This is a genomic window from Rhizobacter sp. SG703 (assembly GCF_012275445.1).
In the GTDB taxonomy this organism is placed as follows: domain Bacteria; phylum Pseudomonadota; class Gammaproteobacteria; order Burkholderiales; family Burkholderiaceae_C; genus Rhizobacter.
Genome location: NZ_JAAZQK010000010.1, coordinates 111,312 through 168,136 on the forward strand (window position 1 = coordinate 111,312; position 56,825 = coordinate 168,136).

Here is a 56,825-nt window from a genome sequence, read left to right on the forward strand (position 1 = left end):
CGGCAGCGTGAACACCGGCATCGTGAACACCGGCACCGTCAGCGCCAACGAGACGGCGCCCAAATGCAACTTCCCCTGCAGCGCGGCGAAGAGGGTGCCCGCCGCCAGCACGCCCGGCACCGCATAGCGCGGCCACAGGCGGCGGCCGACCAGGTAGGTGGCGAGCATCAGCAGCACCAGCGCGAAGGCCGACTTCAGCGCGACGAAGGCATCGAGCCCGAAGCGCGCGAGCACGCCGGCGAGCAAGGCGCTCGCGATCGGCATCGGGATGCGCCCCATCAGCCGCTCGAACCAGCCGGTGACGCCGAACAGCGTGACCAGCGCCGCGCTGACAAGAAAGGCCCCCACCGCCTCCGGCAGGTGGAAGCCCCCGCTGGCCGCTGCGGTGGCGAGCACCGCCGCCCCCGGCGTCGACCACGCGATCATGACCGGCTGGCGCAGCCACAACGAAGGCAGCACCGAGCACAGTCCCATGCCAAGCCCAAGTGCCCACATCCACGAACTGATCTCGGCCGGCCCGGCACCCAGCGCCTGTGCGGCCGAGAACACGATCGCGACCGAGCTGGTGAACCCGACGAGGACGGCGACGAAGCCGGCGACGAAAGCGGAGAGCGACATGTCGGAGAGGCGAATGTTCATCCGGATTAGCCTATCAAACGACTGCAGCCGAGACGATGCGAAGCGAGTCGTGCGAGAAAAGAGGAAGGGCAACAATCCCAATCAAGGCTCGATGGGCAGCGGCGTGGCAGTGTTGTCCGCAGCGTGCAGAACGAGCCGTATGGTGTGCGTTGAGGCTCTTTGCTTTGGTTACTTTCATTTGAGCCCAAATGAAAGTGACTCGCCCGCCGGGGCGAGACCCGGCAGCAGCCTCACGCCGTGAACAAGAAGCCGTTCAGATTTCCACCTTGGAGCCCAGCTCAACAACCCGGTTGGTCGGCAAGCTGAGGAAGTCCGCCGCCGCCGCCGCATTGCGGTGCATCCCCGCGAACAGCTTCTCCCGCCAGCTCGCCATCCCGCTGCCGAAGGTCGGAATCACGATGTCCCGCGACAGGAAGTACGACGTCTCCATGTCGTCCATCTGGCAGCCCCGCGTGCGCAGGAAGGCCAGCGCCTCCGGCACGTCGGGCTCGTTCTTGAAGCCGAAGTGCACCGTCACCTGCCAGCAGTCGCGGCCGAGCGGCTCCATCTCGCAGCGCTTCTCGAAGCCGATCCACGGCACTTCGTGCAGCTTCACGGTGACGAACAGGTTGGTCTCGTGCAGCACCTTGTTGTGCTTCAGGTTGTGCAGCAGCGCGTTCGGCGTCAGCCCCTGCTCGCTGACCAGGAACACCGCGGTGCCGGCCACGCGCGTCGGCGGGCTGACGAACACCGCGTCGAGGAAACTCTTCAGGTCGATCGCGTCCTCGCGCAGGCGCTCGGCCATCAGCCGGCGACCCTGCTTCCAGGTCATCATGATCATGAACATCACGCCGCCGATCACCACCGGGAACCAGCCGCCGTCGAATACCTTGATGACGTTGGCGCTGAAGTAGGTGAAGTCGACCAGGAAGAAGAAGCCGGTCGCGGCCACGCTCAGCGACCACGGGTAGCGCCAGCCGTAGCGGATCACGAAGAAGGTCATCGTGGTGGTGATCAGCATGTCGATCGTCACCGCGATGCCGTAGGCCGCCGCCAGCTTGCTGCTGGAGCCGAAGGTCACGACCGCCAGCACGATGCAGGCATACAGCCCCCAGTTGACGAACGGCAGGTAGACCTGCCCGGTCTCGCGCACCGAGGTGTGCAGGATGCGCAGCCGCGGCAGGTAGCCGAGCTGCATCGCCTGCTTCGTGACCGAGAACGCTGCCGTGATCAATGCCTGCGACGCGATCACCGCGGCGGCCGTCGCCAGCCCGATCAGCGGGTAGACCGCCCACGGCGGCGCCATCTCGTAGAACGGGTTGCGCACGTTCTCCGGGTGCGCCAGCAGCATCGCGCCCTGGCCGAAGTAGTTCAGCACCAGCGCCGGCATCGCGAGGCTGAACCACGCGACGCGGATCGGGCGCTTGCCGAAGTGGCCCATGTCGGCATACAGCGCTTCGGCGCCGGTCACGCACAGCACGATCGAGCCGAGCGCGATGAACGCGATCGTCGGGTGGCCGAGCAGGAAGGACAGCGCGTAGCTCGGGCTCAACGCCGCCAGCACCGCCGGGTTGGTCGCGATCTGCGACAGCCCGAGCACCGCCAGCACCGCGAACCACAGCACCATCACCGGCCCGAACAGCTTGCCGACCGTCGTGGTGCCGTGGCGCTGCACCAGGAACAGCAGCGTCAGCACGACCAGCGACAGCGGCACGATGTAGTGGTGCAGGCCGGGTGCCGCGACCTCCAGGCCTTCCATCGCGCCCAGCACCGTGATGGCCGGCGTGATCACGCCGTCGCCGAAGAAGATCGCGGTGCCGAAGATGCCCACCATCAGCAGCCGCTTGCGCAGCACCGGCCGGTCTTTCACCGCCTGCGAGGCCAGCGCCAGCATCGCGATCAGCCCGCCTTCGCCGTTGTTGTCGGCCCGCAGGATCAGCGCCACGTACTTGATCGAGACCACCACCGTCAGCGTCCAGAACACCAGCGACAGCACGCCGTAGATGTTCTGCGGCGTCAACGGCACGTGGCCGTGGGCGAAAACTTCCTTGAGTGCGTAGAGGGGGCTGGTGCCGATGTCGCCGTAGACGACGCCGATGGCGCCCAGCGTCAGGGCGGCCAGGCTGGAGCTGGGACGGTGCTGATTCACGATTCACCGCGCTCGCCGAAGGGGCACGGCTCAATCCAAAGGACGGCCATTGTGCGCCTGCGGAAACGAGCGGAAACAGGTCGACACCCGCCACCCCCAAGGCATTGGGGGTGCATGTTGCACTGCAGCAACGACCCTGGTAGAAGGCCTGCGGCTTACTCGTAGACCTCAGCGTCCGGGTCCGTGGCTTCCAGCTCGTAGCTGGCCGCCAGCATCGCCAAGCGAGCGATCACTCCGTACATGTAGAAGCGATTCGGCGCACTCGCCCCGGGCTTGACGCCCGGCTTCGGCAGCTGGTTCGACTCGGCGAAGGCCAGCGGCACGAAGCTCGCCCCGGGCGAATTCAGGTTCTCGTCGATGCCGCGCTCGGCGTTGACGCGGTAGAAGCCGCCCACCACATAGCGGTCGATCATGTAGACGACCGGCTCGGCGACCGCGTCGTTGACGCGCTCGTAGGTCGGCACGCCTTCCTGCAGGATGACCTCGCTGACCTCCTGGCCGTCCTTGATCACGCTCATCTTGTTGCGTGCCTTGCGGTTCAGGTCGACCAGGTCCTTCGGGTCGCGCACCGTCATGATGCCCATGCCGTAGGTGCCGGCGTCGGCCTTCACGATGATGAACGGCTTCTCCTGGATGCCGTATTCCTTGTACTTGCGGCGGATCTTGCCGAGCAGCGCTTCGGCATTGCTCGCCAGGCATTCGGCGCCGGTGCCGTCGCTGAAATTGACCTCGCCGCAGCGCGCGAACATCGGGTTGATCAGCCACGGGTCCATGCCCAGCAGCTTCGCGAACTTCTTGGCCACCTCTTCATAGGCCTGGAAGTGGTTGGTCTTGCGGCGCACCGCCCAGCCGGCGTGCAGCGGCGGCAGCAGGTACTGCTCGTGCAGGTTCTCCAGCACCTTCGGGATGCCGGCCGACAGGTCGTTGTTCAGCAGGATCGTGCAGGGATCGAAATCCTTCAGCCCGAGACGGCCGCGGGTGCGCAGCAGCGGCTCGACCGTCAGCGAACTGCCGTCGGGCAGGTCGATCTGGGTCGGCGCCTTGATGGTGTCGTCGAGCGTGCCCAGGCGCACGTTCAGCCCGGCCTGGTGGAAGATCTGCGTCAGCCGCGCGACGTTCATCAGGTAGAACGTGTTGCGGGTGTGCTTCTCGGGGATCAGCAGCAGGTTCTTCGCTTCGGGGCAGATCTTCTCGATCGCCGCCATCGCCGCCTGCACCGCCAGCGGCAGCATCTCGGGCGTCAGGTTGTTGAAGCCGCCGGGGAACAGGTTGGTGTCGACCGGCGCCAGCTTGAAGCCGGCGTTGCGCACGTCGACCGAGGTGTAGAACGGCGGCGTGTGCTCCATCCATTCGAGGCGGAACCAGCGTTCGATGGCCGGCAGCGATTCGAGGATGCGCTGCTCCAGTTCGTTGATCGGGCCGGTGAGTGCGGTGATGAGATGGGGAACCATAAGAGCCCGTTGAACGCCTGGGGATCGCGGATTCTAGGCATCTGGGGTCGCCCGCGTCGATGGCAAGCCGGGAGGCCCCAGCCGGGATGCGCCTTGTTTGAGGCTTGCATCACGACCGGCCAGTGCCGTTCCGGAAAAAAAGAAAAGGCCGCCCGCAGGCGGCCTTCCCGGTGTCCCGCGGGCCGAAGCCCGCGCCTCTTCCCGAAAACTTACTTGTGGTACGCCGTCTCGCCGTGCGACGAGATGTCGAGACCTTCGCGTTCCTCTTCTTCCGTCACGCGCAGGCCGACCACCAGGTCGACGATCTTGAACGCCACCACCGAGACCACGCCCGACCAGACGATGGTCAGGACCACGGCCTTCAGCTGGATCCACACCTGGGCACCGATGCCGTTGGAGGTGACCGACGCCGTGACCCAGTCGCCGACCAGGCCGGGGCCGCCGAGCGCCTGCGTGTTGAACACGCCCGTCAGCAGCGCGCCGACGATGCCGCCGACACCGTGCACGCCGAACACGTCGAGCGAGTCGTCGGCGCCGAGCAGCTTCTTCAGCGCGTTGACACCCCACAGGCAGGCGAAACCGGCGATGAAGCCGATCACGATCGCGCCCATCAGGCCGACGTTGCCGGCCGCCGGCGTGATCGCCACCAGGCCCGCCACCGCACCCGAGGCGGCACCCAGCATCGAGGCCTTGCCCTTCATCAGCGCTTCGCCGATGCACCAGGCGAGCACCGCGGCCGAGGTGGCCGTGAAGGTGTTCATGAAGGCCAGAACCGCGCTGTTGCCGGCTTCGAGCGCCGAGCCGGCGTTGAAGCCGAACCAGCCCACCCACAGCAGCGAGGCACCGACCATCGTCAGCGTCAGCGAGTGCGGCGTGAAGGCTTCCTTGCCGTAGCCGACGCGCTTGCCGACCATGTAGGCACCGACCAGGCCGGCGACGGCGGCATTGATGTGCACCACCGTGCCGCCCGCGAAGTCGAGAGCGCCCCATTGCCAGATCCAGCCGGCCTTCGCATTCATCTCGTCGACGACGCCGGCGGCGCTGTATGCATCCGGGCCCATCCAGAACCAGACCATGTGCGCAATCGGCGCATAGCTGAAGGTGAACCACAGCGTCATGAACAGCAGCACCGCCGAGAACTTGATGCGCTCGGCGAACGCGCCGACGATCAGGCAGCAGGTGATGCCGGCGAAGGTCGCCTGGAAGGCCGCGAACAGCAGCTCGGGGATGTAGACGCCCTTGCTGAAGGTCGCGCCCATCGCGAAGGCGCCGGTGGCCGGATCGAAGATGCCCTTCATGAACAGCCGGTCGAGGCCGCCCACGAACTTGTTGCCTTCGGTGAACGCCAGGCTGTAGCCATAGATGGTCCACAGCACGACGATCAGCGAGAAGGTGACCATCACCTGCATCAGCACCGACAGCATGTTCTTGCTGCGGACCAGGCCGCCATAGAACAGCGCCAGGCCGGGCACGGTCATCATGATCACGAGCAGCGTCGCGACGATCATCCACGCGACGTCGCCCTTGTTGGCGACCGGCGCGGCCGGCGCCGATGCGGCCGCGGCGGCCGAAGCCGCTGCCGCCGGTGCGGAGGCTGCGTCGGCCGTGGCAGCGGGCGCCGCGGCCGAAGCCGTGGCGGCGGGCGCGGAGGCCGCGTCCTGCGCCAGCGAAACGCCGGCGAATCCCCAGGCGGCGAAGCCCAGGGCGAGTGTGGCAATGAGTTTCTTCATGGTTGTCTCTGTTGTTGTCTGCTCAGAGGGCATCCTTGCCGGTCTCGCCGGTGCGGATGCGCACCACCTGCTCGAGGGGCGACACGAAAATCTTGCCGTCGCCGATCTTGCCGGTGCGGGCCGCGCCTTCGATGGCTTCGATCACGCGGTCGATCAGGCCGTCGTCGACGGCCGCCTCGATCTTGACCTTCGGCAGGAAGTCGACCACGTACTCCGCGCCGCGGTACAGCTCGGTGTGGCCCTTCTGGCGGCCGAAGCCCTTGACCTCGGTCACGGTGATGCCCTGCACGCCGATGGCGCTCAAGGCTTCACGCACTTCGTCAAGCTTGAACGGCTTGACGATGGCAGTCACCATCTTCATGGAATGCTCCTGTTGGCAATGAATGGGTGGGGCTCGCGGAACGCGGGCTCACATCGACTTGGTGATCGTCAGGATGGCGCGCGCCTTGTTGATGTCGCCATAGAAGTCCTTCTTGGTCGCGCCGACGATCGCGGCACCGGCCGAGAAGCCCGACCCGAGGTCCATCGTCGCGCCGAACTTGTAGTCGGCGTAGTTCTCGTAGCCGACGTCCTTCAGCTCGCTCGACAGCCGGGTGAAGCCCATGTGCGCGTTCAGCGTGATGCCCTTGGCGACCTCGAAGTTGCCCGACAGGTCGAGGTAGCCGGTGTTGCGGCCCTTCGGCGGGTCGATGCCCAGCGCCAGGCCGGCCGATTCGCCGAGGCCGAAGTAGTCCTTCGACACCGTGGTCGAGTACTTCAGCGAGACCGGGCCGTAGCTCAGTGCGCCGTACAGCTCGGTGGTGTTGAAGTCGACGACCTTGTCCTTCTGCGAGTAGTAGTACTGCAGCACGCCGACGTCGAAGCCGACGTCCTTCGTGATCTCGCCCTTGTAGCCGCCGTAGAAATCCATCTCGATGCCGGAGTTCGTGAAGCCGATGCTCGAGTTCCAGTTGCCGACGTAGAAGCCGCTGTTCGCGTAGTCGAAGCCGCCCTGCACCGCGGGCTTGTTGTTGCCCTGGTCCTGGCCGCGGTACTTGTAGTTCGTGGTCAGGCTGAAGTTGGTGGCGACGGCCGGCGCGGCGTCTTCGGCATGAACCGACACGGCGAACAGCGAAGCCAGGGCCGAAAGGATCACGATCTTCTTCATGCAGGTTTCTCCAGGCGTTTGAAACTGAGGGGCCGGGGCCTCAGTGCAGCTTTTGTGCCATGGACTTTTTGGGGCGCGCGTGCCCCATCGGCGCCCATTCTGCAGCTTTCAATCGGCTGTCTCGCCAAATTCGCACCGTCTCGGTGCCGAATGACACAACGCGCACCGGAGTGCCCGCTCGTGGTGCAAATACGCCCGCTTGAACAGGGGACAGATGCCCCGTGTCGGTGGGTCCTGTCGCTCGGCAGAATCGCGGCCCTCACCTCCGACCCAGGGACCCTCGCATGACATTGGCCGTCGTCCACAGCCGGGCCCTCGACGGCCTGGCCGCCCCGGAAGTCACCGTCGAGGTGCACCTGGCCAACGGCCTGCCGGCCTTCACGCTGGTCGGGCTGGCCGACACCGAGGTGAAAGAAGCGCGCGAACGGGTGCGCGCCGCGCTGCAGAACAGCGGCCTGGCCTTCCCGCACAACAAGCGCATCACCGTGAACCTGGCCCCGGCCGACCTGCCGAAGGAGTCCGGCCGCTTCGATCTGCCGATCGCGCTGGGCATCGTTGCCGCGCAGGGCGGGCTCGACCTGCAGCGCCTCGCGCGCTTCGAATTCGCCGGCGAGCTGTCGCTCGCCGGCGACCTGCGGCCGGTGCGCGGCGCGCTGGCGATGGCGCTCGCGCTGCAGACCCAGGCCACCCCCGCGCGGGCGCTGGTGCTGCCGGCAGCGAATGCCGAAGAGGCCGCACTGGTGGCCGGCATCGAGGTCCACGGTGCGAGGCACCTGCTCGAGCTGGTGCAGGCGCTGCGCCCGGACGACCCCGACAACCCCATGCCGCGCGAGCTGCTGCCGCGCGCGCTGCCACCGGGCCCGGGCGTACCGTCCGCGCAGCCCGACCTGCGCGACGTGAAGGGCCAGGCCGGCGCGAAGCGCGCGCTGGAGATTGCCGCGATCGGCGGCCACAGCCTGCTGATGATCGGCCCGCCCGGCACCGGCAAGTCGATGCTCGCGCAGCGCTTCGCCGGCCTGCTGCCGCCGCTGACGCCCCAGGAGGCGCTCGAATCGGCCGCGGTGCTCAGCGTCAGCGGCGGCTTCCGCGCCGAGCACTGGCAGCAACGGGCGATGCGCAGCCCGCACCATGGCGCCTCGGCGGTGGCGCTGGTCGGCGGGGGGTCGCCGCCACGGCCGGGCGAGATCTCGCTCGCGCACCATGGCGTGCTGTTCCTCGATGAACTGCCCGAGTTCCCGCGCGCCGCGCTCGAAGCACTGCGCGAGCCGATGGAAACCGGCCGCATCACGATCTCGCGCGCGGCGCGGCAGGCCGATTTCCCGGCCCGCTTCCAGCTGATCGCCGCGATGAACCCGTGCCCCTGCGGCCACCTCGGCAACCCGCAGCGCGCCTGCCGCTGCTCGCCCGACCTGGTGCTACGCTACCAGGCCCGCATCAGCGGCCCGCTGCTCGACCGCATCGACCTGCAGGTCGAGGTGCCGGCGCTGCCGGCCGACGCGCTGGCCGCGGCGCCCGACGGCGAGCCGAGCGCACCGATCGCGCAGCGCGTCGCGGCGGCGCAGCAGCGCGCGCTGGCGCGCCAGGGCTGCCGCAACGCGCAGCTGAACGGCGACGCGCTCGACATGCATTGCGCGCTCGACCCCGCCGGCGCGGCCTTTCTCCGCTCGGTGTCGACCCGGCTCGGCTGGTCCGCGCGCGGCTTCCACCGCGTGCTGCGGATGGCGCGCAGCATCGCCGACCTCGCGGGCCGGCCGGCCATCGAAACGGCCGACCTCGCCGAGGCGGTGCAGTACCGGCGCGCGTTGTCGTCCGGATGAACCGGCCGGTCCCGGTCGCGCAGGTCGCGGGCATGCGGCTTGCCGCCGCATCGCATGGCCACCGGCACGGTTCGAATCGGCATCTCGGGATGGCGCTATGCGCCCTGGCGCGGGGTCTTCTACCCGCCGAAGCTGCCGCAACGGCAGGAACTGGCGTTCGCGTCGCGCATGCTGCCGAGCATCGAGATCAACGGCTCGTTCTATTCGCTGCAGCGGCCCTCGTCCTACGAAGCCTGGCACGACGACACGCCGGACGACTTCGTGTTCTCGGTCAAGGGGCCGAAGTACATCACCCACCTGCGCCGCCTGAAGGAGGTGCGCACGCCGCTGGCCAACTTCTTCGCGTCCGGCGTGCTCGCGCTGCGCGACAAGCTCGGGCCGGTGCTGTGGCAGTTCCCGCCGCAGCTGCCCTTCGACGCCGAGCGCTTCGACCGCTTCTTCGCGATGCTGCCGCACGACACCGACGCGGCACGCGCACTGGCGCGCGAGCACGACGAGCGCCTCGACGACCGCACGTGGTCGAAGGCGGGGCCGACCCGGCCCGTGCGGCATGCGGTGGAGATCCGGCACCCGAGCTTCGTCGACCCGGCCTTCATTGCGCTGCTGCGCCGGCACCGCATCGCGCCGGTGGTTGCCGACACCGCGCAGCGCTGGCCGCTGATCGAGGACCTGAGCGCCGACTTCGTCTACCTGCGGCTGCACGGCGACAAGGAGCTGTACGCCAGCGGCTACGGCGATGCCGCGCTCGACCGCTGGGCGCAGCGCATCGACACCTGGCGCCGGGGCGGACAGGTGGCCGACGCGCGGCTCGCGTCGCCCCATGCCGCACCCCGGCGCGCGAAGCGCGACGTGTTCTGCTACTTCGACAACGACGTCAAGGTGCACGCGCCGTACGACGCGGCGCACCTGGCCGAGCGGCTGGGGGTGCCGACCGGGCTCAGCTCACCCGCGCCGGCGACAGCAGCGGCATCTTGAACAGCCGCCCGTCGGGCAGCACGACGTAGTGGCAGCAGGTATTGCCCGGCCGCTCGGTGACGGTCATCGACGCGCTGCGCCACGAGCACAGTTCGGTGGGGTGGGGTTCGCGCAGGTCCCGCAGCGTGAGGGCGGCATGGACGGGCGCGGAGGACGGTGCGGCGTGAGTTGTGTTCATGTGTTCATTTTGTTGAGCACATGAAAGGACGCGGCACGCCCGGCGAACCTGCGTGCAGCGCCGCGAACATCAGCGCCGCAGGTCGAGGTGCCCCCGGAAGCTCGCCGCGTCGAGGAAGCCCACCACCCGCGCATCGGGGCGCTCCTCGCCGCCGGGCGCGAAGAACAGCAGCGCGGGCGGGCCGAACAGGCCGTACCTGCGCATCAGCGCCTTGTCCTGCGCGCTGTTGGCCGTCACGTCGACGCGCAGCAGCGTCATGCCGGCCAACCGCTCGCGCACCGCGGCATCGGTGAAGGTCAGCGATTCGAACTCCTTGCAGGCGACGCACCAGTCGGCATACAGGTCGACCATCACCGGCTTCGTCGACGCGCGCACCGCGGCATCGAGCGCTGCGAGGTCGGCGACCGGCTGGAACGGCAAGGCCGTCTCGCGCGGGCTCCCCGCCGTGCCGGTGCCGGCGAGGTGCTGCAGCGGCTGCAGCAGGTCGCGCCCGCCGGACGCGAGGCCGGCCAGTTGCAGCACCGCGAGCACCGCCAGCAGCAGGCCGACGCCGCGCGTCGCGGCACGCCCAGGCGACGCGGGGCCGCCGTCGAACGCGCCGAGGTACACCGCGCTCGCCAGCAGCAGCGCCGCCGCGCCGAGCATCAGGCCCCAGGGCGGCAGCACCGGCGACACCATCCACAGCGCGACCGCCAGCAGCATCGCGCCGAAGAAGTGCTTCACGCGGTCCATCCAGGCGCCGGCGCGCGGCAGCAGCGAGCCGGCCGACACGCCGACCAGCAGCAGCGGCACGCTCATGCCGGCGGCCAGCGAGAACAGCGCGATGCCGCCCAGCCACACGTCGTGCGTGCGGCTGATGTAGACCAGCGCACCGGCCAGCGGCGCCGCGACGCAGGGGCCGACGATCAGCGCCGACAGGCCGCCCATCACGAACACGCCGAGGACCTGCCCGCCCTGCAACCGGCCCGACACCTCGCTCAGCCTGCTCTGCAACGCAGTCGGCAGCTGCAGTTCGTAGACACCGAACATCGACAGCGACAGCCCGGCCAGCAGCAGCGCGAACGCGCCCAGCACCCAGGCGTTCTGCAGCGCGGCGGCGAGTCCTTCGCCGAGCAGCCCGGCCACCATGCCGAACGCGGTGTAGACCAGCGCCATGCCGAGCGCATAGGCCGAGGCCAGCGAGAAGCCGCGCCAACGCGACACCGTGCCGCGCTGCCCGACGATGATCGACGACAGGATCGGCAGCATCGGCAGCACGCAGGGCGTGAACGACAGCAGCACGCCGGCCAGCAGGAACACGCCAGCGATCGTCAGCAGGCTGCGCGACTGCAGCGCGCTCGCGAAGCGGCCGGTCTCGGCGGCGGCGGCAGCCGGCGGTGCAACCGGTGGGGCAGCCCCCGGCGCCGCCGCGCTGTCCGCGTCGGCCACCGCGGTCACGGCCCACCCACCCGCCACCGGCTTCAGGTCGAACGCGTGCGTGGCCGGCGGATAGCACAGGCCCTTTTCGGCACAGCCCTGGTGGCCCACCGTCAGCCGGAACGGTGGCGCATCGGCGGCGATGGGCAACACCATCGTCACCTCGTCGTGGAAGGTCTCGACCTCCTTCTGGAAGGTTTCGTCGAACTTCGTCTTGCCGCGCGGGATCGCCGCGTCGCCCGCGGCCGCGGCGGCCGGCAGCGCCTGCACGCTCAGCCGCTCGCGGTACAGGTAGTAGCCGGGCGCGATCGCGATATGCATCGCGACGTGCTGCGCATCGCGCGCCTGCACGCTGAGCCGGAACGCGGCGTCCGGGTCGAGGAACGCATCGGCCGCGACCGCCCGCCACGGCAGCAGCGCGGCCATCAACCACAGCGCCCGGAACAGCAGGTTCTTCATCGAAGGGTCTCCGTCAAAACTGCCGGCTGACGCCGAGCTGCACCGAGCGCGCGCGGAACGGCGCGACATTCGGCGAACCCTCGCCGCCGGCGCGCCAGTTCCCGCGCTGCTCGTAGGCCTCGACCTTCGCGTCGACCGACCACAGCGCGTCGAGCTTGTACTCGGCCTTCAGGCCCACCGTGAACGCACCGAAGGCCGACAGCCGCTGGTCGCCCGAGTTCAGCTGCCCCGGTGCCACCGTCGGGTACAGCGGCAAGCCGTTCGCGTCGACTGCCGACTTGCTGTAGAAGTCCGCCGCACCCTGCGTGTGGTAGCGCAGCAGCGGCGTCAACGCGAACTGCCCGCCGAGCGGCTGCACCCACTCGGCCTGCAGCGTGTGGGCGCGCACGCCGTAGCTGTCGCGGTACACCCGCCAGCTGCTGCGCAGCGTCGCGCCGAGGTCGGCGACGTGGTGGTTCCAGCGCGCCAGCAGCGCGACCTGGCGCCGCCGGTCGGGACGGACGTCGAGGTCCTTGTACGGATCGTCGAAGTAGCCGTGGCCCAGGCTGTGGCTCGCATCGAGCTGCACCAGGTCGACCGGCGACACCGCCTGCGTGACACCGGCGATCAGGTCGGTGCCGCTGCGCATGCGCCGGTCGATGCCGGCGTTGCCGCCGTCGGTCGGGTGGATGCGGTCGCGGTTCGCGCCGAGGCCGGCATGCCACGTGGTGTTGTTGTCGTCGCTCGACCAGCTGCCGTTGAACGACAGCGCATCGGAGTCGTAGTCGTGCTCGCGCGAGACGCTCGCGCCGACCGCATACGACGCGCGGTCGAGGTAGCGCGTCAGCCGCACGTCGCCGGCACGCCGCGTCTCGTGCATCGTCGATGCGCTGGAGACCGCACTCTGCCAGCGCGGCGTCGCGCCCGACAGCGAATCGAGCACCGCGGTGCCTTCGATCGACCAACGCGGGCCGAGCGGCGCGAGCAGGTAGAACGACGGCGAATCGACGGTGATGCGGTGCAGGCCCGGCTGCGAGTCCTCGTAATGCAGGTGCTTGATCGCGACGAGGCCATGCTCCGGCGCGCCCTGCGCTTGCGCGGCGGATGCCATCCAGACGCCGGGCAAGGCCAGCGCCGCGATCACCAGCGCGCCGCGGGGGTCAGTTGCAGCCACAGCCACCTCCGCCGACGCCGGTGCCGCCGGAGGCGGCTTCCTTGCTCGTGTAGATGTGCTGCGCATAGCGTTCGCCGAGCGTGTCGGCGGACATCGTCATCTCGGGCCTGGCGAGCACGCCCTTCTCCCACGGTTGCGGGGGCTGGAAGGCGGCGCAGCCGGACAGGGCGGCGCCGAGGGTGAGCAGGCTGCAGAGGGTTCGGTGTTTCATCGATGAGATCTCGGCTACAGGGCGGCGACGATCGCGTCTTCCAGGGTCTTGCGTTCGTCCTCCCGAAAGCCCTGGTGCACCCGCAGCACCTCGCCTTGGCGGCCGATCAGCACCGAGGTCGGCATGCCCTTCACGCCGAAGCGCTTCGCGGAGGTTCCGGCCGCGTCGAACGCCAGCCCGAAGTGCGCCGGCAGCTGCGCGAGGAACGCATCGGCATCGGCCCGCTTCGCATCGAGGTTGATCCCGACCACCTGCAGTCCGCGCGCGCCGTGCTTCGCCTGCATCTCGTTCATCCACGGGAACGACTGCCGGCACGGCCCGCACCACGACGCCCAGAAGTCGAGGTAGACCAGCTTGCCCTTCAGCGCCGACAGGCGCGGCGCCACGTCCACCGCGCCCGGCAGGTCGACGTCCGGTGCCGGCTGGCCGGCCTCGATCGCGAGCGCCGGGAACGCGCCCATCCCGCCCGCCGCGAGCAGCGCGGCGGTCACCGTGCGCCGCCGCATCACGCGCAGCTGGCGGTGACGACGTGGGAATGCTGGGAGTCGGTCGTCGAGGTCACGACCACCGCCTGCCCGGCCTTCAGCGCCTGCAGCTGCGCCGGCGTGAAGCTGACGCTGTGGGCGTGGCTGGCCGCGCCCTGGATGTCGTAGGTCATCGCGGTGGTCGAATCGAGGTCGGCGGCGGCGATGGTCAGCACGTGGCCGTGGTTGCCGGCGATCTGCCCGCCGGCCGCGCCGCAGCTCTGCGGTGCCGGGCCGGGCGCCGGCGCAGGGGCCGGCCCGGGCGCGGGTGCCGGGCTGCCGTTGTAGTCGCTGCCGCCACCGCCGCAGGCCTGCAGGAACAGCATCACCGTGCTGCCGGCGGCAGCGCCCAGGAATCCCTTGCGTGTCATCGTCATTGCATCGCTCCTCGTGGTCTTTCATCACCCGACTCGATTGGCGGGCCCGTGGGCCTGCCGCGCGAAGCGCACGGTCCGGAACCGTCCTGCTCCTGTCGGTGGGTGCGGGTGGGAGCGAAAAGAGTTGCAAGCGCTTCGCAGGCGTTGATCGAGGCGCCGCTGCGGCTGCGTTCGAGCGCGGTGCGCACCGCGGCGGCGTCCTGCGCCGGGACCGCCTCCAGCAACAGCGCCGCGACCGCACTGGCGTGCGCGGCGGCGAGCGACGAGCCGGACGCGTAGTCGTAGCGGCCGCCGGGTTCGAGCGTCAGGATGTCGCGCCCCGGCGCGCGCAGCACGGTGTCGGCGGCATGCGGCACGCTGTCCGCGCTGTCGACCGCGATCACGCCGGCGATGCCGGTCGGGAAGCCGTGCGGCCGGCCGTCCGGCGGCATCGCGCCGATCACGATGCGACCGCGGCCCAGCGCGGTGCCGACCAGCCGCGCGAGCAGCGGGTCGTCGGGCCCGCCGAGGCTCAGGTTGATGATGCGGGCGCCGTCGTCGATGCTCGCGCCCAGCGCCTGCGCCAGCGTGAACGAGTTGCAGCGCGCCCCGCCTCCGTCGGCCGCGGGACGTTGCCAGCAGGCCTTGTAGACCGACAGCGTCGATTGCGGCGCGACGCCGACGATGCCCTGCCGGTTGTTCGCGACCGCGGCGATCACGCCCGCCACCTCGGTGCCGTGGCGGTCGGCATCGAATTGCGCCGGGCGGCCATCGACGAAATCGCGCGTCGCCGCGATGCGGCCCTGCAGGTCCGGGTGCGTCGTGTCGACGCCGGTGTCGATCAGTGCGATGCGCACGCCGTCGCCGCGCGCACGCTGGTGCGCGTCGACCGCATCGACTTCGACGAAGCCGCGCTGCAGGTCGACGTAGGGGTCGTTGTACAGGACCGCATGCGCCGTGGGGGTCGTCGTCGCGACGCTGGTCGCGGCCAGCGTGTCGAAATCCTGCAGCGGCTGCGCCAGCTCGACGCGCGGGTCGCGCGCCAGCCGGGCCAGCACCTGCTCGCGCTCGGCACCGGGCGCGATCTCCAGCACCACGCAGTGCACGCGCAGCGCGCTGATCGGCCACGCGGCGATCTCGCGCAGGCCGTGCTCGCGCTCGATCGCTTCGAGCGTCGCCCGCGCCTCGCTGCCGGCGCCGTAGCGCTGGCTCGCGTTGTAGGTGGCCAGCGTCGAGCCGGCCTGCGGCACGACGCGCTCGCGCGGGTTCGCGACCGCGACGACGACCAGCCGCTGCGGATGCTCGCGCAGCAGCGCGGCATCGGCCGCATCGCGCGGCAGCGCCGCCGACGGTGCGGCACAACCGGACAGCAGCAGCACGCCCGCCGCCGCGAACATCGCGGCCAGCGCGCGGATCATCGCGGGCCGCCGACCGGTTCGACCAGTCGCATGCCGGGCGCCGCGCGCAGCGCCGCCACCTTCGCGGCGACCTGCTGCTCGCTCGCCGCGCGCGCCTGCAGCGCGAGCCCGTAAGCCCCGGCCGCGTTCGGGCCGCTGACGATCTGCAGATCGAGCCCGCGCAGCAGCGCCTGCAGCTCGTCGGCCCGCAGCGCCGGTGCCGGCACGATGCGCAGCGCGACGCCGGCCGGCTCGCCCGCCGGCGCCGACAGCGTCTGGTAGGCCGGCGCCGCCGCATCGCGCCACAGCAACCCGGCGCCGAGCACCGACAGCCCGACCGCCTCGACCACGACCGCCGCCGCGAGCCAGCCCACCAGCGGCCCGTGGCCACGCCGACGCGCGGGAGCCATCGCCGGCGCGGCGTCACCCTGGTCGATGCGCCGCATCAACCGCTTCAGGCCCGCGTCGGCATCGGTCAGCGGCGGCTGCGGCTCGGCCAGCGCCTGGCGCAGCGCACGCTGCCAGGCCAGGTCGGTGGAATCGTCATCGGCGTCATGCTTCATCGTCGTTCTCCTGGCGGCCCGCGCGGCCCGAATGCCGCACGGCCGGCATGCCGGCCAGCATCGGCAGCACCTGGCGCAGTTTCGCGCGGGCGTGGAACATGCGCGCCTTCACGGTGCTGAGCTCGCAGTCCATGATCTGCGCCACCTCGTCGAGCGAATGGCCGGCGCCGTAGGCCAGCTCCATCGTCGCGCGCTGTTCGGCAGTGAGCCGGCGCATGCCCTTGGCGACCCAGTCGGCCAGCTCGTGGCGGGCGTGGGGGTCGTCGAGGGCATGCAGGGCGTCGGCCGCGCTCGCCGCGTCGGCCGGTTCGGTCGGTTCGTCGCCATGCTCGCGCAGCGTCTTCAGCGCGCAACGCCACGCGATGCCGAGGATCCAGGTCGACACCCGCGAGTCGCCGCGGAACTCGCCGGCCTTCTGCCAGACGATCCAGAAGGTGTCGTTGATCACCTCCTCGACCACGTCGGCGCGGCGTGTCAGCCGGGCCAGGAAGCGGTCGAGGCGGCGGTGGTAGCCGCGGTACAGCGACTCCATCGCCGCCCGCTCGCCCAGCGCGATCCGGTGCAGCAGCGCGGCCTCGTCCGCATCGCCCTGGGGGGCGGCGGCGGGGCGGGCGCGGATCAGCGAAAGCAGCGGCATGACGGTGTGTACGCGCGAGCGCCGCGAAAGTTGCAGAAATATTTCGGGCGCGCGATCAGAACCCGACCGTGAAGCTGCCGACCCAGCGGGCGTCGGCCGCCGGACCGAAGCGCTCGCGCGCCCGGCGGTCGCTGGCCACGCGCGCCAGCTCGAACTGCAGCGCGCCGACGCGCCCGCTCACGCCCAGGTGGCCGTAGTCATAGCTGAAGCCGGCGCGGCGCTGCAGGTCCTGGTGGCCGAGCCCGGCCGCCAGCGCCAGCGACACCGGGCCCAAGCGCCCCAGCGGCTCGCGCAGCACCAGGTCGGCGGCCCAGCCGCTGCGGTGGCCGGCCGGCGACACGTGGGCCTGGCGCAGCGCGGTGACCGAGCCGAACACCCGGTCGCGCCACGCGACGGTCGCACCGAATTCGTCGCGCTCGAAGGCGCGCAGGTAGTCGTCGAACGGGTAGGCGTAGTGGGTGGCCGCCAGCTGGGCGCTCCAGTCGTCGTCCAGACGGAAGGCATGGCCCGCGCGGGCGTGCAGCTGGGTTGTCCAGCCCTCGTCGGCGGACGGGCGCAGCGTCGCGATGCCCAGGCCCGCGATCCAGCCGTCGGCGGCGTCCGCCGACACGCCGGCCTGCAGCACAGGTTTGCCGTTGCCGAGCGCGACGCCGCGCACCAGCAGCGCCGAACTGGCGCCCAGCGTGGCATCGATGTCCTGGGCCTGGGCGGCGGCGGCGAGCGACAAGGCCGCGACGGCCGTCGTCGCCACCCGCCACCGGAGCGGCGCCGTCATGCGCCGGCGGTCGACGATCAGGCCTTCGGCAGCGGGATCGCCTTCAAGGTGCTGCCTTCGACCTCGAAGCGCCCGCCGACCGCCGGGGCGGCCTGCTGCGTGACGGTGCGGGTCGTGCCGTCGTCCATGCGCAGGCGCACCTGGTAGACGGTGGTGCTGCGGGCGCGCTTCTCGACCTCGTGGCCGGCGAAGCCGCCGCCGACGGCGCCCAGCACCGTCATCGCCTTCTTGCCGTTGCCGCCGCCCATCTGGTGGCCGACCACGCCGCCGAGCACACCGCCGGCGACCGCGCCGATGCCGGTGCCTTCGCCCTTGCGGGTCTCGGCCTTCACGCTCTCGACGGTGCCGCAGTTCGCGCAGACGTCGGCCGCTGCCGTGGTCGTGGCGGCCGGTACCGGCTTGACATGGTTGGCCTTGCCCTTGGCGGGGACCACCACGGCGACCGGCGCCGCGGCGTCGACCGGCGCAGGCTTCGGTCCGCTGGTGAGTGCCGCGGCCAGCGCACCGGCGCCGACCACGCCCAGCCCGCCGGCGACCCACCAGGCGGTGCGGCGCGGGGAGGCTGCGGCGGCGCCCGGCGTGGCCGAAGGATCGAGGGCGAGGCTGCTGGAGGTGGTGTTGTCCATGGGGAATCCTGGTTCAAGAAAAAGCGGTCATCGGAAAGACGGTCGGGACGGCCGCGGCGCGCCCGAGCGTTGCAGGCGTGATCATCACCCCAGGAAGCCCAGATTTCGTTTCGAAAAGTTCCCGAGGTTCGGAAAAACCATGTCGAGGTTGGCATCGCTGACGCCGAACCACTTGCCCAGCGTCGCGCCGACCTGGTCGACCGCGATGCCCGGCAGCAGGCTGCCCGAGCCCACTTCGTCGTCGTGGTTGATGCCGACCTGCGGGAAGCGGCCGTAGAGCTCGCCGCCCTTGACCGCGCCGCCGTGCACGAAGTGGTGGCCACCCCAGCCGTGGTCGGTGCCGTCGCCGTTGCTGGTGAAGGTGCGGCCGAAATCGGACGCGGTGAACAGCGTCACCTGCTCGCGCACGCCCAACGTCGCGAGCGTCGCGTCGAAGTAGTTGATCGCATGCGAGATGCGCGCGTACAGGTCGGCATGCGCGCGGTTCTGGTTGTCGTGCGTGTCGAAGCCGCCGATGCTGACGAAGAACACCTGCCGCTTGGTGCCGAGCGCGGTGCGTGCGCCGATGATGCGCGCCACCGTCTGCAGCTGCTGCGCGAGGCCGTTGTTGGCGTTCGCTCGCTGCGCCGGGTTGTAGTACTGGGTCGGCGCGGTCACGGTCGACGCGGTGAAGGCGCTCTGGAAGGCCGCCTGCGCGTCCATCGAACGGCGCACGATCACCTGGTGTTCCTTGCCGAGCAGGTTCTGGTTGTCGGCGGTGATGATGGACTTGAAGGCGGTGGTCGCCGCGGTCGAGCCGAACAGCGAGCCGGTCAGCCCGCCGATGGCCGTGGCGCCGTTGTTCGTCACCTGGTACTGGAACACCGAGTTGCCGGCCATGTAGACCGCATTGCCCTGCACCGAGATGTTGGTGAAGGTCGAGGTGCTGTTGTTGCCGGCCAGCAGGTCGCCGAAGCGGCCGCCCCAGCCGACGCGCGCGCCTTCGGGGCCGAGCGCCTGCCACATCGACTGCTGGTCGTTGTGCGAGAACAGCTTGGCCGGGCGCGTCTTCGTGCCCTTCTGGTACTCGGCCTTGGTCAGCGGCGTCACCAGCGGCCCGGCGTTGGCGATGATGGCGAGCCGGCCCGCGTCGAACAGCGACTTGGTCTCGGTCATGCTCGGGTGCAGCGCGAACTTGCGCGCCGCGTTCTCCGGGTTCGCGAGGTTCTTCGGTGCGATCGACAGCACGCCGCCGAGCGCCGCCGGCGAGCCGGCCGCGGCCGTCGCGTCGGCGGCGGTGCCGACCGGCTTCAGCGCGATCGGGTCCGGCGCGGTCGCGCGCAGCGTGCTGTAGGTCTGCCACGACGCGTCGTCCCACGGCAGCACCATGTTGGCGGAGTCGTTGCCGCCGTACATGAACAGGCAGACGATGGCCTTGTAGTCGCTGGCGGTCTGCGCGACGGCCGCGCCCATCGTGGCCATGTTCAGCGCGAAGGGCAGGCCGGCCGAACCGACGGAGCCCGACAGGATCGTTGCGCGGCGCAGGAATTCGCGGCGGGAAGCTTGGTTGGTCGTCATGTCCGCTTTCCTTACTTCTGGGTCACTTTTGGGTCAGGTAGTCCGGCGAGGCCATCGTCAGGAAGACGGCGATGGCGACGCGATCGCGCGTGGCGGCATCGATGTCGGTCTGGTTGATGACCTTGCCGGCGGTGTCCTTGCGCACCGGCGGAATCATCCGGCCGTTGACGGCCGACAGCAGCTGCGTGCGCAGCGCGGTCGGCATCTGCCCGGACATCAGCAGCAGGTCCAGGCGGTCCAGCAGCTGCTCCGGCTTGTCGGCCAGCGCCTGCTCGGCCGAGAAGTCGATCTGCACGTCGCGACCGGTGTTGATCGCGATCCAGCCGCGCAGGTAGTTCAGGTAGCCGGCCACCGACACCTCGTTGGCCAGCTGCAGCTCGGGCGCGACCAGGTCGGCCGCCTCGATGCTGGTGTTCGGCGGCGTGTAGCCCGGGCGGTAGAAGTTGAACACCGTCGGCGAGCGCATCGCGGTCTGGCCCAGGCGGTTGGCCGGGTCGTCGGTGTTGTCGATGCCCTGGAACTTGCCGGTCGTCGACTTCGCGTGGAAGGTGCGCAGCAGGTGCGCCAGCCGCATCACCGGCTCGCGCAGCTTGCCGAAGTCGGGGCGTGTGGTGTCGACGTTGCGCGCCTCGGCGTCGAGCAGCACCGCGCGGAACACCGCGCCCAGGTCGCCGCGCACGCCGCTGCCGTTGTTGTTGAACACCGCCGCGACCCGCTCGACGTAGGCCGGGCTCGGGTTGCTGGTGACCATGCGCTGGATGATCTGGCGACCCAGGAACGGGCCGACGTTCGGATGGTTGAACAGTGTGTCGAGCGCGATCTTGATGTCGCCCTCGACGTCCGGCTTGTCGGTCGCCGCGATGGTCTTGCCGAGGAACTTCTTCTCGCTGGCCGAATGGAAGTCGGTGTTGCTGGCGTACTTGTTGTAGCCCTGCATCGGCTTCCAGTCGCGGTCGGCGTTCACGTCGCCGCCGAAGAAGCGGCTGCGAGTGCGGTCGGCGGTGTTCGGGCCGGCGTACCAGCTCAGGCCGGTGAACACCTTGGCCAGGCCGGCGATGTCATCGTGGGTGTAGGTCTCGAGGTTGCCGCCGCCGTTGCCAGTTTTGACCGTGCCGTCGGCGTTCAGCTCGTACAGGCCGATCGAGAACAGCTGCATGATCTCGCGCGCATAGTTCTCGTCCGGCACGCGGCCGGTCTTCGCGTCTTCCTTCTGGTTGCGCAGGCTGGTCAGGTACGCCCCCATCATCGGGTGCATCGTGATCGCCTCGAGCAGGTCGCGGTAGTTGCCGAACGCGTGCCGGCCCAGCGTGTCGTAGTAGTCGGCCACGCCGCGCGGCAGGTTGCTCAGCGTCGAGTCGACGAACGACACCACGAAGATCTGCGACAGCACGTAGGCCGCGCGCTGGCGCAGCTGGTCGTCGCCGGTGACGGCCTGCGCCCAGTACGACTCCATGAAGTTGCTGGAGGTCACGTTGGTACCTGCGGCCGCGGCGGCATTCATCGCCGCCGTCATGTAGTCGCGGTGGAGCTTCTGCGGCTTGGCCATCTGCTGCTCGAGCCAGCGGCGGTAGCCGACCTGCGTGAGCTGGTCGATGTCGGCGCTGGTCGGGCCGTAGGTGGCCTGGGTCAGGAAGCGGGCAGCGGCCTCCTTGGTCGGCGGCGGACCGCTGTCGGCGGCATTCTCTTCGTCGTTCTTGTTCCCGCCGCAAGCGGCCAGCAGGCTGATCAGCAGCGCCCCGGCCCACAGGCGGGACGTCTTGCGGATGGCGAATGTCGGTGGAAGCGATATCACTTCAGTCTCCCTCGAGGCGGTGCGTACGACCTGATACGGGTCGAGTGCGTGCAGGAGACATACCAGCGACATCGTCGGACACCGCCTACAGGGTGTCGGTTCGCGAATGCGCCAATCCTTGACAGATGGGACGGTCTATCTGGCGCCGAGGACGGCGCCGGGATGACACGAACGGTCGGCGATGCGTTCGGATGCTTCGAACGTAACCAGCGGCAACCGGCGTTGCCGCGGCGCCGTCACCGCACCGTCATGCCGGGCGTTACAACAACGCGGCCAGCGAGCGCTTCACCAGGGCCGCGTCCTGGCCGCTGCGCGCGGCCCAGTCCTGCAGCTGGTCGTCGCCGATCTTGCCGACGTTGAAGTAGGTCGCGTCGGGGTGCGCGAGGTAGAAGCCGCTGACGCTCGCGGCCGGCGTCATCGCGAGGCTTTCGGTCAGCGCCATGCCGATGTCGGCGCACTGCAGCACGCGGAACATCTCGGCCTTCACGGTGTGGTCCGGGCAGGCCGGGTACCCGGGCGCCGGGCGGATGCCGCGGTACTTCTCGGCGATCAGCTCGTCGTTGCGCAACGCCTCGTCGGGCGCATAGCCCCAGAACTCGGTGCGCACGCGCTGGTGCATGCGCTCGGCGAAGGCCTCGGCCAGCCGGTCGGCGAGCGACTTGAACATGATCGCGCTGTAATCGTCGAGGTCGTCGAGGAACTGCTTCTCCTTCTTCTCGGTGCCGATGCCGGCGGTCACCGCGAACAGGCCGATGTGGTCCGCCACGCCCGAGCCCTTCGGTGCGATGAAGTCGGCGAGGCAGCGGTTCGGGCGGCGCTTCTTTTCTCCATTCTCATCGTCGACCACCGGCCGCTGCGTCTGCATGCGCAGCCCGCGCCAGGTCATCAGCACCTCGCTGCGCGTGTCGTCGGTGTAGATCTCGATGTCGTCGTCGTTGACGGTGTTGGCCGGGTACAGCCCGATCACGCCGTTGGCCGTCAGCCAGCGGCCTTCGATCAGGCGCTTCAGCATGCGCTGGCCGTCGCTCAGCACGCGGCGCGCCGATTCGCCGACGATGTCGTCGGTCAGGATCGCCGGGTAGGCGCCGGCCAGGTCCCAGGTCTGGAAGAACGGGCCCCAGTCGATGCACTGCGCGATCTCGCCGAGGTCTTGATTGCGGAACACGCGGCGGCCGGTGAACTTCGGCGCGGTCGGCGCGTAGCCGGCCCAGTCGATCGGCGTCTTGTTGGCACGCGCCTGCGCCAGCGTCACCAGCGGCGTGGCCTTCTTGTTCGCATGCTGCTCGCGCACCCGCAGGTAGTCGGCGTTCAGCTCGGCGATGTAGGCGCTGGCCTTGTCGTCGCTCAGCAGGTCGCTGCAGACGCTGACCGAGCGGCTCGCATCGGGCACGTAGACCACCGGGCCGTCGTAGTGCGGCGAGATCTTCACCGCGGTGTGCACGCGACTGGTGGTGGCGCCGCCGATCAGCAGCGGGATCTTCTTGATGCGGAAGTGCTCGTCGCGCTGCATCTCGGCGGCGACGTACTGCATCTCCTCGAGGCTCGGCGTGATCAGGCCCGACAGCCCGATGATGTCGGCGCCCTCGACCTTGGCGCGCGCGAGGATGTCCTGGCAGGGCACCATCACGCCCATGTTGACGACCTCGAAGTTGTTGCACTGGAGCACGACGGTGACGATGTTCTTGCCGATGTCGTGCACGTCGCCCTTCACGGTGGCGATCACGATCTTGCCCTTGGCCTTCGCCTCGCCGCCGGCATCGATCAGCAGGCGCTTTTCTTCCTCGATGTAGGGCAGCAGGTGGGCCACCGCCTGCTTCATCACCCGCGCGCTCTTGACCACCTGCGGCAGGAACATCTTGCCTTGGCCGAACAGGTCGCCGACGACGTTCATGCCGTCCATCAGCGGGCCTTCGATCACGTGCAGCGGGCGGCCGCCGTCGGCCTTGATCTGCTGGTAGACCTCTTCGGTGTCGTCGGTGATGAAGTCGTTGATGCCGTGCACCAGCGCATGGCTCAGGCGCTCGCGCACCGGCTTCGCGCGCCACGCGAACTTGGCGCTGTCGTCCTTCGCGGCGCCCTTCGCGGTCTCGGCGATCTCGATCAGCCGCTCGCTCGGCGTCAGCGCGGCCTCGCCCGGCTGGTAGACCGGCGTGCGGTTCAGCACCACGTCTTCGACGCGCTCGCGCAGTTTCGGCTCGAGGTCGTCGTACACGCCGACCATGCCGGCGTTGACGATGCCCATGTCCATGCCGGCCTGGATCGCGTGGTACAGGAACACCGTGTGGATGGCCTCGCGCATCGGGTCGTTGCCGCGGAAGCTGAAGCTCACGTTCGACACGCCGCCCGAGACCTTCGCGCCCGGCAGGTTCTGCTTGATCCAGCGCGTCGCGTTGATGAAGTCGACGGCGTAGTTGTCGTGCTCCTCGATGCCGGTGGCGATCGCGAAGATGTTCGGGTCGAAGATGATGTCTTCCGGCGGGAAGCCGATCTCGTCGACCAGCATGCGGTAGGCCCGCTCGCAGATCTCGACCTTGCGCTCGTAGGTGTCGGCCTGGCCCTTCTCGTCGAAGGCCATCACCACCGCGGCCGCGCCGTAGCGGCGGATCAGCCGGGCCTGGCGCTTGAAGGGCTCGACGCCCTCCTTCATCGAGATCGAGTTGACGATGCCCTTGCCCTGGATGCACTTCAGGCCGGCCTCGATCACGTCCCACTTCGAGCTGTCGATCATGATCGGCACGCGCGCGATCTCGGGCTCGCTGGCGATCAGGTGCAGGAAGCGCACCATCGCGGCCTTGCTGTCGAGCATCGCCTCGTCCATGTTGACGTCGATCACCTGGGCGCCGTTCTCGACCTGCTGGCGCGCGACGCTGAGCGCCTGCTCGAATTCGCCGTTCAGGATCATCCGCGCGAAGGCCTTCGAGCCGGTGACGTTGGTGCGCTCGCCAATGTTGACGAACAGGCTGCCTTCGCCGATGAGCACCGGTTCCAGTCCCGACAGCTTCATCGGCGGAACAAGGCGGGCGGCAGCGGAAGGGACGGAGGCGGTCATGGCGGGTCGGCTGGCACCGCCCCGGAGCTCACCCGGGGCGCATGCGTGGATCATCATGCGGGGGTGAGCGTGGTTGCAAGCGTCCAAGCCTGGCAGCGGCCGATCGGCCACCGTCGCAACGCTCCTTGGAGGGCCGCATTTTATGCGTGCTGCGCCGCTGAATGCCTTGGTTACAACTCGGCAAACCCCTGATGAGGTCGTGGTGCACGGAGCGTGTCCAATCCGGGCTCCACGACTGGACGCTTTCTGCCGTGAACCACAACACACGATTCCTCGCGCTCGTTCTCCCGGCCGCCGTCGCGGCCGTCCTGCTGGTCGCCTGCGGTTCGCCGCCGGTGAAGCCGCTGCCGGCCCCCGGGCCGGCCGTGCCGGGTTCGGCGCCCGGCCCGGTCTACGACCAGGCGGCCTCGGGGGCCGCGCGCAGCTGGTCGCCGCAGATGGAGACCGTCGAACGACAGCTCGCCGCGAGCCTCAACGGCACGCCGATGGCGCTGGCGCGCACGACCGACGAACGCCTGTGGCTGACGCTGCCGGGCGATGTGGCCTTCGAGCCGAACCGCTCGGCGCTGAAGCCGGCGGCCACCGGGCTGCTCGACAAGGTGGCGGCGGTGCTGCGCGGCCAGCCGCAGCTGGAGCTGCGCATCGTCGGCCACACCGACAGCAAGGGCTCGGCGACCGGCAACGATGCGTTGTCGCTGGACCGGGCGGCCAGCGCGCGCGACTGGCTGGTGGCCCGCGGGCTGTCGCCGGTCAAGATCGGCGTGGCCGGCCGCGGCTCGCGCGACGCGGTGGGCAGCAACGACGACGACAGCGGCCGCGCAGCGAACCGGCGCGTCGAGATCCTGATCGGCGAACGGGCGCTGCGCTCGGGGAGCAAGTAGGCTGGACCGGCCTCCGGCTACGCGGCCATGAGCCCCGCGAACAGCGGATCGTGCCGCGACCTCGGCCGGTACGCCCCGACCCGCTTCGCGATCTCGGCGATGTGCGCCGGCGTCGTGCCGCAGCAGCCGCCGGCGATGTTCAGGAAGCCGGCGCGCGCGAACTCTTCGACCAGGCTGCCGGTGATCTCCGGCGTCTCGTCGAAGCCGGTGTCGCTCATCGGGTTCGGCAGGCCGGCATTCGGGTAGCAGCTGATGAAGGTGTCGCCGGCCACCTTGGCCAGCTCCTCGATGTACGGCCGCATCAGCGTCGCGCCCAGCGCGCAGTTCAACCCGATCGCGATCGGCCGCGCATGGCGCACGCTGTGCCAGAACGCGCTGACCGTCTGCCCCGACAGGATGCGCCCCGACGCGTCGGTCACCGTGCCGGAGATGATCACCGGCAGCCGCTCGCCGGTGTCTTCCATCAGCTCGTCGAGCGCGAAGATCGCGGCCTTGGCATTCAGCGTGTCGAAGATCGTCTCGACCAGGAACAGGTCGCAGCCGCCTTCGAGCAGGCCCGCCGCCTGCTCGTAGTACGCCTCGCGCAACTCGTCGAAGCTGACGTTGCGCGCGGCCGGGTCGTTCACATCGGGGCTGATGCTCGCGGTGCGCGGCGTGGGCCCGAGCGCGCCGGCCACGAAGCGCGGCTTGTCGGGCGTGCCGTACTTGTCGCAGGCCTCGCGCGCCAGCCGCGCGCCGACCACGTTCATCTCGCGGGCGACCGCGCCCAGCCCGTAGTCGTCCTGCGCGACGCTGGTCGCGCCGAAGGTGTTGGTCTCGATCAGGTCGGCGCCGGCCGCCAGGTACTGCTCGTGGATCTCGCGGATCACGTCGGGCCGCGTGAACTGCAGCAGTTCGTTGTTGCCCTTCAGGTCCTTCGGGTGGTCGGCGAAGCGCTCGCCGCGGTAGTCGGCCTCGCCGAGCTTGTAGCGCTGGATCATCGTGCCCATCGCGCCATCGAGCACCGCGATGCGTTGCGACAGGATCTGCGGCAGGGCCGCACCACGGGTGTAGACGGGAGCATTCATCGGGCGATTGTAGGAAACCGCCGCAACCCGCACTCCATCATGGCGATGGCTCTGAAACGAGAGCCCGCGGTCAAGGGCTGACGACGTTCAGCCATTCGCCGATTTCGTTGGGGGTCCGGCGTCGCAGGTCGTGGCGAATGTCGAAGACTTCACGCTCGCCGATCTGGATGCGACACACCGTGAAGGCTTGGCGTTCGCCACGGCTGTTGTCGGTGAAGACGGTGGCGTCTGCCACCGACGCTGCGACGCCGATCGCGCGCTGGGTGCGCGGGAACCGGTCGATGAGCTTGTCGACATCGACGCTGTGGCCGCCCTCGGCGACACGGGTCATCACGCGGCCGATCGACAGCTGGACGTTCGACAGCCCGACGAAGAACAGCAGCACAAAGTAGCCGGCAGACTGCATTTCGCGGATGAGGTCGACCTTGGACGCGAACTTGCCGTCGGGCAGCTCTTCCCAATAAGAGAAGACCGTTTCCATGGCAAACGGCACGCCGCGCGCCATCGCCTGGGCGACGAAGGCCTCGACACCCTTCTGCGCCACTTTCATCCAGCTCTCGTCGGTGTCGCGCAGCTCCTGCGCCCACTTGGTCAGACGACCTCCACCGTCAGCTTCGGGCAGGATGGACAACATCATCCGGTCGGCATTGACGAGCGGGATCTGGAAGTTCGGCGACAGGTGTCGCAACCACATCGTCGACTTTCCCGAACCGTTGTGGCCAGCCAGGATCACCGCCAATGGCTTCCGGGCGCGTCGCTGCTCGAGCCGGACTTGGTCGACCGCCCGCGCCAGCGAAGTCATCGCTTGGTGCTCACCACCTTGAACTTCCCGTTGACGAACGTGCCTGTCGAGACCTTGCCGTTCACCTCGCGGATCAGGTAGTCGGGGTTCTCGGGATCGGCGCGAAAGAGCGGGGTGGACACCCCCGTCTTGAAGGCAACGCCTGGCTTCATCAGCTTCGGCATCGCGCGCGCCATGGCGGCTTGGCCGATGGTGACGTTGCGCCGCAGTTCGCCCACCTCGGGCAAGACCGCCTTCACACTCACCGCACCGAAATTGATCGTCGACACGACAGCGCCCGGCAGGGCGGTGTTCATGATGAACTTGCCGGTGTCGCGGCGAGCGGGCTTGGCGGCGGTCGGTGGCTTCTTGGCGGACATTGAAGGCTGCGCGGTGGACTGGCGATGCGCTGCCATTGTGCCGAATCGCGGCCGTGCTGTCCGGTCCCCCGCCAGTCAGAGCACCGCCGACGAAATCGTGTCGCTGAACAGCGAAGCCCTGAAGTCGATCGGCGCCGGCCCCTCGTCGTTCATCGCCCACAGCGCCAGCGCCTTGGCCGACATCGGCTTCGCGAACAGGAAGCCCTGCAGCTCGTTGCAGCCGAGCGAGCGCAGGATCTCCTGCTGCTGCTCGGTCTCGACGCCTTCGGCCACCACCTTCAGCCCGAGCGCCTGCGCGAGCTTGACGACCGCGTCGACGATCGCGCGCGCATCGGGGCTGCTCTCCAGGTCGAGCACGAAGCTGCGGTCGATCTTCAGCTCCTCCGACGGCAGCTTGCGCAGGTAGCTCAGGCTCGAGTAGCCGGTGCCGAAGTCGTCGATCGACAGGTGCACGCCGATCGCCGACAGCTCCTCCAGCACCTGCAGGTTGGCCCGCGTGTCGTCCATCGCGGCCGATTCGGTGATCTCGCAGGTCAGCAGCGACGGCTCGATGCGGTGCGCGCGTAGCGCTCCGTCGATGCGCTTCGCGAGATCGGCCTGGCGCAGCTGGTGCACCGACAGGTTGATCGCCACGCGCATGCGCAGCCCCTGGTCGCGCCACAGGCGGATCTGCCGGCAGGCATCCTCGATCAGCCAGTTGCCGAGCGCGTTGATCAGGCCGAAGCGCTCGGCCAGCGGGATGAAGACGGCCGGGCTGACCATGCCGCGCTGCGGATGGTGCCAGCGCATCAGCGCTTCGGCGCCGGTGATCTGGCCGCTCGGCGCATGGATCTTCGGCTGGTAGTACAGCTCCAGCTCGCCATGCTCGATCGCGCGGCGCAGGTCGTGCAGCAGCTCGACCTGGTCGCGCGCGCCGGCCACCATGCGCGGCTCGAAGAAGCAGTGCGCCGCGCCGCCGGTGCGCTTGACGGCATTCATCGCGGCGGCCGCATGCGGCACCAGCTTCGACAGCGCGCCGTCGTCGGGGTACATCGCGATGCCGATCGAGCAGCTCAGCGGCACCTCGTGCCCGTCGAAGCGGCAGGGCTCGTGCAGCGCCGCCATCACGCGCAACGCGAGCCGCCCGGCGGCGTCCTTGTCGGGCGCGCCTTCGAGCAGCACCAGGAACTCGTCGCCGCCGGCGCGCGAGACCATGTCGCGCTCGCCGGCCAGCCGGGTCACGCGCTCGGCGACCTCGCGCAGCACCGAGTCGCCGCTCGCCTGGCCGAACGATTCGTTGATGGCCTTCAGGCCGTCGAGGTTGCAGAACAGCAGCGCGAGCCGGTGCCCGTGGCGGTCGGCGCGCAGCACCGCGCGCTGCAGCCGCTCGTCGAACATCGCGCGGTTCGGCAGGCCGGTCAGCCGGTCGGTGTAGGCCGCCACCTGCAGGTCTTCGCGGGCGCGCCGCAGCATCGAACGGAAACGCGCCTCGAGGATCGAGGTCAGCAGCAGCAGCACCAGCAGGATCGGCACGCCGACGATGGCCAGCGCGGTGACGGTGGCGAGGCTCACCTGGTCGGCGGTCAGCGACAGCGTCAGCAGCGGCACCTGCGCGCTGATCACGACCGCGGCATTGCCGACGGCCATCGCGGTGCCCAGCACCACCGAGACGATCGCGCGCCAGCGGAAGCCGACCGGCGCGATGCGCCGGCGATACGCCATCAAACCGAGCCCGCTGCCGCCGATCGCGCACGCGGCCAGCCAGCCCGGCACCAGGATGCGCCAGTCCCATTCGACGTGCGGCTGCAGGCGCAGCGCGACCAGCGCGACGACCGAGGTTGCGCACAGCGCGCTGCCGACCGTCAGCGCGGCGAGCAATCCGTCACGCAGATGCAGGCCGGCGCGGCTGCCGAGCAGGCAGGCCAGCAACGATCCGGCATAGGCCACCGCCAGCGAGCCGAACACGATCCAGCCGCTGTAGCCCATGGGGAACGGCAGCGGCCCGGAGGCCATCACGATGAAATGCAGCGCCCAGGTGCCGACGGCCAGCGCCAGCGCCGAGCCGGCCAGCGCGCGCAGCGAGGTCGCGCGGTGGCTGGACGCGACGCCGCGGGCCAGGTCGAGCGCGACGTACGCGGCAAAAACGGCCATGCCGAAGGAAGCCGCCCACAGCTCGGGCCGGAACCTCCAAGGAATGAATGCCTCGTCCATCGAACTCGCCGCTCCAGGTCGTTCGGTCGTTATCGGCCGGCCCGACCCGGGCTTGAGGCGCGCGAGCGCGATCGGCGCTCAGTGCATGAAGCCGATCCCGCGGCGCTGCCGAACCTCGGGTTTCACGCGGTGTTCCGATTCAAGCTGGGACAGGAATTCGGCCGGAGTGAACGCTTCCCCCAGCACGTCGATCTGGCGCCGCACCGCGGCGAAATCGCCGGGGGCCAGCAGGTCCAGCAGCGCCAGCCGGCCGCGCTGCTCGTCATCCAGCAATGTCGCGTCGCCGCCCAGCGCCTCGGCAATGAACATGCGCTCGCGCTGCGCCGCGGTCAGCGGCAGGAACCGGATCTTGAACGTGAAGCGGCGCAGCGCCGCCTCGTCGAGCTCGTCGAACAGGTTGGTCGTGCAGATGAAGACGCCACTGAAGCGCTCCATGCCCTGCAGCATCTCGTTGACCTCGCTGAGCTCGTAGTTGCGCTCGGCCATGCGGCGGCTGCGCAGGAAGCTGTCGGCCTCGTCGAGCAACAGCACCGCCTGCTCGGCCTGCGCCTCGTCGAACATGCGCGCCATGTTCTGCTCGGTCTCGCCGACGAACTTGCTGACGATGTCGGAGGCCTGGCGGATCAGCAGCGGGCGCTGCAGCTGCTGCGCGATGTGCTCGGCCAGCGCGGTCTTGCCGGTGCCCGGCGGCCCGTGGAAGCACAGTGTGCCGTGGCCCTTGCGGCGCAGCGCCTCGATGATGCGGGCCAGCTCGAAGCGCGATTCGGTGTGGACGAGGTCGAGGTCGTACGTGGTGACGACATGGCGCGCGCCGCGGCCCGGGAGGCCGTTGCCGAGCGCCTTGTCGGCATGCCCCAGCTGGCGCTCGATCAGCGATTCGATGGCCGGCCCATCGGCGTCCTCGGCGGCAAGCCGCGCGAACTTCACCGCGGTGCGCACCTGCGCCGGCGTCAGCCCGCGCCGCTCGGCCAGCCGCGCCGCGAAGCCGCCGGACACCGGCACGTCGACCAGCGCGCGCGTCACCAGCGCCTCGCGCGCGCCCGGCGGCGGCGATTTCAGTTCGAGGTGGTACTGGAAGCGGCGGCGGAATGCCGGGTCGATCTGCTCGATGCGGTTGGTGACCCAGATCACCGGCACCGGGTTGGTCTCGAGGATCTGGTTGACCCAGGCCTTGCCGCTGACGCTGCCCGAGACGACGCCATCGCCGGTGTCCATGCGCGCCATCAGCTGCGCGGCATCGGTGGAGACCGGCGGGAACACGTCCTCGACCTCGTCGAACAGCAGCGCGACCCGGTTCCCGCCCTTCAGGAACACCTGGCTGATCTGCAGCGAGCGGTAGCGGTCGCGGCCCGACAGCGAGTTGCCGTCGCGGTCGGCGTACTCCACCTCGTAGAGCTCCAGCCCCGCGGCCTGCGCCGCCACCTTGGCGAGCTCGGTCTTGCCGGTGCCGGGCGGGCCGTACAGCAGCACGTTGACGCCGGCCGCCTTGCGCGCGACCGCATTGCGCAGCAGCGCGGTCAGCACGCGCTGGTCGTCGCCGACGTAATGGAAGTCGCCGGCCTGCAGCTCGCTGCGGGTGGCCGGCCGGGTGAACACCGCCATCAGGTCGGACGGGCCGGCGTAGTGCCGCATCAGCACCGGCGGCAGCTGCTCGCTGACCTTCATCAGGTCGGCCAGGTCGGTGATGTTGTGCTCGGAGATCAGGTTCTCGACCATGCCGATGCGCTCGAGGCGCGAGCCGGCGCGCAGCGCCTCGGCGACGTCCTGCTCGTTGACGCCGGCCACCGCGGCGATCGCGGCATAGGCCTCCTGCGCGTTCGAAACCTTGAACTCGACCAGCAGCCCGCGCAGGTCGCGCTGGTAGCGCGCGAGCGTGCCGTACAGCAGCAGCGCGCGCTCGGCCGGGTTCAGCTGCAGCAGGCCGGCCAGCGCGTCGATGTTCTTCTGGACCAGCGTCGACTCCTTCTTCAGGCTGCGGTCGAGCCAGTCGGCGGTGGCGCCGAGCACCGCGAGCAGGTCCTTCGGCGCGTCCTTGATGTACTCGTCGACGTAGAAGAACAGCGTGCCTTCTTCGTACGGACCGCGCCATGCGCCGTGGCGCGCCATGAAGGCCTCGTCGGCCAGCGCCTCGTGGCCGCGCCAGTGCTCGTTGCCCTTGCAGCGGGTCTTCAGGAAATCGCGCAGCCGCGCGAGCACGCTGGCCGGCCACACCAGGTGGCGCCCGGTCAGCGACAGCAGGCTGTTCCAGTCGCGCCGCAGGTTGAAGCGCCCGGCGTGCCGCACCGTGAGCGTCAGCACGAACTGCGAGCACATGCGGTCGAGCACCGGCGCCTCTTTGAGGCCGGGCGACAGCAGCATGCGTGCATCGAGCTGGCGGGATGCCATGGGTCCTCCTGCGGTGCGGGCGATCTTGGCGCAGCCCGCGCCGGGCGGCAAGCCCAACCGCCGGAAGAGGGGACCGGCTTTACAAATCTGTCAGCGAATCGCCTAGTGGAGGACGAGCGGGTGTTGCATCAACGGCGAGAAACGCTCGAGGAAGTCGTCCATCTCCTCTTCGGTGGGCGAGCTTTCGATCAACGCCTCGACGCCCTGCTTGAAGCTTTCGGCCAGCGCCCCTTCGATGAAGATCTCCTTGCGGGCGAACTTGTCGACGATCTCGTAGCCGCCGCGCATCAGCGATTCTTCGCGCACCGCGCTCGCGCCCTGCGTGTTGTCGAACTGCACCACGACGAAGTTGTCCGAGTTGTAGAGCATGTGCATGGAAGGCTCCTCCTTCAAGGGCAGGTGGTGGGGCAGGGCCGGTTTTTCAAGTCGCGCCCCAGGTGCGGGTCAGGAGGCGATCTGCATCTCTTGCAGGATCAGGTCGAGCACGTCGCTCGTGCCATCGCTGCTTTGCCGGTAGCGCACCGGCAGGTAGTGGCGGGCCGGATCGAGCCACACCTCGATGCGCGTGTCGTGCGGCTTGCGCGGTTCGCGCACGAAGCGCCATGCCGGCGTCGGCTGGTCCTGCAGGCTCAGCGTCTGCAGGCCTTGCCCGACGAAGTGCCAGACCTCGCCTTCGCCCTTGGCCCCGGCCACGAAGAACGACAGCCGCTCGCCGGCGGCAGGCGGCGCGCCGCGGGCGTTCAGCACCGCGCCGAGCTGGATCATCCAGCTGAGGCGGTCCTGCGCGCCGGCGAGCAGCGGGTATTCGGTGCTCGGGCCGGAGAACGTGATCTTGCCGGCCTCGCGCTGGAAATTGGCGGCCTGCAGCGACTTGCCGCGGCGCTCGTCGGTGAAGCGCAGCGGCGCGATGCCGGCCTTGTCGACCCGCCCCTGGCTGGCCCAGGTGAAGACGCGGAAGCCGGCGACGCTGCCCTCGAGGCGCACCTGGTACTGGCCCTGCGCGCTCAGGTTCTGCCATTGCAACTCGCTGCGCCCGCTGAAGCCGCTGCGGCGCAGGTCGAAGCGCAGCAGCGCGGACGGCGGCAACCGGGTCGGGTAGACCGGCGCGGTCTCGGCCTCGTTGGCCGCGGCGGTCGTCACCGACGAGGCCGCCGGGGCCGCGGCCACCAGCGTCGGCGCGTCGGATGGCTGCAGTTCCTCGGCGGGTGCCGGTGCGGCAGCGCGGCGCGGCGCGGCCGGCGCTGGAACGGCCACGGCGGCAACCGTTGCCGCAACCGTTGCCACGGCCGGCGCCGCGGCGGGGACCGACGCTACCGTGCGCACCTGCATCGCCGACACCACCAGGTCGGAACGCCGGGCCGGCGCGTTGCCTGCGACGCCCTGCCAGGCGGCGGCATGCATCAGCAGCACGAGGGACAGGGCGGTGAGCGGGGGCAGGATTCGCAATGGAGGCGGGGCGACAGGTGCCGGTGGGTGACAGGAAACAGGTGGGGACCGTTCGGGCATCGACAATACGGCAAATCGCATGCCTTGACCTCCGATTCACCGATTCTCCCGATCCTACGGACACCCGATGAAACTCGCCACCTACAAGGACGGCTCGCGCGACGGCCAGCTCGTCGTCGTCTCCCGCGACCTCGGCACCGCCCACTACGCCACCGGCATCGCCACCCGGCTGCAGCAGGTGCTGGACGACTGGAACTTCCTGTCGCCGCAGCTCGAAGACCTGTTCGTCACGCTGAACCACGGCAAGGCGCGCCATGCGTTCCCGTTCGACCCGAAGCTGTGCGCCGCGCCGCTGCCGCGCGCCTACCAGTGGGCCGACGGCTCGGCCTTCATCAACCACGTCGAGCTGGTGCGCAAGGCGCGCAATGCCGAGGTGCCGGAGAGCTTCTACACCGACCCGCTGATGTACCAGGGTGGCAGCGACGACTTCATCGGCGCCTGCGACGACATCGTCGTGCCGAGCGAGAAGATGGGCATCGACTTCGAGGCCGAGGTCGCGGTGGTCACCGGCGACGTGCCGATGGGCAGCACGCCGGAGCAGGCGCTGGAGGGCGTGCGGCTGCTGATGCTGGCGAACGACGTGTCGCTGCGCCAGCTGATCCCGGCCGAGCTGGCCAAGGGTTTCGGCTTCTTCCAGAGCAAGCCGGCCACGGCGTTCAGCCCGGTCGCGGTGACGCCCGACGAACTCGGCGGCGCGTGGAAGGGCGGCCGCGTGCACCTGCCGCTGCAGAGCACCTGGAACGGCAGGAAGGTCGGGCTGTGCGATGCCGGCGACGAGATGACCTTCCACTTCGGCCAGCTGATCGCCCACATCTGCAAGACGCGCAACGTGCGCGCCGGCAGCATCGTCGGCAGCGGCACCGTGAGCAACAAGGACTGGTCCCGCGGCTACAGCTGCATCGCCGAGAAGCGCGCGATCGAAACCATCGAGAGCGGCGAGCCGAAGACCGGGTTCATGCAGTTCGGCGACACGATCCGCATCGAGATGAAGGGCCCCGACGGCCAGTCGCTGTTCGGCGCGATCGACCAGCAGGTGCGGCAAGGCGGCGCAGCGCCCAACGAGGCAAGTTGATGGGCTCTCCACCCGTTCGCCCTGAGCCTGTCGAAGGGTTGCTGCCGAAGCGTGACCCCCGATCGTCCTGAGCTTGTCGAAGGACAGGCTCAGCCCGAACGGTGATGTCTCAGTGGTCGTAGACGCCGTCCAGCGACCGGAAGCCCTTGACCTCGATCGGGTTGCCCGACGGATCGCGGAAGAACATCGTCCACTGCTCGCCCGGCTGGTTCTCGAAGCGCACGCCGGGCGGCAGCACGAACGCGGTGCCTGCCGCCTGCAGGCGCTGCGCGAGCGCCTGCCAGTCGGGCAGCTCCAGCACCACGCCGAGGTGCGGCATCGGCACCAGGTGGGCGCCGACGCGGCCGGTGTCCGTGGTCGCGAACGGTTCGCCCAGGTGCAGCGAGAGCTGGTGGCCGAAGAAGTCGAAGTCGACCCAGCTGTCGGTGCTGCGGCCCTCGCGGCAGCCGAGCACGCCGCCGTAGAAGCGGCGCGCGGCATCGAGGTCGGTGACGTGGAAGGCGAGGTGAAACAGGCTGCGCATCGTGCCGCGGATTGTGGCGCAGCTTGGCTACAGTGCAGTCCATGATGCCTTCCACCCTTGCCCTCGCGCGCCGGCTGATGGCCGCCCTCCCGCTGCTGTGGTTCGCCACCACCGCGCCTGCGCAGGACGCCGACGCCGCCTGCGCCCGGCAGGCCGCCGCCCAGGCGGCGCGCGCGCTGAAGGCGCAGTCCGAGCCCGGCGGCGCGCGCGACCGCGGCTTCCTGTGGCGCATCAGCAAGGGCGGCCACGATTCCTGGCTGTACGGCACGATGCACGTCGCGCGGCCCGACTGGGTGATCCCCGGGCCGGCCGTCGCGGCCGCGCTGCGCGAGAGCGAACGCATCGCGCTCGAACTCGACGTGACCGATGCCGACATCGCGCGGCGGCTCGGCGCCGCGCAGGGACCGGGCGGCGGCGAGCCGCTGCCGCAGGCGCTGGAGCAACGCCTGCAGGGCCAGGCCCGCGCAGCCTGCATTCCCGATGCGATCAGCCAGTCGCTGAGCCCGGTGCTGCTGGCGCTGAACCTGGCGGTCACCGCCGGCCGCGCCGACGGGCTGGACCCGGCCTACGGCATCGACGCGTTCATCGCGCTGCTCGGGCACCAGCTGGGCAAGCAGGTGGTGTCGCTGGAGACGCCGGAGATGCAGCTCGAGATGCTGACCGGCGGCACGCCGGAAGAACGCGTCGAGATGATCGACCGCACGCTGGCCGACCTGGAGAAGGGGCAGACGCGGCGCATGCTGAAGCGCATCGCCGACGTCTGGTCGGGCAGCAGGCTCGACGAGCTGGAACGCTACGCGAGCTGGTGCGACTGCATGAAGACCGCCGACGACCGGCGCGACATGAAGCGCATGCTCGACGAGCGCAACCCGGCGATGGCCGAGCAGGTCGCGGCCTGGCACGACGGCGGCGAACGGGTGTTCGCCGCCGTCGGCAGCCTGCACATGATCGGGCCGCAGGGCCTCCCGGCGCTGCTCAAGGCCCGCGGCTACCGCGTCGAGCGCATCGTCTTCAAACGTTGAGAGCCGTGGCCCGGATGCCGATCCGGGAGCGGTGCAACGAATGCCCCCGGATCGGCATCCGGGCCACGAACTCAACGCCGGTTCAGGCTCAGTTGATCAGCAAGGTGTACTTGCCGTTCGTCGCGCCGGTGCCGCCGCTGTAGTACAGCACGCGCACGTAGAACGTCGTGCTCGCCCCGCTGTTGGTCGCGGTCGCCGCATCGACCTGGCCCGTGCTCTTCTCGCTCTTCGCGAGCTGCGTGCCGCTCGCGTTGTAGATGTACAGGTCGTAGTCGGAGCTGGTGTTCGGCGTCAGCGTCGCGGTCAGCGAGGCACCGCTGGCCACCGTCACCTTGAAGTAATCGGAGTCGCTGCTGTTGGCCATCGTGCCCGACACCAGCGAGTTCCGGTTCACCGCCTGCGCCGTCGCGAGCGTGTTGTTCGACTCGGTGTCCGTCACCGGCGTCGGCGGGTTCGTGGTGCCGCCCCCTGCCGCATCCACCGCCGCATTGGCATCCACCAGCCCCGCTCCGCACTGCGAGCAGGTGGCCGGGAACGCACGCGACGACGACTTCAGCAGCGTCTCCACCTGGTCCGGCGTCAGCGACGGGTTCTTCGACAGCATCAGCGCCACCACGCCCACCACGTGGGGCGTCGCCATCGACGTGCCCTGGTAGTACTCGTAGATGTCCGAGCCCGGCGTCGTCGCCCCCGAGTTCAGCGTCGACAGGATGCCGTTCGCCGCGCTCGTGCGCACGTCGCCGCCGGGGGCCGCCACGTCGACGATGCTGCCGTAGTTCGAGTAGTAGGCCCGCCCGCCGCTGCGGTTCGTGGCCGCCACGGTGATGACGCCGCTGCAGCTCGCCGGCGAGAAGCCGGACGCGTTGGCATTGCTGTTGCCGGCCGCCACCACCACCACCGTGTTGCGACTGCGCGCGGAGTTGATGGCGTTCTGCGACGTGGTGTCGCAGGCACCGCTGCCGCCGAGCGACATGTTGATCACCCGCGCCGGGTTGGCATTGGCGGGAATGCCGCTGACCGTGCCGCCCGAGGCCCAGATGATGGCCGCTGCGATGTCCGAGGTGTAGCCGCCGCACTTGCCGAGCACGCGCGCCGGCACCACCTTGGCGTTGAATGCCACGCCGGCGACGCCGTTCGCGTTGTTGGTCACCGCCGCGATCGTGCCGGCCACGTGGGTGCCGTGCCAGCTGCTCGATTCGGCCGGGATGCCGCTGCCGCATTCGCCGGCGGTGATCCAGTCGCCGGGGTCGGACGCATCGCTGTCGCGCCCGCCGCCGTCGTTCGCGGTGGCGGTGTCGGCGATGAAGTCGTAGCCCGGCAGGATGTTGGCCGCGAGGTCGGCATGCGGCCGGTAGCCGGTGTCGATCACCGACACCACGACGCCGGTGCCGGTGGACTTGTCCCACGCGGCCGGCAGCCTCAGCCCGGCGGTGGCCTCGAAGTACTGCCACTGCTGGCCGTACTGCGTGTCGTTCGGCGTGAACATCGCGCGCAGGATGCGGTCGGGCTCGGCGTACTCGACGTTCGGATCCGACGCCGCGATGTCGCGCGCGATCTGCGCCACGTCGGCCTGCGGCAGCCGGCGGTCGAGCTTCATCACGTGGGTGTCGAGCGCGCCGATGCGCAACAGCTGCATCTGCACGCCGGCCCGCAGCGCGACATCCTGGGCGCTGCGGTGCAGCACGCTGCGTTCGGCAGTGGAAGCGGTGGAGGCGGCGCCGGCGGCGCCGCTGCGGTACTTGATGATCAACCGGTCGGTGGGAACGGGGACGTCGGCCTGCGTTACTGCGGTGATGCTCTGGGCCGCCGCTGCCGCCGGCAGGACGCCGGCATGGGCCGACAGCGCGGTGGCGCCGGTCAGGACCAGCAGGGCTGACAACACCCCGCGCAGAGAGTTTCGATGCATGGATCGCTGTGTCATGTTTCATCCCTTGTGAGGTTGGAAGCAAACGCGCCGACAGTCAGCGGCGCCCACGCAGGGTCGGCCAGAAGCCGGGGCCCGTCAACGCAGATAGCCCTCGACCTGCAAGAGTTGTCAGGTCGAGCGGGTTAGGGGGTTGCGCACGGGGGCTGACCATGATGGATGGAGGCCGAGCGAGGCGTGCACAATCGCCTGTCGAAAAACAGCAATTGCTTACAAGGAGACACCATGGCCGAGGCCCCGAACTTCACGAAGCTGGTGCCCGGTTTCGACTTCCTGCAGGGGCTCGTGAAGAACGCCGGCGCGGCGCTGCCGAACATCGGCCAGTGGGTCGCGCCGACGCTGAACCCCGAAGAGCTCGAGAAGCGCATCGAGGAGTTGCGCACCGTGCAGTTCTGGCTCGAGCAGAACGCCCGCATGCTGGGCGCGACCATCCAGGCGCTCGAGGTGCAGCGCATGACCCTGTCGACGCTGAAGACGATGAACGTGCAGATGGAAGACCTGCGCGACTCGCTGACGGTGCGGCCGCCGGCACCGGCCTCGGCACCAGCGTCGGCGGAACCCGCCGAGCCGCCGGCAACGCGCAAGCCCGCGGCACGGGCGAACGCGAAGGCGAGTGCCCAGCCCGCCGCGAACCCGGCCGCCGTCGACCCGATGCAATGGTGGGGCGCGCTGACCAAGCAGTTCACCGAACTGGCCGCCGGCGCGATGAAGGACAGCGCGACCGATGCGGCGCGCAACCTGGCCGGCGCGCTGGTCAAGCAATCGGTCGATGCCGCCGGGCAAACCCTGAAGCGCGCGGCGACGATGCCCGGCCAGGTGGCCGTCAAGACCGCGAAGGCCGCGGCCGGCGTGGCCGCGAAGACGGTCGCGAAATCGGGCGCCCGCGCGGCGGCCCGATCGGCCCCGGCCCGCAAGCGCGCCGCGCCGCGCACCTGAGGCGCCACGCGATGAAGCTCTTCGCCCACGCGCACGCGACCCATCCCGACTGGCGCATGGCGCTGGCGCTGTCGGCCGCGCAGATCGATGCGCAGCGCGCCGATCCCGCCGGCGCGCACATCAGCGAGCCGACGCTCGGCTGGGTCTACCTGACCGACCACTACGCGCCGCACGCGGCCGAGTTGCTGGCCGAGCTGCGCCAGCGCTGGCCGGGCGTGGCCTGGGTCGGTTCGGTCGGCGTCGGCATCGCGGCCAACGGCGTCGAGTACTTCGACGAGCCGGCGCTCGCGCTGATGCTGTCCGACCTGCCGCGCGAGCAGTTCCGCGTGTTCTCGGGCGCCGCGCCGCTGCACAGCGACGGCGGCTTCGCAGCCAGCACCGCGCTCGTGCATGCCGACCCGGCCGCCACCGACCTCGCCGAGCTGATCGCCGAGATGAGCGACCGCACCGCCACCGGCTACCTGTTCGGCGGCCTCGCGTCGGCCCGCACGCAGGCGCTGCACCTCGCCGACGGCGTGTTCGACGGCGGACTGTCGGGCGTCGCGTTCGGCCGCGAGGTGACGCTGGTCTCGCGCGTGACGCAGGGCTGCCAGCCGGTCGGCCCGGCGCGCCGCATCACGCAGGGCGAGCGCAACGTGGTCGCGCAACTCGACGGCGAGCCGGCGCTGGACTGCCTGCTGCGCGACCTGCAGATCGCCGGCGACGAACCGCGCGAGGCACTGCCGCGGCTGCGCCAGACGCTGGTCGGCCTGAGCGCCCCCCGCGACGACCTGATGGCGCGGCCCGGGCAGTTCGGCACCGACACGCGGGTGCGCCACCTGGTCGGCATCGACCCGCAGCAACGCGGCGTCGCGGTCGGCGACACCATCGAGCCCGGCATGCACCTCGCGTTCTGCACCCGCAGCACCGAGGCGGCCCGGCGCGACCTGGTGCGCATCTGCAGCGAGATCCGCGAGGAACTGGAGCCCGAGACGATGCCGCGCGAGACCGCGCTCGCGCTGCAGCAGGGGCCCGACGGCAGCTCGACACCGCATGCGGCGCGGCGCATGGCCGGCGCCATCTACGTGAGCTGCGCCGGGCGCGGCGGCCCGCATTTCGGCGCGCCGTCGGCCGAGCTCGCGATCGTGCGGCGCGCACTCGGCGACGTGCCGCTGGTCGGCTTCTTCGCCGCCGGCGAGATCGCCCGCCACCACCTGTACGGCTACACCGGCGTGCTGACGGTCTTCACGGCCGCGGCCTGAACCGCGCCCACCGGGGCACGCGCTACAGTCGTGGGCTTGTTCAACAGGCCGACGTCGGAGACCTGACCCTGTGAATGCTCCCCTGCCCGCCCTGGTGACCGACGCCACCGCCACCGCCGACGACACCACGGCGGCGGCCCCCGCCCCGGCCGGCCCGGACGCCCCGAGCGCAGACCAGCGCGCGCAGCGCCGCGCGCAGGTGGTCGCCGAACTGGCGCCTCTGCTGCCGGCGCATGCGCTGCTGTCGCGCAGCGAAGACACCGTGCCGTACGAATGCGACGGCCTCACCGCGTACCGCCAGCAGCCGCTGGTGGTGGTGCTGCCCGAGACCGAGGACCAGGTGGCCGCCGTGCTGCGCGCCTGCGACCGGCTCGGCGTGCCGGTGGTCGCGCGCGGCGCCGGCACCGGGCTGAGCGGCGGCGCGTTGCCGCATGCGCTGGGCGTCACGCTCAGCCTTGCGAAGTTCAACCGCATCCTGAAGGTCGACGTGCTGGCCCGCACCGCCACCGTGCAGTGCGGCGTGCGCAACCTCGCGATCAGCGAGGCGGCCGCGCCGTACGGCCTGTACTACGCGCCCGACCCGAGCAGCCAGATCGCCTGCAGCATCGGCGGCAACGTGGCCGAGAACTCCGGTGGCGTGCACTGCCTGAAGTACGGCCTGACGGTGCACAACGTGCTGCGCGTGCGCGGCTACACCGGGCAGGGCGAGCCGGTGGAGTTCGGCTCCGAAGCGCTCGACGCGGCCGGGCTCGACCTGATGTCGGTGCTGGTCGGCAGCGAAGGCATGCTCGCGGTCGTCACCGAGGTCACCGTGAAGCTGGTGCCCAAGCCGCTGCTCGCGCGCTGCATCATGGCCAGCTTCGACGACATCCGGCAGGCCGGCGACGCGGTCGCGAACGTGATCGCCGCCGGCATCATCCCGGCCGGGCTCGAGATGATGGACAAGCCGATGACGGCCGCGGTCGAGGACTTCGTGCACGCCGGCTACGACCTGAACGCGCAGGCCATCCTGCTGTGCGAGAGCGACGGCACGCCCGAGGAAGTGGCCGAGGAGATCGGCCGCATGCTGGACGTGCTGGCCGGCAGCGGCGCGTCGCGCATGGAGGTCAGCAAGGACGAGGCGCAGCGGCTGCGCTTCTGGAGCGGTCGCAAGAACGCCTTCCCGGCGAGCGGACGCATCAGCCCCGACTACATGTGCATGGACTCGACGATCCCGCGCCGGCGGCTGGCCGACATCCTGCTGGCGATCGGCGAGATGGAGAAGAAGTACGGGCTGCGCTGCGCGAACGTGTTCCATGCCGGCGACGGCAACCTGCACCCGCTGATCCTGTTCGACGCGAACGACCCCGACCAGCTGCACCGCTGCGAGCTGTTCGGTGCCGACATCCTGGAGACCAGCGTCGCGATGGGCGGCTCGGTGACCGGCGAGCACGGCGTCGGCGTCGAGAAGCTGTCGTCGATGTGCGTGCAGTTCTCCGACGCCGAGCGCGAGCAGATGACGGCCGTCAAGCGCGCCTTCGACCCGGCCGGGTTGCTGAACCCCGGCAAGGTGATCCCGACGCTCGTGCGCTGCGCGGAGTACGGCCGCATGCACGTGAAGCGCGGCCTGCTGCCGTTCGCCGACATCCCGAGGTTCTGATGATGGACCCGACCGTACGCAGCCCGGATGCCAATCCGGGACCCCGCCTCGACACCCGCATCACGGACCCCGCCCTGCGCATCCTGATCGACCAGGTCGAGGCCGCCCGCGCCGCCGGGGCGCAGCTGCGCATCCGCGGCGGCGGCACGAAGGATTTCTACGGCGAGCCGCCGCAGGGCGAGATCCTCGACACCACGGTGCTCGAAGGCATCTCCAGCTACGAGCCGACCGAGCTGGTCGTCACCGCGCGCTGCGGCACCTCGCTCGCGACGCTCGAAGCCGCGCTGGCCGAGAAGAACCAGTACCTGCCGTTCGAGCCGCCGCACTTCGGGCCGGGCAGCACGGTCGGCGGCATGGTGGCGGCCGGCCTGTCGGGGCCGCCGCGCGCGTCGGTCGGCGCGGTGCGCGACTACGTGCTCGGCGCGACGCTGCTGAACGGCCGCGCCGAGGTGCTCAGCTTCGGCGGCCAGGTGATGAAGAACGTCGCCGGCTACGACGTCTCGCGGCTGCTGGCCGGCTCGCTCGGCACGCTGGGCGTGATCCTCGAGGTGTCGCTGAAGGTGCTGCCGCTGGCCCCGGCCACCGCCACCGTGCGTTTCGAGCTGGCGCAGATCAGCGCGATGCAGAAGATCAACGAATGGAGCGGGCTGCCGCTGCCGATCAACGCCAGCGCCTGGTGGGACGGCATGCTCGTCGTGCGGCTGCGCGGCGCGCTCGCGGCGGTGCAGTCGGCGCTGGTCGCGCTCGGCGGCGACGTGATCGAGCCTACGCAGGCCATCGCGTTCTGGCGCGGGCTGCGCAACCAGAGCGACGAGTACTTCGTGAAGGCCCGCCAGGCGGTGGAGCAGGGTGGCGCGCTGTGGCGGCTGTCGGTACCGCCGACCGCGCCGCCGCTCGCGGTGACCGGCGAGCAGCTGATCGAATGGGGCGGTGCGCAGCGCTGGCTGTGCAGTGCTGCGCCGGCCGACTCGGTGCGCGACGCGGCGATGCGGGTCGGCGGGCATGCCACGCTGTTCATGTCGAACGACAAATCGGCCGGCGCCTTCGCGCCGCTGCGCGCACCGCTCGACCGCATCCACCGCGAGCTGAAGAAATCCTTCGACCCGCAGGGCGTGTTCAACCCCGGCCGCCTCTATCCGGATCTCTGACCGATGCAAACCAGGCTGTCCTCCGAATTCAAGGGAACGCCCGACGGCGATGCCGCCGAAGCGATCCTGCGCAAGTGCGTGCACTGCGGCTTCTGCACCGCCACGTGCCCGACCTACCAGCTGCTCGGCGACGAACTCGACGGTCCACGCGGGCGCATCTACCTGATGAAGCAGGTGCTGGAAGGCGCGCCGGTCACGCGCAGCACGCAGCAGCACCTGGACCGCTGCCTGACCTGCCGCAACTGCGAGAGCACCTGCCCGTCGGGCGTGCAGTACGGCGAGCTGGTCGAGATCGGCCGCCAGCTGGTCGATGCGCGCGTCGAGCGCCCGCGCGGCGAACGCGCGGTGCGCTGGCTGCTGAAGGAAGGGCTGACCTCGCCGCTGTTCGCGCCGGCGCTGAAGCTCGGCCAGGCGGTGCGGCCGCTGCTGCCGGCCGCGTTGCGAAACAAGGTGCCGGCGCGTGCCGGTGCGTCGGCGCACCGCTGGCCGACGCGCCAGCACCCGCGCAAGATGCTGCTGCTGATGGGCTGCGTGCAGCCGGCGATGGCGCCCAACATCAACAGCGCGACCGCGCGCGTGCTCGACGCCGCCGGCATCCAGACGGTGGTGGCCGACGAGGCCGGCTGCTGCGGCGCGATCCGCACCCACCTGGGCGACCGCGACGGCGGTCTCGACGACATGCGCCGCAACATCGACGCCTGGTGGCCGCTGGTGATGTCGAACCAGGTCGAGGCGATCGTGATGAACGCCTCCGGCTGCGGCGTCACCGTGAAGGACTACGGCCATGCGCTGGCGCGCGATGCGGCCTACGCCGAGAAAGCGGCGCACATCGCCGGGATGACGCGCGACCTCAGCGAGCTGCTGCCCGAGCTGGTGCCGCGGCTGAAGCCGCGCATCAAGCTGCGCGGCGACCAGGGGGGCCAGGCCGGCCCGCGCTCGCTGGCCTACCACCCGCCGTGCACGCTGCAGCATGGCCAGCAGCTGCGCGGCGGCGTCGAGACGCACCTGACGACGCTCGGCTTCGAGGTGCGCGTCGCGCCGGTCGAAAGCCACCTGTGCTGCGGCTCGGCCGGCACCTACTCGGTGCTGCAACCCGAGCTGGCGTACCCGCTGCGCGACCGCAAGCTCGGCCACCTCGATGCGCTGCAGCCGCAGGCCATCGTGTCGGCCAATGTCGGCTGCATCCAGCACCTGCAGAGCGGCACCGCGATCCCGGTGCGGCACTGGGTCGAGGTGCTCGACGAGGCCCTCGCCGCCTGAGCCCGGCCGGACCGGGCACCCACAAAAACGGACGGAGTTGTCCGACATCGAACGCGGCTGCGTCCGACAGACCTGCCCTGGCATGGCGCCGACACTGTGTTCACCGCAGCGCAATCCGCGCTGCCTTGAACAAGGAGCTCAGTCATGAACAAGGACCAGGTCAAGGGTCGTGTCGAGGACGTCAAGGGCAAGGTCAAGGAAGCCGCCGGCAAGGTGGTGGGCAATGACCGCCTGCGCGGCGAGGGCATTGCCGACCAGGTGGCCGGCAAGTCGCAAGCCACGTATGGCGATGCGAAGGAAAAGGTCCGCGACGCCGCGAAGGACCTCGCGAACCGCCGGGACGACTGATCCCGCGTGACCGCTTCCAGCCCGGCCGTGCGCAGCGCGACCGGGCTGTTTCCCCTCCAGACCTTTGCCGCATCATGAACATCGAAACCCTGCAAGCCGCCGAGCGCGTCAGCGCCTGGTACCGCAACCGCCGTGTCGTGACCACCGCGCACACCGCTGCGCTGGCCCCGACCCACACGATCCCGAGCGCCGATGCGCACGCCGCGAATGACGGGCCGCTGCCGAAGACACCGGCAGTCGCGCTCGCTCAGGGATGCAGCTCCGACGTCAGCTCGGCCGGCACCGCCGCCTTGCTGCGCAATGCCCACAACACCCCTGCGACCAGCAAGGCCACGCCCGCCAGCGTTTCGCTCTGAGGCCAGCTGCGGCGCAGCACGAAGGCATAGGCCAGCGCCGACAAGGTCTCGAACACGATCAGCTGGCCGGCGAGCGCGGTCGGCAAGCGCTGGCTGGCTTCGTTCCAGCACAGGGTACCCAGCCACGACGCGAACAGTCCGATCGCGAACATCAGCCCGATGAAATCGCCGGCCCGCGGGCCGAACGGCATCTCGAACGCATCCCCGCTCGCCATCGTCCACGTCCATGTAACGGCATAGCCGATCACCGCCAGCGGCAAGGTCGCAAGCCCTTGCGCGGTGGCCCAGCTGCGCGGGCTGCGGTCCGGGTGCGCGCGCAGCCAGTCGGCATTGCGCAACGGGTACCAGGTCCAGCAGACGACGGCCCCGAGCGCGAGCAGCGCGCCCAGCGCATAGCGTGCCAGGTCGGCTTGCGGGTCGGCGCGCAGCTGCGCGATCTCGACATGGTTGACCAGCGCGATGCCCGCGCCGATCAGCCCGAGCGACGGCAGCAGCCGCGTCCAAGCGATCGGCGCGCCGCCGCTCGCGCTGCCGCGCAGGTTGGCGCTGACCGCGATGACGACCGGCAGCGTGCCGATGATCATCGTCGGCAAGGGTCCGCCGGCGCGCTGGATCGCGCTCGCGAGGAACAGGTAGTAGACGACGTTGCCGACCGCGGCGAGCTTCAGCGCCTCGATCCAGTCGGCGCGGGTCAGCTGCGACAGCCGCGCGCGGTCGAGCCAGCCGAGCGGCAGCGCGATCAGCCCGAACGCGAGGTAGCGGCCGAAGGACTGCAGCGCCGCCGGGAACTCCGGCAGCATCAGCGGGCCGACGAAGACCAGCCCCCACATCAGGCCGGCGGCAAGGGCGAACAGGGTTCCGGTGAGCAGGCCAGGGGTCGTCATCCGCGCAGTGTCGCGCGCCGGGGGCCGCCGGGTCTTGTACGAGATTGCCGTCGCGTTCAGCGCGTTGTCCGCGCCGGCACGCGCGACGACAGCGGCGACGGGCGGTACTCCGGTCGGAAACGGCAACCGGCACCGAAGCGCGCCTCGCCGGCCGCGCACAGCCTGGCCACGCCCTCGGGCGACGGCCGCTCGCCGTGGTCGATCCATTGCAGCAGCGCCGTCAGCAGCGCCGGGTACTCCGGGTCGCCGAGGTAGCTGTGCTCGGCCTCGTCGCTGAAGGTCTGCACCAGCCACGACGACGCGCCGGCCGCATCGACGATCTCGCGGTACGCGCTCTCCAGCTCGACGAAAGCCGTCGGATCGTGGATCGCATGCAGCGTCAGCACCGGCAGGCGCAGCTTGCCGCTCGGCCGGCTGTCGGCGGCCAGCGCGGCCACCGCCTGCGGGTCGGCGGGGTAGCGCAGCACCTGCTTGTTCAGCGCCGCATCGTCGGCCGAGCCGCTGTAGACCACCTGCGCATTGCCGAACGGGTTGCGGTTGCCCAGCCGCTTCTGCGTCAGGTCCTGGAACAGCCAGGTGGCCCACTGCAGGTGGCCGAGCAGGCTGCGCTCGGGGATGTGCACCACCGACAGGATGGTGTGCAGCCGCGCCGCCTGCTCCGGCGTGCGCTGCGCGGCCGGCAGGCCGATGCCGGTGCATTCCTTCACGCGCGCGGCCAGCTCGGCGCGCGTCAGCGTCGCGTCGGGCGGCAGGCCCTGCCACAGCGGGTAGGCCGGCTCGTCGGGCTTCGGATGGTTGCGGCAGACCTGCTGGTAGACCACCCGCAGGTCGAGCCGGAATTCATACGCGTTGTTGCCGCCGCCGAGCACGCCGCTGGTCAGCAGCACGCCGTCCCAGGCCGGCGGCCCGACCAGCTCGGCGACCTTCGCCGCGACGCCGGCGCCGTAGCTCTGGCCATGCAGCACGGTGCGGCGCGGCTTGCCGAACTGCGCGATGAACAGCTGGCGCAACCGCTCGGTGTCTTCGGCGGCCATCGTGACCCCGTAGCCGCCGCGCCGGTAGGTCGACCCGGCCCAGGCGTAGCCGGCCTTCACCATCACCGCCCAGCGCTGCAGGTCTTCGGCGCCGCGCGCCAGCGTCGGCGTGCCGAGCTCCGGCCCGCCGTGCGCGTGCACGACCAGCACCTGGTTCCAGTCGGCCGGCATCGCGATCCAGTACAGCGCGCCTTCGGCATCGCGACCGTGGTAGCAACGGGCATCGGTGGGCAGGCCGTCGGGGCAGGGCGCCGATGTCGGCTCGTCGGCGCGCGCCGCCGGGCCGAGCGTCATCAGCGACGCGACGAGGGCAGCCCGCAGGGCCCGCCCGACATGACGCGCGTGGTTCGTCATCAGTTCCGCATCCCGAGTTGGTAGACCGCTCCGCTGCCGGACGACACGAAGCCCATCACGCCGGCATTGAACACGAAGTTGCCGGCGACGGCACCGCTGCTCTGCGCGACCCCGAGCACCGGCGTGTCGTACGCCAGCGTGCCGGCCGCGCCGCCGAGGCCGAGGCTCGTGCCCGACACCACCGCCTCGCCAGCGCTGCCGTCGCTCGCGACCAGCGCGAAGCGGCCGTCGGCCGTGCCGGCCGCGAGCGGCGCCTGCGGCGCATACAGCCGCAGCCCGTGCGCGCCGGACGGGTCGCGCACCAGGAACAGCGGCACCGTGCTCGCGCCGACCTGGCCGAAGATCACCGAGCCCGACAGCGTGCCGCCGGTGGTGGTGGCACCGCCGGTGGCCGCGGTGGTGTACAGGTCGAACGCGTTGCGCGCGGCGTTGTAGCTGACGTAGCCCTTCGCGGTCGACGTGCATGCGGCGTCGTAGGTCATGAAGCGGCCGCTGGCCGGATCCTGGCAATGCTGGAAGGTGCCGGCATTGCGCACCCGCGACGACGCGGCATAGACGCTTGCGACGCCATCGGCGCCGTACTGCACGCCGGCCACGTCGAAGATGTTGGCGACCGGGTTGAACACCGCCGGCGTCGCGCCGTTCTGGAACGTGGTCTGGAACGCCACCAGGCCGATGAACGAGGTTCCGGTCGGTGCGGCGACGCCGCCTTGCAGCACGCCGCCGGTGCCGAACGTGAAGTCGGCACCGCTCTCGTTGCTCGAGAACACGCAGTTGCCGCGCGCCAGCAGCGTGCCGCTGCGCTGCGTGCCCGCCGCGCGCTGCCCGCTGGCGTCGATGGTCACGGTGTAGGCGAGCGTCGCCGGGTCGAGCGACACGCTGAGCTCCTCGCCGAACAGGTCGCCGCCCTTGTAGGTGGTGGCAGTGCCCGGCAGGTTGGGACAGGCGAGCGGGTCCACGGTCTCCTGCACGCAGCTGTAGTTGGACGCGGCGTCCAGGCTGCCGCTGCCCTTGTACTTCGGCCACGCCGGGAAGCGGCACAGCGGGCGCGTGCGGCCGGCGGTCGCGGCGACGGTGTCGGTCACCATGCCGGTCTCGGGTGCCACGCCCTGCTCGACCCAGTTCTCCAGCGCCGCCAGCGAATCCCAGCTCGGGATGAACACGCCGGTGCCATGGCCCATGCCCGGCACGGTGTAGAAGCGGATACCCTGCTCGACTGCCGCATCGCCGACCGTCGCCTTCACGCGGGCGACGTAGTCGATCGTCGAGTTGTTGCTGATCACCTCGTCGGCCAGGCCGTGCAGCAGGATCAGCCGGCCGCCGTGCGCGAGGAACGGCGACAGGTCGGGATCGAGCGCGTCGGTCAGCGCCGAGACCGCCGCGATGCGCGCCGCCCAGGCGCCGGGCGCGACCGGGTCCAGCGTCAGCGTATCGAAGCCGGCATCGCGGGTCACGAAGTACTTGGCCCACTGGTCGCCGGTGACGAAGACGTTGGCATCGGCGGTGGTCGCCGGATTGCCCGGCACGGCCCGCGTGCCGAGGTCGCGCGAGGTGAACGGCCCGGCCACCAGCGTGCCTTCGAGAATGTTGTAGCCGCCGGCACGCGCGGTGCCATGGGCCAGCGTGTAGCCGCTGAACTCGAGCGGCGATTCGATCGTGCGGATGCTGGCGAGCTGCGCGTCGGACAGGCAGCTGTCGCCGGCGTCGCTGCCGCCGGCGCAACGCAGGGTCGCGAGGATCTGCGGGTTCAGCCGCCGGCAGCTCTCGACGTTGCTGACGATGCCGTCGGCGGCGCCGTCGAGCTTGTCGCAGGCGGCCAGCACGGTCTTCTGCACCAGCAGCGTCTTCGCGAGGTTGACCCAGCCGGCGCCGCCGTTGGCGTACAGCGCGCGGCCCACCGCGACGTTCGACAGCCGCGTGCCGCTGTAGTTGAGGGCCGGCTCGTTGGCGACCACGCCGTCGTAGTCGGCCGGCCAGCGCTGGATGTGCATCAGCGCATCGCGCCCGCCGGTCGAGGTGCCGAGGAAGTAGGCCTTGTCGGGCGCCGCGCCGTAGCGCGTCTTCACCAGCAGCATCGCGACGTCGTGCGTCTTCTTCAGCGACTGGCCGCCGTAGTTCGCCAGCGCCTCGTCGTTGGCGGCGAAGCTGCCGTCGGTGATGCTGCTGCTCTGGTGGCCGCCGTCGTCGCCGAAGGTCGCGTAGCCGAGCGCGAGCGGGGCCGGTTTGCCGGTCGGCCCGAAGCGCAGCGGCTCGGTGCCGTCGATCAGCGTGCCGTTGAAGCCGCCGCCGCCGAAGTGGATGGCCTTGTGGTTCCAGGTCTCGGGCAGGTTGACCGCGAAGCGGATCGCCGGCGCCTGCGGATCGACCGGCAGGATGCTGCCGCGCACGCGGCAATGGGCACCGAGGCTGTTGCCGGCGGCCTCGGCCGCGACGGGTGTCGCGCTGTCGACCACCGCGCCCTGCGTCGGCAGGCCGATCTGCGCGGGCGCGATCTGCAGCCCGGCGAGCGCTTCGCACGAGGTGCCGGCGGCGACCGGCGGGCCGGCCGGCACGCTGCCGTCGTCGCCGCCACCGCCGCAGGCGGACAGCACGAGCGCTGCGGACAGCGCGACGGTCGAAAGAAGAAGGGAAGGACGGATGCGTTGCGCGACGCGTCCGCCCATGCGACGGCCTGGGCCCATGGTCTTGTCTCCGGTCTGAGGCCTCGAGGGCCTTCTGGTTGATCAGCGCCGCTGACGATAGGGGTGGGCCCGACCTGCGGTCAAATAAAATAACCAGGCCCTCCCGATACGAAAAACATATGGAGATGACGATGGAGACAACGCGATGGAGCTGAGGCAGCTGCGCTATTTCGCGGCCGTTGCGCAGACCGGCCACCTGACGCGCGCGGCCGAGCTGCTGGGCATCCAGCAGCCGCCGCTGAGCCAGCAGATCCACACGCTGGAGCGCGAGCTCGGCATGCCGCTGTTCCGCCGCCATCCGCGCGGGATGGCGTTGACCGATGCAGGGCGGCAGTTCCAGGTCGAGGCGCTGCGCCTGCTGCAGGACATGGAGGCGATGTCGCAGCGCATGGCGCGCGTCGCGCAGGGGCAGGAGGGGACGCTCGCGATCGGCTTCACCAGTTCGGCGGCGGCACACCGCTTCATGCCGGAGGTGCTGCGGGCGTTCCGGCGCGCGCACCCGAAGGTCGAGCTGCAGCTGCGCGAGGACAACGCGGCCGAGCTGACCGAGGCGCTGCCGGCCGGCCGCCTGCACTGCGCGCTGCTGCGCGTGCCGGTCGCGCGGCCGCCGGGCCTGCACTTCGAGACGCTGCTGCGCGAGCCGGTGATGGCCGCGATGCCGAGCGACCATGCGTTCGCAGCGCCGCCGAAGCGCGGCAGCGCCGCGCGGCCGTTGACGTTGGCGCAGCTGTGCACCGAGGGGCTGATCCTGGTGCGCCGCCCGGGCGCGCCGGGGCTGTACGCCGAGCTGCTCGCGCTGTGCCACGAGAAGGGCCTGCGCCCGCGCATCGTCGCCGAGGTCGACCGCATGATGACGAACCTGAACCTGGTGGCGGCCGGCGTCGGGCTGTCGGTGGTGCCGGCGTCGATGACCGGCGCGCATCCGCATGCGATCGCGTACCGCCGGCTCGCCGGCTGCGGCTCGCTCGATGCGCCGCTGACGCTGGTGTCGCGCGTTGACGACGACAACCTGCCGGCGCAGCGCTTCGCGGCACTCGCGCGCGAGCTGGCACCGCGGCAGGGGGCGGCATGAACGCGACCCGTCGGCAGATCGTTCGCGCTGCATTGGCGCTGCCGGCTTGCGCGGTCGCGGCGGCACCGCCGGCCGCGCCGTGGCCGTCGAGGCCGGTGCACCTGATCGTCGTCTACCCGCCGGGCGGTGTCAGCGATGCGATGGCGCGCACGCTGGCCGAGCCGCTGGCGCAGGCGCTGGGCGTGCCGGTGGTGGTCGAGAACCGCGGCGGCGCCGGTGGCGCGCTCGGGATGGAGGTGCTGGCGCGCGCCGCGCCGGACGGCTGCACGCTCGCGTTCTCGGCCGTCTCGCCGCTGACGCTGCAGCCGCTGCTGGCCGGTGGTCCGCGCGACCTGCTGGGCAGCGTGATCCCGGTGGCCGGCGTGATGAACACGCCGGTGCTGGTGGCCGGCACGCCGGCGTTCACCGGCCACAGTTTCGGCGACCTGATCGCGCAGGCGCGGGCGCGGCCGGGGGAGCTGCGCTGGGCCACGTCGGGCATCGCGACCAGCGGTCACATGGTGCTGGCGCAGACGCGGCTGCAAAGCGGCGTCGACATCACGCACGTGCCCTACCAGGGTGGTGGGCCGCAGATCAACGACGCGCTCGGCGGGCAGTTCGAGGTGTTGTCGACGAACGTCGCGGCAGCCCAGTTGCAGCTGCTGTCGGCCGGCCGGCTGAAGGCGCTGGCGGTCGGCGCGCCGACGCGGCTCGACGCCTTGCCGCAGGTGCCGACGCTGGCGGAGCTGGGGTATCCGCAGGCCAACATCGGTTCGCTGTTCGGGCTGTTCGCGCCGGCCGGCACGCCGGCGGCGGTGGTGGCGCGGTTGAATGCGGAGGTCGGCCGGTTGCTCGCGAGCGATGCGGTGGCGTCGCGGCTGCGGGAGTCGCACAACCTGCCGGCCGGTGGCACGCAACAGGATTTCGCGCGGCAGATCGCGGCGGAGCGGCGGCGCAACCAGGAGCTGGTCAAGCGGTCGGGGGGATTGCTGTCGTGATCGCGCGCGTCTGCTGCTGATACCGCGCCGGCGTCACGCCATACATCCCGGCGAAGCGACGCGTCAGGTGGGCCTGGTCGGTGAGCCCGTTGTCGGCCGCGACCAGCGCCGGTGCGATGCCGGCCGACAGCTGGCGCTTCGCGCGCAACAGCCGCAGCGCCATCAGCATCTGGTGCGGCGTCGCATGGTGCCGCGCCTTGAAGCGGCGCTGGAAATGGAACGGGCTCAGCCCCGCCGCCTGCGCCAGGTCGGCCAGCGTCAACGGGTCGGCCAGGCGGTCGTGCATCAGGTCGATCGCGCGCTGCAGCGGCGCGTCGCACTCGCTCGCGCGCTCCGGCCGCCCCCGGCGCGCATGCGGCTGCACCGCCTGCACCAGTTCGAGCAGCGCGCCATCGAACGCGAGCGCTGAATCGGCCGTCCACAGCGCCTGCAGGGCCGCACCGGCCCGCTGCGCGCTCGCCGCATGCCGCAGCACCGGCTCGGCGAACGACCAGTCGGCCTCGCCGCCGACCTCGCGCAGCAGCGCGGCATCGACATAGGCCATCCGGTAGCGCCAGCCGTGAACGGTTTCGGCGCGGCCGGTGTGCAGCACGTCGGGGTTCATCACCACCAGCGACTGCGGCGGCGCCAGGTGCTCGCTGCCGCGGTAGCGGAAGCGCTCGACACCGGCATCGATCACGCCGAAGCCGTAGGCATCGTGCGTGTGCGGCTCGAATGCGTAGCGCACGATGTGCGCGCGGTACAGCTCGATGCCGCCGCGGTGCGCGGGTTGCTTGAACTGCGCACGATCGCTGGCGTGCTCGAAACGGTCGGGGACGGCTTCCACCGCGCGATGATGGCATGCTGGGCGGCGATGAGTGCCTTGCCCGCCCTGCCGCTCCACCCTGCCGACAGCCTGCGCGTGTCGGACCGGGAGCGCGCGACGCTGGCGCAGTTCGTGGCGCTGTCGATCGTGCTGCACGTGCTGGCCGTGATGTGGGTCGGCACGCAGACCGGCCGGCCGAATGAGGGTGCCGAACCGCGGGCCGACGCGTGGGGGCCGCTGCGGGTCACGCTGGCGCCGCCACCGGCGCCACGCGCGCCTGTCGCGCGCGCACCGACGGTGCCACCCGCTCCGCGCGCCGTCGTCGCGCCGCGGCCGGTCCCGGTCGCGAAGGCCGCGGCACCGGTGACCCCGCCGTCGCCACCGCCGCCTCCTCCGCCGCGCGTCGAAGCACCCCCGCCACCCGCGCCGCCAGCCCCGCCGAAGGTCGAGGTCCGGACGATGCCGGCACCCGTGCCGGCCGCGCCGCGCATCGACCGCGCCGCCCCCGTGCCGCCACCCGTCGTGGCCGACGCCGCCGCATCCGCGCCCGAGCCGGCGGCGTCGCAGCCGCTGCCGCCCCCACTGGCACCTCCCTTGCCGCTGCCGGCAGCGCCCGCCGCACCGCCGATGGCGATGCCGGTTCCGACACCGGTGCCTGCGCCGCCGCCCGTCGCGATCCCGCCAGCCGTGCTCCCGCCATTGCCGGAGCTGGTGCCCGAGCCGATCCGGCAGCCGGTCCCTGTGGAGGTGGTGCCGCCGATTCCGATGCCGACTCCGGCACCTGCACCTGCACCTGCACCCGCTCCTGCTCCGGTCCCGGCGCCGGTCCCTGCACCCGTCGCCTCTCCGGCCCCCCCGGCCCCCGCGCCCGAGCCGGCGCTTGCGCCAGCAGCGCAAGCCGCCCCACCGCCGACACGGCGCGTCAGCCCCGGCACCACGGCCGAGCCCACCACCGCCCCGTCACCTGGCGGTCCGGTCGCGAATCCGACCCACGACACCGGCCGCGACAACAGCGCCCCGGCCGGCGCTCCCGGCGAGCCGAAGCTGAACCTGACCGTGCCCGGTCTGCGCAGCCGCGGCAGCAACTTCGGCGGCGCGGCACCCGGCGTGCTGCCGCTGCTGCCGCCGCCGCCCGAGCGCAAGGCCAAGATCACCGAGGAACTCGACAAGGCCGGCCGCGCCGACTGCCGCAACGCCTACAGCGGCATGGGCCTGCTGGCCGCGGTGCCGCTGGCGGTCGATGCGGTCAAGGGCGGCGGATGCAAGTGGTAGAGGAAGCTCGCTGCCTGCCACCCGGCTTCGACAGGCTCAGCCCGAACGGCGGGTGAGGCTCAAGCTCGAACTGTGGAAGGCGCCGCCGACGCGCGCGTCGACTTCCGCCTCGGGCGAGAAGAGACCCTCGACGCCGGCCTTCGTGGTCCAGCTCTCCCATACCGCCGCCAGCGGCGCGGCCACCACCACCTCCTTGTCGATCGCGCACTCGGCAGCGGCGGCATCGCCGACGGCGGCTGCGAACACGGTGGTCCACAGCAGCGCGCATGAGGCTGCAACGACCAAGCGCATGGCTTTCTCCGGTGATTCGGCGGCGCCAGACACTACCATCGCGGGCATGTCCGCTCAAGCGCCCTCACCCGCGTCCGCCCACCCCGGCCCGCTCGCCGGCCTGAAGGTGCTCGAACTCGGCCAGCTGATCGCCGGTCCGTTCGCCGCGAAGACGCTGGCCGACTTCGGCGCCGACGTGATCAAGGTCGAGCCGCCCGGCAGCGGCGACCCGCTGCGCCAGTGGCGCCTGGTGCACGAAGGCACCAGCGTCTGGTGGGAAGTGCAGTCGCGCAACAAGCGCAGCCTCGCGCTCGACCTGAAGCAGCCCGAGGCGCGCGACATCGTGCGCCGCCTCGCCGCCGAAAGCGACGTGCTGATCGAGAACTTCAAGCCCGGCGTGATGGAGGCCTGGGACCTCGGCTACGAGACGCTGTCGGCCGCCAACCCGGGCCTCGTGATGCTGCGCATCAGCGGCTACGGCCAGACCGGGCCCTACAAGGACCGGCCGGGCTTCGGCGTCGTCGCCGAAGCGATGGGCGGGCTGCGCCACCTGACCGCCGAGCCGGGCCGCGTGCCGGTGCGCGTGGGGGTCAGCATCGGCGACACGCTGGCGTCGCTGCACGGCGTGATCGGCATCCTGATGGCGCTGCAGCACCGGCATGCCAGCGTGTCGGCCGACGCGCCGAAGGGGCGCGGACAGGTGATCGACGTCGCGCTCTACGAAGCCGTCTTCAACTGCATGGAGAGCCTGCTGCCCGAGTACAGCGCCTTCGGCACCGTGCGAGAACCCGCCGGCTCGGCGCTGCCCGGCATCGCGCCGAGCAACGCCTACGCCTGCCACGACGGCTGGGTGCTGGTGGCCGGCAACGGCGACAGCATCTTCAAGCGGCTGATGGCCGCGATCGGCCGCGACGACCTCGGCCGCGATCCGGCGCTGGCCGGCAACGCCGGGCGCGTCGCGCGGGTCGCCGAGATCGATGCGGCGATCGGCGACTGGGCCGCGCCGCGCCGCGTCGCCGAGGTGCTCGACGCGCTGCATGCCGCGCACGTGCCGGCCGGGCGCATCTACACCGCGCGCGACATCGCCGACGACCCGCACTACCGGGCACGCGGCATGCTGCAGCGCGTCACCACCGCGCTCGGCCTGTCGCTCGAGACACCGGGTATCGTGCCGAAGCTGAGCGCAACGCCCGGCTCGATCCGCCGCCGCGCCCCGTCGCTCGGCGAAGACAGCGACGCGGTGCTGCGCGAGATCGGCGTGACCCCCGAGCAACTGGCCGCGCTGCGCGAGCGCGGCGTTCTCTGATTCGCGCCTCTGAACCGGAGCGACCCTGATGCAAGAGCGCCCCCACCGCAGTCCCGTCGTGCTGGTCCTCGCCTACCTGGTGGTCGGCACGGCCTGGGTGCTGCTCTCCGAGCATGCGGCGCTCGCGCTGACCAGCGACCCGCGCCAGCTGACGCTGGTGCACACCATCCAGGGCCTGCTGTTCGTCGCGATGTCGGGCTGCCTGCTGATCATGCTGCTGCGCTCGCTGGCCACGCGCGCCAGCACCGAAGACACCGTGCTGCACGAGATCGCCGTCAGCTACGAGCAGATGTTCCACGCCAATCCGCAGCCGATGTGGATCTACGACGCGCTGTCGCTGCGCTTCCTCGACGTGAACGGCGCGGCGATCGCGCAGTACGGCTGGTCGCGCGAGGAGTTCCTGCAGATGACGCTGGCCGACCTGCGCCCGCCTGAAGATGTTCCGGCGATGGAAGCGCAGGTGCGTGCAGCCCGCGCGCCCGATGCGGCCGGCGTCACGTCGTCCGGCCCGTGGCGCCACCGTTGCAAGAACGGCCGCGAACTGCTCGTGCGCGTCAGCGCGCACAGCCTGCAGTTCGGCGACCGCAGCGCGCGGCTGTGCCTGGTGAGCGACGTGACGGCGCAACAAGCGCTGGCCGCCGAGCGCGAGCAGATGATCGCGCAGCTGCAGCACTCGCGCGAATGGCTCGACGCCGCGATCGACGGCGGCCGCATCGGCCTGTGGGCGCGCGACATGCGCAGCGACGTGCTGACGCTCGGCGGGCGCTGGGCCGACCTGCTCGGCACGACGCCGGCCGAGTTCAACGCGCGCTTCGGCGAGATCGCCACCCACAGCTTCGAGACGCTGTGCCACCCGGACGACCTGCCCGGGGCGAGGGAGCGCTTCCGCGCGTTCCTGCGCGACCAGGGCCAGCCGTATGCCGACGAATAC

Annotated in this window: 50 protein-coding genes and 1 riboswitch (2 of these 51 cut by a window edge); of the genes, 16 read left to right on the plus strand and 34 right to left on the minus strand. The window is 70.7% G+C overall.

The annotated features are described in order from the left end of the window. The 6 genes from FHT26_RS21355 to FHT26_RS21380 form a co-directional block, all read right to left on the minus strand. On the minus strand, nt 1-618 hold the 5' portion of the coding sequence (locus tag FHT26_RS21355; protein WP_490362805.1) for a benzoate/H(+) symporter BenE family transporter. 546 nt of this gene lie to the left of the window's left edge; only the first 618 of its 1,164 coding nucleotides appear in the window; its start codon is at nt 616-618; its stop codon lies beyond the left edge, outside the window. Nucleotides 619-892: 274 nt separating this feature from the next. Further along, the gene (locus tag FHT26_RS21360; protein ID WP_168562119.1) at nt 893-2,767 is read right to left on the minus strand and encodes a KUP/HAK/KT family potassium transporter; all 1,875 of its coding nucleotides are present in this window, start codon (nt 2,765-2,767) and stop codon (nt 893-895) included. Between the two features lie 155 nt (nt 2,768-2,922). Then, the gene (gshA, locus tag FHT26_RS21365; RefSeq protein WP_056803331.1) at nt 2,923-4,218 is read right to left on the minus strand and encodes a glutamate--cysteine ligase; all 1,296 of its coding nucleotides are present in this window, start codon (nt 4,216-4,218) and stop codon (nt 2,923-2,925) included. A gap of 209 nt (nt 4,219-4,427) precedes the next feature. Next, a complete protein-coding gene (locus FHT26_RS21370) occupies nt 4,428-5,948 on the minus strand; it encodes an ammonium transporter (protein ID WP_168562120.1) in 1,521 nt (506 codons plus the stop codon). A gap of 22 nt (nt 5,949-5,970) precedes the next feature. Further along, a complete protein-coding gene (locus tag FHT26_RS21375) occupies nt 5,971-6,309 on the minus strand; it encodes a P-II family nitrogen regulator (RefSeq protein WP_047509787.1) in 339 nt (112 codons plus the stop codon). 48 nt (nt 6,310-6,357) lie between these two features. Continuing rightward, nucleotides 6,358-7,095, minus strand: a complete 738-nt coding sequence (locus FHT26_RS21380; RefSeq protein ID WP_168562121.1) for a TorF family putative porin — start codon at nt 7,093-7,095, stop codon at nt 6,358-6,360. A 284-nt stretch (nt 7,096-7,379) separates the two neighbouring features. Here FHT26_RS21380 and FHT26_RS21385 point away from each other — a divergent pair, with 284 nt between their 5' ends. Continuing rightward, the gene (locus FHT26_RS21385) at nt 7,380-8,912 is read left to right on the plus strand and encodes a YifB family Mg chelatase-like AAA ATPase (RefSeq protein ID WP_168562122.1); all 1,533 of its coding nucleotides are present in this window, start codon (nt 7,380-7,382) and stop codon (nt 8,910-8,912) included. Nucleotides 8,913-8,966: 54 nt separating this feature from the next. Next, nucleotides 8,967-9,887, plus strand: coding sequence for a DUF72 domain-containing protein (locus tag FHT26_RS21390; protein WP_168562123.1), 921 nt, complete (start codon nt 8,967-8,969; stop codon nt 9,885-9,887). Here FHT26_RS21390 and FHT26_RS21395 read toward each other — a convergent pair. From FHT26_RS21395 to metH, 14 genes are all read right to left on the minus strand, one after another. Next, on the minus strand, nt 9,850-10,065 hold the full coding sequence (locus tag FHT26_RS21395) for a hypothetical protein (RefSeq protein ID WP_168562124.1): 216 nt from the start codon (nt 10,063-10,065) through the stop codon (nt 9,850-9,852). The two genes, FHT26_RS21390 and FHT26_RS21395, sit on opposite strands and share 38 nt — an antisense overlap. Before the next feature lie 69 nt (nt 10,066-10,134). Further along, a complete protein-coding gene (gene dsbD, locus FHT26_RS21400; protein WP_246868031.1) occupies nt 10,135-11,940 on the minus strand; it encodes a protein-disulfide reductase DsbD in 1,806 nt (601 codons plus the stop codon). Between the two features lie 13 nt (nt 11,941-11,953). Further along, a complete protein-coding gene (locus FHT26_RS21405) occupies nt 11,954-13,093 on the minus strand; it encodes a DUF3570 domain-containing protein (RefSeq protein ID WP_349238192.1) in 1,140 nt (379 codons plus the stop codon). Continuing rightward, a complete protein-coding gene (locus FHT26_RS21410; RefSeq protein WP_168562127.1) occupies nt 13,080-13,304 on the minus strand; it encodes a DUF4266 domain-containing protein in 225 nt (74 codons plus the stop codon). The genes FHT26_RS21405 and FHT26_RS21410 overlap by 14 nt, the downstream gene beginning before the upstream one ends. A 14-nt stretch (nt 13,305-13,318) precedes the next feature. Beyond that, nucleotides 13,319-13,810, minus strand: a complete 492-nt coding sequence (locus tag FHT26_RS21415) for a TlpA family protein disulfide reductase (protein ID WP_168562128.1) — start codon at nt 13,808-13,810, stop codon at nt 13,319-13,321. Beyond that, nucleotides 13,810-14,205, minus strand: a complete 396-nt coding sequence (locus FHT26_RS21420) for a hypothetical protein (protein WP_168562129.1) — start codon at nt 14,203-14,205, stop codon at nt 13,810-13,812. Before FHT26_RS21420 ends, FHT26_RS21415 begins: the two co-directional genes overlap by 1 nt. Beyond that, nucleotides 14,202-15,602 (minus strand): S8 family peptidase, encoded by a 1,401-nt coding sequence (locus tag FHT26_RS21425; protein ID WP_168562130.1) that lies wholly within the window; start codon nt 15,600-15,602, stop codon nt 14,202-14,204. Before FHT26_RS21425 ends, FHT26_RS21420 begins: the two co-directional genes overlap by 4 nt. Then, nucleotides 15,599-16,144: a zf-HC2 domain-containing protein gene (locus tag FHT26_RS21430; protein WP_168562131.1), complete on the minus strand. Its 546-nt coding sequence runs from the start codon at nt 16,142-16,144 to the stop codon at nt 15,599-15,601. Before FHT26_RS21430 ends, FHT26_RS21425 begins: the two co-directional genes overlap by 4 nt. After that, nucleotides 16,134-16,781, minus strand: a complete 648-nt coding sequence (locus FHT26_RS21435; protein WP_168562132.1) for a sigma-70 family RNA polymerase sigma factor — start codon at nt 16,779-16,781, stop codon at nt 16,134-16,136. The genes FHT26_RS21430 and FHT26_RS21435 overlap by 11 nt, the downstream gene beginning before the upstream one ends. Before the next feature lie 55 nt (nt 16,782-16,836). Next, the gene (locus tag FHT26_RS21440; RefSeq protein ID WP_168562133.1) at nt 16,837-17,556 is read right to left on the minus strand and encodes a hypothetical protein; all 720 of its coding nucleotides are present in this window, start codon (nt 17,554-17,556) and stop codon (nt 16,837-16,839) included. Nucleotides 17,557-17,573: 17 nt separating this feature from the next. Then, nucleotides 17,574-18,182 carry an outer membrane lipoprotein gene (locus FHT26_RS21445; RefSeq protein ID WP_168562134.1) on the minus strand — a complete coding sequence of 203 codons (609 nt, stop codon included), beginning with the start codon at nt 18,180-18,182 and terminating at the stop codon, nt 17,574-17,576. 84 nt (nt 18,183-18,266) lie between these two features. Further along, a complete protein-coding gene (locus FHT26_RS21450) occupies nt 18,267-19,739 on the minus strand; it encodes a DUF1501 domain-containing protein (protein WP_168562135.1) in 1,473 nt (490 codons plus the stop codon). A gap of 22 nt (nt 19,740-19,761) precedes the next feature. Next, nucleotides 19,762-21,531, minus strand: coding sequence for a DUF1800 domain-containing protein (locus FHT26_RS21455; protein WP_349238193.1), 1,770 nt, complete (start codon nt 21,529-21,531; stop codon nt 19,762-19,764). 259 nt (nt 21,532-21,790) lie between these two features. After that, on the minus strand, nt 21,791-24,580 hold the full coding sequence (metH, locus tag FHT26_RS21460; protein WP_168562137.1) for a methionine synthase: 2,790 nt from the start codon (nt 24,578-24,580) through the stop codon (nt 21,791-21,793). A gap of 58 nt (nt 24,581-24,638) precedes the next feature. Further along, nucleotides 24,639-24,713, minus strand: a riboswitch (S-adenosyl-L-homocysteine riboswitch). A gap of 118 nt (nt 24,714-24,831) precedes the next feature. Here metH and FHT26_RS30525 point away from each other — a divergent pair. Beyond that, nucleotides 24,832-25,461 (plus strand): OmpA family protein, encoded by a 630-nt coding sequence (locus FHT26_RS30525; protein ID WP_168562138.1) that lies wholly within the window; start codon nt 24,832-24,834, stop codon nt 25,459-25,461. Between the two features lie 17 nt (nt 25,462-25,478). Here the strand turns inward: FHT26_RS30525 and FHT26_RS21470 are convergent, their stop codons facing one another. From FHT26_RS21470 to FHT26_RS21500, 7 genes are all read right to left on the minus strand, one after another. Continuing rightward, nucleotides 25,479-26,528, minus strand: a complete 1,050-nt coding sequence (locus tag FHT26_RS21470; protein WP_168562139.1) for a homocysteine S-methyltransferase family protein — start codon at nt 26,526-26,528, stop codon at nt 25,479-25,481. Between the two features lie 70 nt (nt 26,529-26,598). After that, a complete protein-coding gene (locus FHT26_RS21475) occupies nt 26,599-27,330 on the minus strand; it encodes a zeta toxin family protein (RefSeq protein WP_168562140.1) in 732 nt (243 codons plus the stop codon). Then, complete coding sequence (locus FHT26_RS21480; RefSeq protein ID WP_168562141.1) at nt 27,327-27,689, minus strand: hypothetical protein; 363 nt, start codon at nt 27,687-27,689, stop codon at nt 27,327-27,329. Before FHT26_RS21480 ends, FHT26_RS21475 begins: the two co-directional genes overlap by 4 nt. 75 nt (nt 27,690-27,764) lie before the next feature. Next, nucleotides 27,765-29,819 (minus strand): putative bifunctional diguanylate cyclase/phosphodiesterase, encoded by a 2,055-nt coding sequence (locus FHT26_RS21485; protein ID WP_168562142.1) that lies wholly within the window; start codon nt 29,817-29,819, stop codon nt 27,765-27,767. Between the two features lie 138 nt (nt 29,820-29,957). Next, a complete protein-coding gene (locus FHT26_RS21490; protein ID WP_168562143.1) occupies nt 29,958-32,264 on the minus strand; it encodes an ATP-binding protein in 2,307 nt (768 codons plus the stop codon). Between the two features lie 102 nt (nt 32,265-32,366). Continuing rightward, nucleotides 32,367-32,639, minus strand: a complete 273-nt coding sequence (locus FHT26_RS21495) for a BTH_I0359 family protein (RefSeq protein ID WP_168562144.1) — start codon at nt 32,637-32,639, stop codon at nt 32,367-32,369. A gap of 69 nt (nt 32,640-32,708) precedes the next feature. Then, entirely contained in the window at nt 32,709-33,710 is a 1,002-nt protein-coding gene (locus FHT26_RS21500) for a DUF3108 domain-containing protein (protein WP_168562145.1), read from the minus strand. A gap of 127 nt (nt 33,711-33,837) precedes the next feature. On the opposite strand from FHT26_RS21500, the gene FHT26_RS21505 reads away from it, so the two are divergent. Continuing rightward, nucleotides 33,838-34,842 (plus strand): fumarylacetoacetate hydrolase family protein, encoded by a 1,005-nt coding sequence (locus FHT26_RS21505; protein WP_168562146.1) that lies wholly within the window; start codon nt 33,838-33,840, stop codon nt 34,840-34,842. Between the two features lie 109 nt (nt 34,843-34,951). Here FHT26_RS21505 and FHT26_RS21510 read toward each other — a convergent pair whose 3' ends face one another. After that, nucleotides 34,952-35,365 (minus strand): VOC family protein, encoded by a 414-nt coding sequence (locus FHT26_RS21510; RefSeq protein ID WP_168562147.1) that lies wholly within the window; start codon nt 35,363-35,365, stop codon nt 34,952-34,954. A gap of 44 nt (nt 35,366-35,409) precedes the next feature. On the opposite strand from FHT26_RS21510, the gene FHT26_RS21515 reads away from it, so the two are divergent. Next, entirely contained in the window at nt 35,410-36,387 is a 978-nt protein-coding gene (locus tag FHT26_RS21515; RefSeq protein WP_168562148.1) for a TraB/GumN family protein, read from the plus strand. Nucleotides 36,388-36,475: 88 nt separating this feature from the next. On the opposite strand, the gene FHT26_RS21520 is transcribed toward FHT26_RS21515, so the two are convergent. Further along, entirely contained in the window at nt 36,476-38,293 is a 1,818-nt protein-coding gene (locus FHT26_RS21520) for a S8 family peptidase (RefSeq protein ID WP_168562149.1), read from the minus strand. A 243-nt stretch (nt 38,294-38,536) separates the two neighbouring features. Between FHT26_RS21520 and FHT26_RS21525 the strand changes: the two genes are divergently transcribed. The 6 genes from FHT26_RS21525 to FHT26_RS21550 all read left to right on the plus strand — a co-directional run bounded on the left by FHT26_RS21525 (nt 38,537) and on the right by FHT26_RS21550 (nt 44,883). Beyond that, entirely contained in the window at nt 38,537-39,247 is a 711-nt protein-coding gene (locus tag FHT26_RS21525) for a PhaM family polyhydroxyalkanoate granule multifunctional regulatory protein (RefSeq protein ID WP_168562150.1), read from the plus strand. Nucleotides 39,248-39,258: 11 nt separating this feature from the next. Then, on the plus strand, nt 39,259-40,488 hold the full coding sequence (locus tag FHT26_RS21530; RefSeq protein ID WP_168562151.1) for an FIST signal transduction protein: 1,230 nt from the start codon (nt 39,259-39,261) through the stop codon (nt 40,486-40,488). A gap of 94 nt (nt 40,489-40,582) precedes the next feature. After that, a complete protein-coding gene (locus tag FHT26_RS21535; protein ID WP_168562269.1) occupies nt 40,583-42,127 on the plus strand; it encodes an FAD-linked oxidase C-terminal domain-containing protein in 1,545 nt (514 codons plus the stop codon). Between the two features lie 2 nt (nt 42,128-42,129). Further along, the gene (gene glcE / locus FHT26_RS21540) at nt 42,130-43,275 is read left to right on the plus strand and encodes a glycolate oxidase subunit GlcE (protein WP_168562152.1); all 1,146 of its coding nucleotides are present in this window, start codon (nt 42,130-42,132) and stop codon (nt 43,273-43,275) included. A 3-nt stretch (nt 43,276-43,278) separates the two neighbouring features. Next, complete coding sequence (glcF, locus tag FHT26_RS21545) at nt 43,279-44,535, plus strand: glycolate oxidase subunit GlcF (RefSeq protein ID WP_168562153.1); 1,257 nt, start codon at nt 43,279-43,281, stop codon at nt 44,533-44,535. Between the two features lie 144 nt (nt 44,536-44,679). After that, nucleotides 44,680-44,883 carry a CsbD family protein gene (locus tag FHT26_RS21550; protein ID WP_168562154.1) on the plus strand — a complete coding sequence of 68 codons (204 nt, stop codon included), beginning with the start codon at nt 44,680-44,682 and terminating at the stop codon, nt 44,881-44,883. 247 nt (nt 44,884-45,130) lie between these two features. Here the strand turns inward: FHT26_RS21550 and FHT26_RS21555 are convergent, their stop codons facing one another. From FHT26_RS21555 to FHT26_RS21565, 3 genes are all read right to left on the minus strand, one after another. Beyond that, nucleotides 45,131-46,108, minus strand: a complete 978-nt coding sequence (locus FHT26_RS21555; RefSeq protein ID WP_168562270.1) for a DMT family transporter — start codon at nt 46,106-46,108, stop codon at nt 45,131-45,133. A gap of 71 nt (nt 46,109-46,179) precedes the next feature. After that, nucleotides 46,180-47,511 carry an alpha/beta hydrolase gene (locus FHT26_RS21560; RefSeq protein ID WP_246868032.1) on the minus strand — a complete coding sequence of 444 codons (1,332 nt, stop codon included), beginning with the start codon at nt 47,509-47,511 and terminating at the stop codon, nt 46,180-46,182. After that, the gene (locus tag FHT26_RS21565; protein ID WP_168562271.1) at nt 47,511-50,174 is read right to left on the minus strand and encodes a tannase/feruloyl esterase family alpha/beta hydrolase; all 2,664 of its coding nucleotides are present in this window, start codon (nt 50,172-50,174) and stop codon (nt 47,511-47,513) included. Before FHT26_RS21565 ends, FHT26_RS21560 begins: the two co-directional genes overlap by 1 nt. A gap of 163 nt (nt 50,175-50,337) precedes the next feature. Between FHT26_RS21565 and FHT26_RS21570 the strand changes: the two genes are divergently transcribed. Then, the gene (locus tag FHT26_RS21570; protein ID WP_168562155.1) at nt 50,338-51,264 is read left to right on the plus strand and encodes a LysR substrate-binding domain-containing protein; all 927 of its coding nucleotides are present in this window, start codon (nt 50,338-50,340) and stop codon (nt 51,262-51,264) included. Then, nucleotides 51,261-52,241: a Bug family tripartite tricarboxylate transporter substrate binding protein gene (locus FHT26_RS21575; protein ID WP_168562156.1), complete on the plus strand. Its 981-nt coding sequence runs from the start codon at nt 51,261-51,263 to the stop codon at nt 52,239-52,241. Before FHT26_RS21570 ends, FHT26_RS21575 begins: the two co-directional genes overlap by 4 nt. Here FHT26_RS21575 and FHT26_RS21580 read toward each other — a convergent pair. Further along, a complete protein-coding gene (locus FHT26_RS21580) occupies nt 52,213-53,067 on the minus strand; it encodes an AraC family ligand binding domain-containing protein (protein WP_168562157.1) in 855 nt (284 codons plus the stop codon). The two genes, FHT26_RS21575 and FHT26_RS21580, sit on opposite strands and share 29 nt — an antisense overlap. Nucleotides 53,068-53,094: 27 nt before the next feature. Between FHT26_RS21580 and FHT26_RS21585 the strand changes: the two genes are divergently transcribed. Next, nucleotides 53,095-54,318: a hypothetical protein gene (locus FHT26_RS21585; protein ID WP_168562158.1), complete on the plus strand. Its 1,224-nt coding sequence runs from the start codon at nt 53,095-53,097 to the stop codon at nt 54,316-54,318. Between the two features lie 36 nt (nt 54,319-54,354). Here the strand turns inward: FHT26_RS21585 and FHT26_RS21590 are convergent, their stop codons facing one another. Next, nucleotides 54,355-54,609 (minus strand): hypothetical protein, encoded by a 255-nt coding sequence (locus FHT26_RS21590; protein WP_168562159.1) that lies wholly within the window; start codon nt 54,607-54,609, stop codon nt 54,355-54,357. Nucleotides 54,610-54,655: 46 nt separating this feature from the next. Between FHT26_RS21590 and FHT26_RS21595 the strand changes: the two genes are divergently transcribed. Together FHT26_RS21595 and FHT26_RS21600 are read left to right on the plus strand one after the other, a co-directional pair. Further along, on the plus strand, nt 54,656-55,894 hold the full coding sequence (locus FHT26_RS21595) for a CaiB/BaiF CoA transferase family protein (protein ID WP_168562160.1): 1,239 nt from the start codon (nt 54,656-54,658) through the stop codon (nt 55,892-55,894). Between the two features lie 28 nt (nt 55,895-55,922). Then, nucleotides 55,923-56,825, plus strand: partial view of a sensor histidine kinase gene (locus FHT26_RS21600; RefSeq protein WP_168562161.1) — the 5' portion only. It continues 873 nt past the right edge of the window; the window shows 903 of its 1,776 coding nt (coding positions 1-903); its start codon is at nt 55,923-55,925; the stop codon falls past the right edge of the window.

Coding starts and splice junctions, on each gene's coding strand:
- metH (WP_168562137.1), bottom strand. CDS start 24,580: ATGACCGCCTCCGTCCCTTCCGCTGCCGCCCGCCTTGTTCCGCCGATG.
- FHT26_RS21385 (WP_168562122.1), top strand. CDS start 7,380: ATGACATTGGCCGTCGTCCACAGCCGGGCCCTCGACGGCCTGGCCGCC.
- FHT26_RS21425 (WP_168562130.1), bottom strand. CDS start 15,602: ATGATCCGCGCGCTGGCCGCGATGTTCGCGGCGGCGGGCGTGCTGCTG.
- dsbD (WP_246868031.1), bottom strand. CDS start 11,940: ATGAAGAACCTGCTGTTCCGGGCGCTGTGGTTGATGGCCGCGCTGCTG.
- FHT26_RS21430 (WP_168562131.1), bottom strand. CDS start 16,144: ATGAAGCATGACGCCGATGACGATTCCACCGACCTGGCCTGGCAGCGT.
- FHT26_RS21450 (WP_168562135.1), bottom strand. CDS start 19,739: ATGACGACCAACCAAGCTTCCCGCCGCGAATTCCTGCGCCGCGCAACG.
- FHT26_RS21550 (WP_168562154.1), top strand. CDS start 44,680: ATGAACAAGGACCAGGTCAAGGGTCGTGTCGAGGACGTCAAGGGCAAG.
- FHT26_RS21445 (WP_168562134.1), bottom strand. CDS start 18,182: ATGGACAACACCACCTCCAGCAGCCTCGCCCTCGATCCTTCGGCCACG.
- FHT26_RS21420 (WP_168562129.1), bottom strand. CDS start 14,205: ATGACGATGACACGCAAGGGATTCCTGGGCGCTGCCGCCGGCAGCACG.
- FHT26_RS21505 (WP_168562146.1), top strand. CDS start 33,838: ATGAAACTCGCCACCTACAAGGACGGCTCGCGCGACGGCCAGCTCGTC.
- FHT26_RS21380 (WP_168562121.1), bottom strand. CDS start 7,095: ATGAAGAAGATCGTGATCCTTTCGGCCCTGGCTTCGCTGTTCGCCGTG.
- FHT26_RS21595 (WP_168562160.1), top strand. CDS start 54,656: ATGTCCGCTCAAGCGCCCTCACCCGCGTCCGCCCACCCCGGCCCGCTC.
- FHT26_RS21575 (WP_168562156.1), top strand. CDS start 51,261: ATGAACGCGACCCGTCGGCAGATCGTTCGCGCTGCATTGGCGCTGCCG.
- FHT26_RS21530 (WP_168562151.1), top strand. CDS start 39,259: ATGAAGCTCTTCGCCCACGCGCACGCGACCCATCCCGACTGGCGCATG.
- FHT26_RS21590 (WP_168562159.1), bottom strand. CDS start 54,609: ATGCGCTTGGTCGTTGCAGCCTCATGCGCGCTGCTGTGGACCACCGTG.
- FHT26_RS21585 (WP_168562158.1), top strand. CDS start 53,095: ATGAGTGCCTTGCCCGCCCTGCCGCTCCACCCTGCCGACAGCCTGCGC.
- FHT26_RS21495 (WP_168562144.1), bottom strand. CDS start 32,639: ATGCACATGCTCTACAACTCGGACAACTTCGTCGTGGTGCAGTTCGAC.
- FHT26_RS21375 (WP_047509787.1), bottom strand. CDS start 6,309: ATGAAGATGGTGACTGCCATCGTCAAGCCGTTCAAGCTTGACGAAGTG.
- FHT26_RS21525 (WP_168562150.1), top strand. CDS start 38,537: ATGGCCGAGGCCCCGAACTTCACGAAGCTGGTGCCCGGTTTCGACTTC.
- FHT26_RS21485 (WP_168562142.1), bottom strand. CDS start 29,819: ATGGCCGTTTTTGCCGCGTACGTCGCGCTCGACCTGGCCCGCGGCGTC.
- FHT26_RS21490 (WP_168562143.1), bottom strand. CDS start 32,264: ATGGCATCCCGCCAGCTCGATGCACGCATGCTGCTGTCGCCCGGCCTC.
- glcE (WP_168562152.1), top strand. CDS start 42,130: ATGGACCCGACCGTACGCAGCCCGGATGCCAATCCGGGACCCCGCCTC.
- FHT26_RS21560 (WP_246868032.1), bottom strand. CDS start 47,511: ATGACGAACCACGCGCGTCATGTCGGGCGGGCCCTGCGGGCTGCCCTC.
- FHT26_RS21435 (WP_168562132.1), bottom strand. CDS start 16,781: ATGCCGCTGCTTTCGCTGATCCGCGCCCGCCCCGCCGCCGCCCCCCAG.
- FHT26_RS21565 (WP_168562271.1), bottom strand. CDS start 50,174: ATGGGCGGACGCGTCGCGCAACGCATCCGTCCTTCCCTTCTTCTTTCG.
- FHT26_RS21440 (WP_168562133.1), bottom strand. CDS start 17,556: ATGACGGCGCCGCTCCGGTGGCGGGTGGCGACGACGGCCGTCGCGGCC.
- FHT26_RS21515 (WP_168562148.1), top strand. CDS start 35,410: ATGCCTTCCACCCTTGCCCTCGCGCGCCGGCTGATGGCCGCCCTCCCG.
- gshA (WP_056803331.1), bottom strand. CDS start 4,218: ATGGTTCCCCATCTCATCACCGCACTCACCGGCCCGATCAACGAACTG.
- glcF (WP_168562153.1), top strand. CDS start 43,279: ATGCAAACCAGGCTGTCCTCCGAATTCAAGGGAACGCCCGACGGCGAT.
- FHT26_RS21480 (WP_168562141.1), bottom strand. CDS start 27,689: ATGTCCGCCAAGAAGCCACCGACCGCCGCCAAGCCCGCTCGCCGCGAC.
- FHT26_RS21410 (WP_168562127.1), bottom strand. CDS start 13,304: ATGAAACACCGAACCCTCTGCAGCCTGCTCACCCTCGGCGCCGCCCTG.
- FHT26_RS21520 (WP_168562149.1), bottom strand. CDS start 38,293: ATGCATCGAAACTCTCTGCGCGGGGTGTTGTCAGCCCTGCTGGTCCTG.
- FHT26_RS21395 (WP_168562124.1), bottom strand. CDS start 10,065: ATGAACACAACTCACGCCGCACCGTCCTCCGCGCCCGTCCATGCCGCC.
- FHT26_RS21475 (WP_168562140.1), bottom strand. CDS start 27,330: ATGACTTCGCTGGCGCGGGCGGTCGACCAAGTCCGGCTCGAGCAGCGA.
- FHT26_RS21390 (WP_168562123.1), top strand. CDS start 8,967: ATGGCCACCGGCACGGTTCGAATCGGCATCTCGGGATGGCGCTATGCG.
- FHT26_RS21510 (WP_168562147.1), bottom strand. CDS start 35,365: ATGCGCAGCCTGTTTCACCTCGCCTTCCACGTCACCGACCTCGATGCC.
- FHT26_RS21570 (WP_168562155.1), top strand. CDS start 50,338: ATGGAGCTGAGGCAGCTGCGCTATTTCGCGGCCGTTGCGCAGACCGGC.
- FHT26_RS21370 (WP_168562120.1), bottom strand. CDS start 5,948: ATGAAGAAACTCATTGCCACACTCGCCCTGGGCTTCGCCGCCTGGGGA.
- FHT26_RS21470 (WP_168562139.1), bottom strand. CDS start 26,528: ATGAATGCTCCCGTCTACACCCGTGGTGCGGCCCTGCCGCAGATCCTG.
- FHT26_RS21415 (WP_168562128.1), bottom strand. CDS start 13,810: ATGCGGCGGCGCACGGTGACCGCCGCGCTGCTCGCGGCGGGCGGGATG.